The sequence below is a fragment of the Nostoc piscinale CENA21 genome, assembly GCF_001298445.1.
Classification (GTDB): domain Bacteria; phylum Cyanobacteriota; class Cyanobacteriia; order Cyanobacteriales; family Nostocaceae; genus Nostoc_B; species Nostoc_B piscinale_A.
In genome coordinates this window covers 1039355-1097025 of sequence record NZ_CP012036.1, presented here as the reverse complement: position 1 = coordinate 1097025, position 57671 = coordinate 1039355, and the positions used below count along the sequence as shown (strand labels likewise).

Sequence of the window (57671 nt, the reverse complement as noted above, 5' to 3'; positions counted from 1 at the left end):
AATAATCCCAAGTGAATTTTCCAATCATCGATTTAAGCCGGGATTGATGACTATCTAGGAATATTTGGGTAAAGGTATTACTAACATGACTTACGTAAAATTATTATGAAAAAATAAACCGCAAAGGGCGCGAAGGACACGAAGTTAAGAGAGTTTTAGAGAGTTATTGCGTAAGTCTGTGCTAATTATTATTTAGATGTTTCATTTGGAGGATGAAGAAAAGTAAGGAAATGCCATACAAGTAAATTTTGATATTAATGATTTGAGAAAAAAAATTCAAGCGATCGCCCATTTTAACCAAACTGATAAGCAAGCAAAAGAGGTAAAATTTATGACTAAATATGATAAGGTTTTTAACTCACAAAAAACACTAACAGAATCTTTAACACCAGAAGAAGCTGTAGCTGCAATTGCTGTGGTAACTGCGATCGCAGATGCGTCGGTGGAAGAAATAGATCCCGAAGGTTTAGCTGGGATTTTGTGGCAATTTGAAGTTTTTGAAGAATATTCCGAAGATGAACTAGTAGAAATCGTTGACAAACTCATCGACATCGCAGAATCACAAGGGCTAAGTCCGTTGTTTAATACTGCTAATGAATCACTCACCGAAGAAGTCGTATTAGATGGTTTTGCGGCTGGAGTAGTGACACTTTTAGATGAAGAACAATTCACTATTCCCAAAAGTAAAGAACCTTTCTTGAAAAAGTTACAGGAAGCTTTGGAATTGGAAGATGAAGAAGCTGATGAAATCACTAAAGAAATAATTGCAGCTTTTCAAGCAGGAGAAAACGCAGAATATTTGGATGAGGAAGAAGGCATACTAACGGAGGTAGAATATGTCGAAGATGTTTATGAATCGCCTTTAGGAAATTTTACAGTCCCGATTCCGGTTGACGCAGAACAAGGAGGGAGAATTCAAACGCAAGAAGGTGTAGTGGGTTTTTCTGATGACTTTGGAACTTTGCTAAGAATTGATTATTATCCCATACCGCCAGAACAGTTAGAAGAATTAGAATCGGAAGGGCAGGAAGAATATTTAAAAACTATTTTAGTTGATAAATATGTGCCACAGGCAATTTTGGCAAATCTACCAGATTCACAAATCAAGTATGGCGAGTATTTAGAAGATATTTTTGCAGGCGCATATTACGCCTTGGTTGATATGCCTAAAGGCTCAACAATGTCTCAACAAGAAAATAACGGTAGTTCTACTAGATTAGATGCGTACCGTGGATTGTTGACCTTTATTAATGGCGAGTTTTTATATATAGTTAGCAGCCAACGCAGCTTTTTAAATGGCGAAACACCAAATGCGATCGCTGAAGAAGCTGAGTATATTAAAGATAATATTTTGTCTTTTGTGGAGACGATGGAGTTTAGTTAATCTCCCCTGTTTATTCGTCAGCTAACATCTGGAGTAACTGTGCCTCTGTTAACTGAGTAATGCCTAAACTCTGGGCTTTGGCTAATTTAGAACCAGCATCTTCTCCTACTACCAAATAATCAGTTTTTTGGCTGACGGAATCAGTCACTTTACCGCCTGCTTTGTGGATGAGTGCTTTAGCTTCATCCCGCTTTAAGGTGGGTAATGTACCTGTGACTACAAAGGTTTTCCCAGCAAACTTTTGATTACTTTCATTAACAGTTGCAGTTTCTTCAGCAGCTAATTGTAAACCTCTATTTCGCAACCTCTCAATTAAAGCTTGATTGGCATCAATATGAAACCACTGATAAACAGATTGGGCGATTTCTGCACCAATACCATAAATACCCTCAATGTCTGATTGTTTGGCGGTTTCTAATTTCTCAACTGCGGGATATTTCTCAGTGATGAGTTGGGCATTTACACTGCCGACATGACGAATGCCTAAACCATACAATACCCTATGCCAAGGTTGATTTTTTGATTGGGCGATCGCATCTACTAATTTCTGTGCCGATTTTTCTCCCATTCTTTCTAAACTCAGCAATTGTGCTTCTGTCAAATCATACAAATCAGCGACAGAATGCACCAAACCTTTATCTACCAGTTGATGCACTAATTTTTCACCCACGCCTTTAATATCTAAAGCATCCCGGCTAACCCAATGTTCAATGGAACCTTTGAGAATAGCTGCACAAGAAGCATTGACGCAGCGAGTCACGGCTTCTCCTGATTCTCGCACCACCTCTTGACCGCAAACAGGGCAGTGGCTAGGCATAACAAATGGTACAGTATCAGCTGGACGCAGTTCTTTAATTACCCGCACCACTTCGGGAATAATTTCCCCAGCTTTGCGAACAATCACAGTATCACCGATGCGGATGTCTAATTGGGCGATGCGATCGCTATTATGTAAGGTAGCGCGAGAAACTGTTGTCCCCGCCAATTGTACCGGACGCATCTCTGCTAACGGTGTTAACGCCCCAGTTCTACCCACATTCACCGCAATATTTTCCACACGGGTGGGTGCTTCCTCGGCTGGATACTTCAACGCCACCGCCCAGCGCGGAAATTTTTGGGTAAACCCTAACTGTTCTTGCAGTTTAAAAGCATTTAGTTTCACCACTACACCATCGGTCATGTAGGGTAAATTCAATCTTTCCGTATCCCAATATTTGTAGTATTCTGCCACTTCTGCCAAAGATTCACACAGTTGATGATTGGGATTTACCCGAAAACCCATTTTTTGCAACAATTCCAAGGCTTCCCATTGGGTATTAGCAATACTCGCATCATCCATCCCCGGAATATGCAGAGTGTATGCAAAGAAATCTAACCGTCGCCGCGCCACAATGCGGGAGTCTAACTGTCTGAGTGTACCTGCGGCGGCGTTGCGGGGATTTGCAAATAACTGTTCACCTGCTTTTTGCCGTTCTTCGTTGATTTGCTTAAACACTTCCAACGGTAAAAATGCTTCACCGCGCACTTCTATTCTTTCTATCGGTTCTATCCCATCAAAGTTTAAACGCAAGGGAATAGAACGAATTGTCCGCACATTTTGGGTAATTTCTTCACCTGTAACCCCATCACCTCTAGTTGCACCCCTGACTAATACACCATCTTGGTAAGTCAGCGCCAAAGCCGAACCATCAATTTTCAACTCCGAGACATATTTTACTGCGTCAGTTGTCGGGAGTTGTCGCCGCCAACGTTGATCCCAAGCTTGCAACTCATCAATATTAAACGCATTCTCCAGACTGTACAGGGGGATATTATGCCGCACTGAAGTGAAATGAGTCGCCGGTCTTTCACCCACACGCTGAGTCGGACTGTCGGGTGTCACTAATTCTGGATGCTGCGTTTCCAACTCTTGCAATTCGCGGTATAGCTGGTCATAGACTGCATCCTCCATGATTGGTGCGTCCAAAACATAATAGGCGTAACTCGCTTGTTGCAAAAGCTGGCGTAATTCTTCTGTGCGTTGGGCTTCGGGATGAATCTGAATCATTATGCTTATAGAACGATACTGAGCAAATATAATTTTATTTGTTGGGATGATTCTAAGTTAATTATCAAAAGACATGAACAACAGGTAATAAGCGATCGCATCCCGTCTCCCAATATTAACATTTGTTAAAAAAATGCCTATCAATGTTATAGACCTGTTGCATAAATTCTGATTCTGCCAACTAAACAAATAACTTTGCTATAACTCTTTGCGCGGCAGTTGCTTCAAGTCGGCAGAGCCGCCCAACGCACTGCCTTGCCTTTGCGCCTCTGCGTGAGATAAAAAATTCTCGTTTTCCACCACACATACAATCAGCCTCATGAATAAAAAACCCATCATTATTGCTCATCGCGGCGCGAGTGGCTATCGCCCAGAACATACTTTAGCCGCTTACGAATTAGCAATTAATTTTGGTGCAGACTACATTGAACCAGATTTAGTTTCAACTCAAGATGGTGTTTTAATTGCACGTCACGAAAGCGAAATTTCAGAAACTACTAATGTTGCGAAACATACCGAATTTGCTCAACGGCGCACGACTAAAATTATTGATGGCGAATCAAAAACTGGCTGGTTTACAGAAGACTTTACCTTAGCCGAAATCAAAACATTACGCGCTAAAGAAAGGATACCTCAACTACGTCAGCACAATACTGTTTATGATGATTTATGGGAAATTCCGACACTCCAAGAAATTATTGATTTAGCCAAAAATTATAGTAAAAAACTGGGGCGTAAGATTGGGATTTATCCTGAAACAAAACATCCCACTTATTTTAGAAACATAAATTTAAGTTTAGAAGAACCTTTACTCACTACTTTACAAGCAAACGGTTATCACGAAAAAAATGACCCGATTTTTATTCAATCCTTTGAGGTGAGTAACTTACAATATTTAGCCCAAAAAACGCATTTACCTTTAGTACAGTTAATCAATCTTACTGGTCAACCTTATGATTTTGTCATTAGTGGTGATGTTCGCACATATACCGATTTATTGACAAAATCAGGTTTAGAGGAGATTGCTAAATACGCCCAAGCAATTGGTATTCACAAAGATATTTTAATTCCTAGAGATCATAAAAATAAATTGCGATCGCCCACATCTGTAGTAGCAAATGCCCATGCTAGTAACTTGCAAGTACACGCCTGGACTTTTCGCAACGAAGACTACTTTCTACCTCTAGACTTTCAAGGTAATCCCCAAGGAGAATATGAACTATTTTTTAGTTTAGGAATTGATGGCGTATTTAGTGATTTTTCCGATACTGCTTTAAATGTGCGCGATCGCAGCCAATCACTTGATATTTCTTAATACTTTCTCGGCAAAGTTAAAAAACAAAAATTATACTTAAGGCTACTTCTAAATGTATACAAAATAGCCTAAATCAATAATTATCTAGCCTTACTTCTTCCATCCCAACCTCTATCACCATAGATAGTTTCACAATAACTGACTAGTGCATACCAAATAAAGGTAGTTATGGTAACTAAATTAGACGCATTTAAATCACCTCGGTTTATAGGTAAACCTCTTTTAGCAGACGTTGATTTTTTTGATTCACTAGAAAAAGTTGATCAATTTGCTATTGATGCTGGTATCAAAATTTATGTCACTAGTTCTACCCGTTTACAAGGCGGTGTAGTGTCAGGTGCAATTGTCCGTCCTGCTAGTCGGTCAAATCATTTAGTTGGTCATGGCATTGATATGAACGTGATGTTAGGAGATAAGCTATTTAACAGCGATGCTCTTGATAAAAGCAACTTAAAAAATCTGCCTAAAAGCATTCAAAACTTTATTCAAAGCATACGTAATGATTCGATGCTGCGATGGGGAGGAGATTTTACACCCGCAGATTCAGTTCATATTGATGATGGCTTAAATCTTAGAGATCCTGCTACTTGGGATGCTAAGTTTCCGATTATCCAAGCAGAAATGCGAGCTTTATCCCAACCTAATTCTGTTTCTGGACAGCCAAGACTATTATTTCTGACTGACCCACCAATGCGAGGAGATGATGTACTTGCTGTACAAAATGCTCTCAACCAAAAAGGCTTTAATCTCAAAGCCGATGGTATATTTGGCGCAGCTACCGATAATGCTGTAACAGCATTTCAAGAAAAGCAAGGTTTAACAGCAGATGGTATTGTCGGAGCAGGTACACGCAAAGCATTGGGACTGTGATATTGGGAGAAGGCAGGAGGCAGGAGGTAAAATTACACAATATCCTAATCTTTCTGACTACAGCGATCGTTTCTTGCTGAAGACACAATTTAATGGTTGTTGTAGAGACGTTGTATACAACATCTCTACTTCTCTTTGTATTTACAAATCAACCCTAGTAAGCAAATTTATTTGCTGCTGCAAATCGATTGTTAATCTCATCCCAGTTAACAACATTCCACCATGCTGTTAAATAATCAGCACGTCGGTTTTGATAGTTGAGATAATAAGCGTGTTCCCAAACATCATTGCCGAGAATGGGATATTTACCTTCACTAATGGGATTATCTTGATTAGCTGTAGTTGTAATTTCTAACTTGCCATTTTTGTTACGGACAAGCCAAACCCAACCACTCCCAAAACGTGCAGCACCAGCTTCGTTAAATTGCTTTTTGAAAGCTGCAAAATTACCAAAATTTTGATTAATTGCAGTGGCGATTTCTCCGGTTGGTTCTCCCCCTCCCTCTGGCTTCATAATTTTCCAAAACATCGAGTGGTTCACATGACCACCGCCATTATTGCGAACTGTCGTGCGAATATCTGCGGGAACTTTGCCCAGTTTGCGTAACAGTTCTTCAACAGGTTTGTTTTTCAGTTCTGGGTGTTTATCTAATGCAGCATTCAAATTTTTCACATAAGCCGCATGGTGCTTATCGTGATGAAACTGCATTGTTTTCGCATCAATGTGTGGTTCTAATGCTTCGTAAGCATAAGGTAAAGGTGGTAGTTCAATTACGCCTGTAGTGCTTGGTGTTTGACTAATAGGTGATTTGTCAGCCAACGCCAAAGAATCTAATGCAAAAGTACCTGCACCTGCACCCAGTAAAAATAAGAAATGTCTGCGGTTAAGAGTCATAAGAATTTTTTACAGCAAATCTACGCAATTTGTTGTCAATTTTTATTGTCATAGATTTAGGCTACAAAAAATCACCTTTATGGCTTAAATATAAAAATAAATATAGTTAAATTTAGGTTAAATACTATCAGGGGTCTACACCCAAAGCTTTTAATCTCTCTGCTAGTAATTGGGCGCGTTCATCATCTTTGACTAAAAGTTGCTCACCCATGATTTTATCCACTACTGAAGGGTTGTATTTATTATAAGTAAAATTCTCACTACTCTCAACCTGACTTAACCTAATAATTCATTCACTGCGATATTAAAACCTGGAAGTACACTTTGAGTTCTAACTATTTCACCAGCAATAAACACCAGGCGTTGATTTTTAGTAATGACAATAATCCAACTATTTTCAGGAAATACTAACCAAACTTCTTCACTACCAGATTGCAAATATTCTTGAGATTTGGCAATCATATCTTCTGCTAAATCTGTAGGGGAAATAATCTCAGCTATTAAAGGAAAACTTTGAGGTAAAACCGCAGGTTCACCAAACTGCTGCATCAATTCTGGAGTAAGATAAGCCACATCAGGACGACGACCTTGTTTGTTAGTCAGACAGGGTGCTTCTGTATAAACTTCACCGCCTTGTCCACTAGCATCCTTGTAATTTCTCCAATAAGTAGCTACTTTTGCCTGTATGCGGCTGTGTTTCAATGTCACTTCTTTCTCTAGCAGTTCACCATTTACCCATTCTTTACCTTCTGAGGGACTTTGCAGCCAATCTTCTAGGGAATAGTCTGTTGAGGTTGTGTTTTTTATGGGTGTTACTACCATAATTATCTATTCTTATGAGCAGGATATTATTAATATTATGGCTTAGAGGTTAATGAAAATGACACAGGAATTAAGAGACCTCAGAAATAGTATTTTACAAGGACGTTATGAGGATGCTTTAGCCATTGTTGATGAGTTAGAGGGGATGAGTAAACAAGCAATCCTAAGAAATATTCAATCTTATTTAAAGATTTTATTGATTCATCTGATTAAAAACCAAGTGGAAAAGCGACTAACAAATTCTTGGGTTGCTTCTATTCGTAACTCAGTGAGAGAAATTCAAAAAATTAATATTAAAGACAATAAAAAATCTTATTATGTCAATCAAGATGAATGGGAATGCTTAATAGAAGAGGAAGTAATTGAAGATGCGATCGCAGATGCTAGTTTAGAAGTTATGAACGGTGCATATAACCAATTTCAACTAGCTGATTTAGTCAATCGGCAAGAATTAATGCAGAAGGCGGTAGAATTGTTGCTCTTAACTTATACTTATTCACCAAAAGAATTACCCAGAATTGTTGCAGAAAAATTGATTCAATTACCTGGTGCGGAAAATTAGCGATTTTAAATCATTAATTCTTTTAGGATGGGGGTTTCCCATCCTAATAATTAACGACAATTAACCGAAATGTTGAATAATTGCGTCGGCAAATTCAGAACATTTGAGAGGTTCTACAGGTGGTTCCATTAACCTTGCTAAATCGTAGGTGACTTGACCCTGTGCGATCGCATCCCCTAAACCTTTCTTAATTAAGTCAGCAGCTTCTTGCCAACCCAGATATTCCAACATCATCACGCCAGACAAAATCACCGAACCAGGGTTAATTTTGTCTAAACCAGCGTGCTTGGGTGCTGTACCGTGGGTAGCTTCAAACACGGCGCAAGCATCGCCAATATTTGCCCCAGGCCCCATACCCAAACCACCAACAATGGCGGCGGCTGCATCCGACAAATAATCGCCATTGAGGTTCATTGTAGCCAGAATCGAATATTCATCTGGTCTGGTTTGGATTTGTTGAAAAATACTGTCAGCAATTCGGTCATTGACCATGATTTTATCTTTCCACTTGCCATTACCGTGGCTATCCCAAATTGAGTTAAGAACTGTTTCAACTTCCTTAACAATTTGAGCTTTCTTCTCTTGGGTGAGAGCATCAAAACCAGGGTCAATTTGCCGGGCGTTGTCTTCTAGGGAAAGATTGGGATTTTTCTCCTTGTTGCTTAAAATCCAAGATTCCCGTTCGGTGACGCACTCTTGACGAAATTCTGTCGTGGCTAGTTCATAACCCCAATCGCGGAAAGCACCTTCGGTGTACTTCATGATGTTACCCTTATGCACCAGCGTGACTTGTTGCTTGTGTTTGGGCAAAGTTAACGCGTGTTTGATAGCACGACGTACGAGGCGCTGAGAACCAGTTTTGCTGATGGGTTTAATCCCGATCCCCGCATCCAGAGGAATTTGCTTTTTACCGTGTTCTGGGGTGGCGGGGATGAGTTCTTTGTTGAGGATGGAAATTAAGCGTGAACCTACTTCACTACCTTGTTTCCATTCGATTCCCAAATAGATATCTTCGGTATTTTCCCGATAAACAATTACATCTAGCTTCTCAGGGTTTTTGTGTGGTGAAGGCGTACCAGCATAGTAACGGCAAGGACGCACGCAAGCATATAAGTCAAAAATTTGACGTAAAGCTACGTTTAAAGAACGAATCCCACCACCCACAGGAGTGGTCAAAGGCCCTTTAATTGCCACGCCATATTCTTTAATTGCTGTGAGAGTATCTTCAGGTAAATACTGATAAGTGCCGTATAAATCACAAGCTTCATCGCCAGCGTAAATCTTAAACCAACTGATTTGGCGTTTACCCTGATACGCCTTAGCTACCGCTGCATCTAGTACCTTTTGGGTAGCAGGCCAGATATCAATACCTGTGCCATCGCCCCGAATAAACGGGATAATTGGATTGTCAGGCACAACTGGCTCACCATTTTTAAAGGTGATTTTTGATCCACTAGTCGGGGGGGTAATCTTTTCGTACATAGTTCAAACACTCCAGGAAATATTTTGATATTGGGTACTGGACAATGGCATTCAGAAATCCTTTCTAGCCTCTAGTCCCTAGCCCCTAGCCCCTAATTATGCAGATTTTCCCCCTATTCCCCTTTTACAGCATTTGGGGATTAAGTGAAACTGACGCAATTTTGTACGATCAAAAATAGTAAACTACTTTTCGCTATCAGTGTTTCATCATCAAGAATCCACGATAGCGATCGCTTGTTCACTGACCGCTAACACGAGTAATGGCATGACAGACCCAATGATTGTATCAGGCACTGCTAATGACATCGACTCCCTCAGACAACGCTTAATCGCTGGGTCTCTTCAAGTCCAACAACAGATCATCCCACAGTTAGCCGAATTAGGTAACGAGGGATTAGAAGTGTTGATGGAATTTTTATTGAAACGTCGTGAGTCCCCAGCAACTTGGATTGATGGTAAAGCTTACCAAGTCCTTTACAACTCTGATGCACCAAACGCCAGAGAATTTCTCCAAACAAATTTTCCTGAAGGCATTGTACCTCTAAAATCAGACGCAGGGATCAATTACAAACCTTTACAACAGCTACTTGCTGCTCAAGACTTCCAAGCAGCCGATCGCATGACTATTGAGAAAATGTGCGAAGTAGCAGGGCCAACGGCTGTCAAGCGCAAATGGCTATATTTTACAGAAGTTGACAATTTCCCTGTGACTGATTTACACACCATTAATAATTTGTGGTTAGTTCATTCAGAAGGGAAATTTGGCTTTTCGGTACAGCGAGAAATTTGGTTAAGTCTTGGCAAAAATTGGGATAATTTCTGGCCGAAAATCGCCTGGAAAGATGGGAATAATTGGACACGTTATCCTAATAGCTTTATTTGGGATTTGAGTGCGCCAAAAGGTCATTTACCTTTATCAAATCAACTGCGAGGTGTGCGCGTAATTGCGTCTTTATTTGCTCATCCGGCATGGACGAATAAAGTATGAAGTGTGAAGTATGAAATTAGTAAACCCGTAAAATTAAATTATGCGGAATAACATCAAACGCGAATTTTACGTCATTATTGAACGGGATGAAGATGGCTATTATGTCGGAGAAGTCCCGCAGTAAGAGGTTGTTACAGCCAAGGAGAAACAATTGATGAGTTAATGGTCAATATTAAAGAGGTCATTGAACTGTGTTTAGAATCTAATATTGCACAGCCTGAAAATAGTTAATTGTTAATAGTTATTAGTCCTTAATTATAAAAATATTAGGGCAAATGACAAGTGACAAATGACAAATAACAAAGGACAAAATTAAATAATGGCAAAAGTACGTCTTGAAGAAATTAAACGTCGGTTTAACAACGTCACCGCCATCGAAGATATTAGCTTTGAAATTCCCGATGGCGAGTTTTGGGTGTTAGTCGGGCCTTCTGGTTGTGGGAAATCGACAATTTTAAGGACGATCGCAGGTTTAGAAACTGCCACTTCTGGCAAACTATTTATAGGCGATCGCTTAATGAATAACATTCCCGCTAGACAGCGCGATGTGGCGATGGTATTTCAAAACTACGCCCTTTACCCACACATGACGGTGGCGGAAAATATCGCCTTTGGGTTGCAGATGCGAAAGGTGGACGCGAAACTGATTCAAGAACGAGTGGCGACAGTGGCGCGATCGCTTTCGTTGGAACATTTGTTAGATCGCAAACCCAAACAACTGTCTGGTGGTCAGCAACAACGGGTAGCATTAGGAAGAGCGATCGCCCGTGAACCCCAAGTATTTTTATTAGATGAACCTTTATCTAATTTAGATGCTCAATTGCGCGATGACACTAGAGCCGAATTAAAACAACTGCATCAAGAGTTAGGAATTACCACAGTTTATGTCACCCACGACCAAGTTGAGGCGATGACCTTGGCTGATAAAATTGTCGTGCTAAATCGTGGTAGAATCCAACAAATTGGCGAACCCCAAAGCATTTACGCGTTTCCAGCTAATCAAATGGTGGCGACTTTTTTAGGCAATCCACCAATGAATATTTTGTCAGCAAAATATACCAATGATGGCTTTGATGTGGGTGAACAATTAATAGCAGTTCCCGAAATTATCAGGGAAAAATTACAACTGCGTCCAGGGCAGAATTATGATTTGGGTATTCGTCCAGAGCATATTTCTATTAACGAACCACAGAGGCGCAGAGAACACGGAGAGGAAGAGGTAGGAGAGTTAGTTGTAGAAGTGAAGGTGGTTGAGCCTTTGGGGAGAGAAACTTTAATTCGTGCGAGTTTACCCGGTTCGACAGTGTTATTGAATGTGCAACTTGGTGGAAATGTGCGGGTGAATGTAGGCGATCGCTTGTCTCTCCAATTAGATTTAACTCAGTTATTTATCTTTGATTCTATTACTGGAGATAGAATATTTCCTGAATCATCAAATTAAGTATTGGGTAAATTACGCTGCTGCCACTTCTCAGTTTCACAAGCAGCTTGATCATGTAAAACTCTACAACTAATTACGGGATATAAATAGAGAAATGCTAATCCAATAATCACAAAAACCCAAGCAAAATGAATGGCCCAAGTTTTTAGGTTAAATGGTTTTTTATACATGAATAACCTAGATTAGTTTCGCATAATTTTTTATTGAGTTAAAATTTCCATCTTGGTAATTATTGATTCTTTTTTAGTTTTGCCGCATGGTTCAGCACTTTGACAATCACTTACTGATTCAATTGTGTAAGATGCACGCACTTTTTTTGTTTAAAAATTTCGCCGATTCTGCACAAATCTCAAAAGATGCACCAACCTGATGTTCAATTCCTTGTTCATCAGTTAATGTGGCATAACACAACAAATCACCGTTGACTAGTTCTTTGACTGTACCAATAGTTGGTAAGGTTTTTGTAGATGTTTCTGAGTTTTCGGATGGCGAAACCTCTGTTGTGGGAGTTGCTTCAGGAGATGCAGTCACTTCAGAAATTTGGCTAGGGCTTTGGGTAATTTCAGATTTAGTTGTTGAGGTTTCTTGGCTAACTTCTGTAAAGGAATTAGTACAACCACTAATCCAAATTAGACAAATAATTAATCCAGTAATGAAGATAGGTTTGTTCATAGTTAGAGTCTATTTATAAAGTATAAGTAGTGTGTATTACGCTGTGCAAGAATTTGGTAATATCGACAAAATAATATCTAACCGTAACGCATCGGGTGATAGTTGTGCATTATTAATGGCTTGATTTTACCTGAGTCCGCATAGGCGGACTTTGTTTGTATAGCCGCGAATTCCATTCGTTGGTGCTAGGTACTTTACTCCATTAATAAAGGCTGTAAAACTAAACTTCCTGATTCCACAACTCCTAGTGCATTGGGTTTATCAAAGCGCCAGTGTTGTTGATATTTGTTGAGAAAGTTTTGTCCAATAATACCTTCTACACCAGGGAGTTTGAGAATTTTGCTTTGTTCAACAATAACAGCATCAATTTCAGTTACTTGATGTTGCTGAATTTGGAGTTGATTTAATTTAATTCTTTTGACTGTTTCTCGTCCACCCAAACCGAATACTTCTGCGGTTTGGGCGTTGCGAGTGTCAATTCCTAATTTTTGGGCGATAGATTTAGAAATTGCAATTGTATAGGCTCCTGTATCTAAAACAAAGTTAAAAGGCCCTTCACCATTAATGTAAACTTGAGTAGTTAAAATCCCAAAGCTTCCCTTTAAAGGGATAGCACCCGCAACAGGTTTAGAAGGAGGTAAAAGTTGTAATTGTTGTTTTTTGGGATTGAGTACAACATCAAACTTACTGAGAAAATCTAGTCCTAAAACTCCAGATATATCCTGTGGTAATGCTTGTGTAGGTAATTCTAAACCGTAAATCCCAGAAACAGTGGCAGAATTTACACTTAAATCTGGTAAGATATGAGTTTTAACCTCAAGATTTTTAAAGTTATTGCCAATAACTGGTTTATATTCTAAAAGTCCATTGGGAATAGGTTTACTATTTAGACCTAATTGTTGAGCAATTTGAGTATTAATAATTGTTTGACCACTGCCAGTATCTAATATAAAAGTTTGAGTTTGTCTGCCAATGCTGACAGGAATTCTAAACACAGAACTCTCATTATCTAATTTCAGTTTGACGTTGGCTTGTCCTTGGCTAGTTGATTGCGGTAGTTTCACACCAACTGCTTCCATAAAAGCGGCGACGCGCTCAACAGCATCAGGACGAAATTCTCCATTTGAACCTAAAGTGAGAATTTGTAAAGCACATTTAGTCACAATAGTTTCTGATTCTGCTTGTTGATCTGCAATTTTAGCCTCAGCACATTTTGAGACTTCTTGTAAAAGTTGCTGTCCAAGATTAACTTGACCAGCCGCAGGTGTTGATAGTAAGGGAAAAATACTGCTGAAAAAAACGCCTGCTGTAAATAGATGAAAAAGCAGGCTTTTGCTTCGGTGGGAATTTTGGTTGGTTGGAGTCTGGGATTTTTTCCGCCGAGGCTGAATAGCAATTTGCATAAAAACAGTGATGATAGTTAGTTAACACACTGTTTTAACTGGTACTTTGCTAAATCACCAGGTGCAAATGCTCCATTTTCTGTAATGATGGCTGTGATTAACTCGGCTGGGGTGACATCAAAAGCTGGGTTGTAAAATTCTACGCCCTCTGGGGTGAGTCTGGTATCACCAACTTGATAAATTTCCTCTGGGTGGCGTTCTTCAATAGGGATTTGGCTACCATCAGATAAGGCAAAATCAACGGTAGAAAAAGGCGCAGCAACAAAAAAGGGTACATTGTGAGCTTTAGCAACGATCGCTAAACTATAGGTACCAATTTTATTGGCTGTGTCACCATTAGCCGCAATCCTATCAGCACCAACCACAACAGCATGAATTAATCCTCGCTGCATACAATGGGCGGCCATGTTATCGGTAATTAGCGTCACAGGTATATTTTCCTGCACACATTCCCAAGCTGTGAGTTTTGCACCTTGTAACCGGGGGCGGGTTTCATCAGCAAACAACTTTTCTAAACGCCCTTCGCGCCAAGCAGAACGCACAACACCCAAAGCTGTACCATAACCCGCCGTTGCTAACGCACCAGCATTACAGTGGGTCAGTAAAGTTAGCTTTGCGGGTGTTTTCGGCAATACAGTTAAACCATGATCACCCATCGCCTGACAAGTTTGCAAATCTTCTGCATTAATGGCTTGGGCTGTTTGGAATAAAACTTGTTTGATATCTTCGACGCTTCCTTCAGTGGCGTGGGCAGTTTTTAACATCCGACTAATTGCCCAGAATAAATTTACCGCCGTGGGACGAGTAGAGCCTAATAATTGCGCGACATTTTCTAGCTGGGTTAAAAATTCAGTGCGTTCCCTGGTGATAATTTCTCTCGCCCCAAGATACATCCCATAAGCCGCAGCCACCCCAATAGCTGGCGCACCCCGCACAATCATGGTTTTAATTGCCTGCGCCATATCTTCACTACGATGAATTTCCACAAAGGCGTATTCATTGGGTAAACGGGTTTGGTCAATGAGTGATACGGAATCGTTGTGCCAAATGACTGGATAAACTTGGTTTGCAGAGTTTTTCATAAAACAGCTTAAGTTGAGAAAGTGAAGTAGGCGATCGCAAAGGTGTGAAAATTTAAAAACTGCGATTTTGATAGTCAATTATTAACATTACCAAGCATGATGAAACGCCGAAAGATTTTAAACACAGCTGCTTTAGCCACAGCTACGGCTGCAACCCTAACTGCTTGTAACCGGAGTAGTACATCTCCCACATTGCAAACTGGACTTCCGACTGTCCGTTGGCGAATGGCTACTAGTTGGACTAAAAGTTTAGGAACTTTTATCGGTGCCAAGGTAGTTTCACAACGAGTCAAGGAAATGACTAACGGTCGGTTTACAATTACCCCCTTTGCAGCTGGTGAGTTAGTCCCAGGATTGCAAGTTTTAGATGCTGTGCAAGCCGGAACTGTAGAATGCGGTCATACATCCAGCTATTATTACATCGGTAAAAGTCCGGCTTTAGCTTTCGCCACCTCTGTACCCTTTGGTTTAAACGCCCAACAGCAAAACGCTTGGTTATATCATGGCGGCGGTTTAGAGGCAATTCAGAAAGTTTACGCCAATTTCAACATCATTAATTTTCCCGCAGGTAACACTGGGGCGCAGATGGGAGGCTGGTTTAAAAAAGAAATTAAAACTGTCACCGACCTCAAAGGTTTAAAAATGCGAATTCCGGGATTAGGTGGACAGGTAATGTCGCGTTTGGGTGTGAATGTGCAAGTTTTACCTGGAGGCGAAATTTATTTGTCACTTGACCGGGGTGCAATTGACGCGGCTGAATGGGTAGGCCCTTACGATGATGAAAAACTCGGTTTAAATAAAGCTGCAAAATATTATTACTATCCTGGTTGGTGGGAACCAGGGCCATCTTTGGATGTGTTAGTTAATTTGAATGCTTGGAACAAATTACCCCAAGAATATCAACAAATTTTAAAAGCCGCTACTTTAGAAGCCAACATGAATATGCTGACAGAGTACGATGCGTTGAATGGTGCAGCACTTTCTAGATTGATTGCTGGTGGTACGCAACTCACTCCCTATAGTCAGGAAATTTTACAAGCAGCACAACAAATTGCCATTGAGATATATGAAGAAAATGCCAGTAAAGATACTAACTTTAAACAAGTTTATGAACAGTGGAAAAACTTTCGCCAACAAATTTATAACTGGAATCGGGTGAATGAATTAAGCTACGCCAACTTTGTCACTGCTAGTAATAACAAGTAATATAATTTCCCCACACTGCTGTAGTTTGTGTGGGAATATAAATTTAATGTTGAGCTTGCTTGTTTGGGAATGTTGATTTAAGAATGGCGATCGCACAAAAAAACATCCATCAAATTAGTTGATTTGTATTACCATCGATAAAAGTAGCGCGAGAAAAAATACGTCCGTTGCAAATCCCTCATCTCGGTCATAGTAGGAGTTAGGGGTCAGTTTTCCTCCTACCTCCTCCCCTCTAACTCCTGCCTTCAAAGGTAAACATGAGTATTATTCTTACCGATTACAGCCTCATTCACCTTCTTGACGATAATACTAATACCTGTATTTATCGCGCTTACCAAGAATCAACGCAAATATCGGTAATTATTAAAACTCTTAAAACTGAGTATCCCACAATCGAACAAATAACTCGCCTGAAATACGAGTATCAAATACTGCAATCTTTACCAATAGAAGGAGTCATTCAACCTCTCGCCTTAGAAAGTACACAAAATAAAATCGCACTGATTTTAGAAGACTTTCCAGGAGAAACACTACATGATTTTATTAACACACATAATTTAGAATTAACTAAAATTTTACAAATTGCAATTCAATTAGCCTCAACATTAGCTCAGTTACATCAAAATAATATTATTCATAAAGATATTCAACCCCATAATATTTTAATCGACCCCAACACTAATAAAATCAAAATTATCGATTTTAGTATTGCATCACGCTTACAGAGCGAAAATCCAACAACAAATCACATCAATTTACTAGAAGGTAGTCTGGCTTATCTGTCACCCGAACAAACAGGGAGAATGAACCGCTTAATAGACTATCGCACTGATTTTTATTCTTTAGGTGTCACACTTTATCAAATGTTAGTTGGGAAACTGCCATTTGTAGCAAGTGATCCGTTAGAATTAATTCATTCTCATATTGCCAAAATTCCGCTATCACCCCAAGAATTAAATTCACAAATTCCGGCAGCATTATCTAATATTGTGATGAAATTATTAGCTAAGACTGCCGAAGATAGATATCAAAACGCCTTGGGTTTAAAAGCTGATTTAGAATCATGTTTGAATCAGCTACAAACAACTGGTATAATTACAGATTTGGTTATCGGTCAACTTGATTTAAACAGTCAATTTCTGATTCCGCAAAAACTTTATGGACGTGAGCCAGAAGTTGCTCAATTGATGAGTATTTTTGAGCGAGTCAGTTCAGGAAGCACCGAGTTAACATTAGTTAGTGGTTATTCGGGAATTGGTAAATCTTCCTTAGTTAATGAATTTTCAAAATCAATTATTCGCCACTGTGGTTATTTTATTGCCGGAAAATTTGACCAGTATAAACGTCATATACCCTATGCTGCATTCATCCAGGCTTTTCAAGAATTAATTCGACAAATATTAACAGAAAGTCCTGAAAAAATCACAAACTGGAAGATAAAAATATTATCAGCAGTTGGAGTTTATGGTCAAGTAATTATTGATGTTATTCCTGATATTGAAAAAATTATCGGTACTCAGCCAGAAATCCCATCATTAGGAATTAATGAAGCCCAAAACCGTTTTAATCGATTATTTCAACAATTTATTTATGTATTTTCCCAAGCAGAACATCCTTTAGTAATTTTTCTAGATGATTTGCAATGGGCGGATGTAGCATCTCTGAAGTTAATTCAACTACTCATCAGTAATATTGAGAGTAAGTATTTATTCCTCATGGGGGCATATCGTGATCATGAAGTCAATTCAATTCATCCATTAATATTAACTCTTGCAGAAATCCAGAAAAAGGGTGTAAATTTCAATAAGATTGTACTTCAGCCATTGAATATTAGTCATGTTCAACAATTAGTTAATGATACCTTGCAGAGTTTTCCAGAAGATTCTCAAGAACTAGCTAATTTAGTTTTTTATAAAACCCAAGGTAATCCATTTTTTGTAACGCAATTACTCAAATCTCTCCATCAAGAAAACTTATTGTTTTTTAATTTTGATACAGCTTGTTGGCAGTGGAATATCGACACTATAAAAGATATTGCCATTACCGATAATGTCGTTGAATTAATGGTGAATCAAATTCAAAAATTATCTCTGAAAACCCAAAAACTTTTACAACTAGCTGCTTGTATTGGCGATAAATTTAACTTAGATATTTTGAGTATTGTGAATCAAAAATCTTGGACAGAAACAGCCAAAGAACTTTGGGAAGCTTTACAAGCAGGCTTGGTTTTACCTTTAGATTCGGCTTATAAAATACCTTTGGTTTTGACTGAACAGCAAGCAGAAATACAAATTAGCTATAAATTTTTACACGACCGTGTACAACAAGCATCTTATTCACTAATTCCCGATGGTGAGAAAAAAATCACTCATTTTACCATTGGTCAGTTACTTTTACAAAAAATTTCACCAGAAGAGCAGAAAGAGCATATTTTCTATTTAGTCAATCACCTTAATTATGGCATTGATTCGCTCACCTCAAATTGGGAAAAATATGAACTAGTAGAACTGAATTTGATAGCTGGAAAAAAAGCAAAAGATACTGCTGCTTATGAGTCTGCTATGGGCTATTTAAAGATAGGTTTAAGCCTTCTGAATAATTCTAGCTGGCAGCAGCAATATGAATTGACCTTAAATGTCCATCAACAAGCAGTAGAAGTGGCATTTCTGAGCGGTGACTTTGAGCAAATGGAATTATTAGCTGGAGTCGTTCTGCAACAAGCTAAAACACAACTAGAAAAAGTGAAAATTTATGAGTTGCGAATCAAAAGTTGTGAAGTGCAAAGAAAATTAATGGCGGCTGTGCAGCTTGGTTTACAAGTTTTAGAGATGTTGGGAGTAAAACTCAACCAAGCACCAACCGATTTAGATATCCAGCAAGCTATTCAAGAAACTACCAATTATTTAGCAGGGAAACAAATCAAGGATTTAATTAATTCGCCTACGATAACAGATCCTCACAAACTAGCAGCGATGAGGCTAATAGCAAGTTTAGTACCTGCTGCTTATCAATCTGCACCGAAATTATTTATTTTGATGGCTTGTAAACAAGTTAACTTATCTATTCAATATGGGAATATGCCATTTTCAGCTAGTGGTTTTGCTGATTTTGGCGTAGTTTTTAGTGGCTTATGCCAAGATATTGACGCTGCTTATCAAGTCGGACAATTAGCCTTAAATTTATTAGAAAATTTAGATACTTATGAAGTAAAAAGTCAAGTTTTATTTAAAGTTGCTACTTTTATAATTCATTGGAAACATCATGTCAAAGATACCTTACCACTTTTAGAAGCTGCTTACTTTAGTGGCTTAGAAGCTGGGGATTTAGTACATACAGGATATTCAGCTAGTAATAAGTGTCAATACGCCTTTTGGAGTGGTGCAGAGTTAAGCAGTCTCGAACAAGAAATGGCAAGATATAGTCAGGCGATCGCTCAAATTCATCAAGAAACTGCTTTAAAATGGCACCAAGTCTTTCATCAAGCAGTTTTGAATTTACTTGGATTATCGGAAAACCCTTGTCTGTTAATTGGTGAAGCTTACAACGAAGCGGAATTATTAGCAATTCACATCCAATCAAATGAGCGGACAATTATTCACTATGTATTTCTCAATAAATTAATTTTGTGTTATCTCTTGGGAGATTTTTATCAAGCTGTTGAAAATGCCAGCAAAGCAGAACAGTATTTAGATGGAGTCACAGGATGGTTAAATGTGCCTTTATTCCATTTTTACGATTCTTTAGCACAACTTGCCATTTATCCATCAGCCGCATCTGAACATCAAAAACTGCTGCTCAATAAAGTGAATAATAATCAACAAAAGATGCAAATATGGGCAAGTTATGCGCCAATGAATTTTCAACATAAATATGAGCTTGTAGAAGCAGAAAAAGCTCGAATTTTAGGACAGTACTGGCAAGCAATGGCACATTATGACAAAGCCATTATTGCAGCGAAAGAGCAAGGATATATCCAAGAAGAAGCTCTTGCTAATGAACTAGCAGCAAAGTTTTATTTTGAGACTGGTAGAGATAAGCTAGCCCAGATTTATTTAATTGATGCTTACTATGGATATAGTAACTGGGGAGCCATAGCAAAGTTGAGAAATTTGGAAGTTAGATATCCCCAAATTGTCGTGCGGCTATCGGAACGGCAAACACCAAACTTAGGTAAAAATCAACTCATCAATTCTAGCAATCACAATACAAGTCAAGCTTTTGATTTAGCAACAGTAATGAAAGCTGCTCAAGCTCTTTCTGGCGAAATTGTTTTAGAGAAAATACTTGCTAAATTAATGCAAAGTCTGCTAGAGAATGCTGGTGCAGAAACAGGATATTTAATTCTAAATCAGGCAGATAATTTATTTATTGCAGCATCAGGTAGTTTTGGTCAAACTGAAATTAATGTGCGGCAATCTAGTCCTGTAGAAGTGAGCCAAAATTTACCAATATCAGTTATTAACTATGTGTATCGTACTGGTGAAAATGTTGTCATCAATGATGCTAATTGTGAAGATATCTTTACAACGGATGACTATATTGTTAGACACAAACCAAAATCGATTTTATGTAGCCCAATTGTAAATCAAGGCAAGTTAGTTGGTATACTTTACATAGAAAATAAATTGATTGCTGGAGCATTTACACCAGAACGATTAGAAGTTTTACAACTTTTATCATCACAAGCAGCAATTTCTTTAGAAAATGCCCATCTTTATCATGATTTAGAAGAATATAATCGGACTTTAGAAACAAAAGTTAAAGAACGTACTTTGGAATTACAAGCTAAAAATTTCCAATTACAACAAGAAATTCACGAGCGCCAAAGAGCCGAAGAAGCAGCCGCAGCTGCTAACTGCGCCAAGAGTGAATTTTTGGCTAATATGAGTCACGAATTGCGGACACCTTTAAATGGAATTTTGGGTTACACGCAAATATTTCAAACAGATACTTCTTTGAGTAGTCAACAAAGAAATGGTGTAAATATTATTCATCAGTGTGGTGAACATCTCTTAACACTGATTAATGATATTTTAGATATTTCTAAAATTGAAGCTCGGAAAATGGAGCTAGAGTTTAAGGAATTTAATTTTTCCGCTTTTTTAGAAGGTATAGCAGAAATTTGTCGGCTGCGGGCAGAAATTAAAAGTATCTCCTTAGTTTATCAGCCTCTTGGTTATTTACCCAAACTAATTCGGGGTGATGAAAAACGATTACGGCAAGTTTTAATCAATTTATTAAGTAATGCTGTTAAGTTTACAAAAAAAGGTAGGATAAATTTTAAAGTAGGTTATGTAACCCAGGACGGAGACTGGATATTAAATGGAGAAGAACTTACTAGCCAATCTCCAACACCAAAAATTCGCTTTTTAGTAGAAGATACAGGAATTGGTATTGCTCATGAGCAATTAGAAGAAATATTCCTGCCATTCAAACAGGTGGGTGAGGATAGTTTGAAGACGGAAGGAACTGGGTTAGGCTTATCAATTAGCCGTCAACTGGCTCAGATGATGGGTGGCGAATTATGTGTCAAAAGTGAACTAGGTAAAGGCAGTGTTTTTTGGTTAGATTTAGAATTACCAGAAGTTGAGCAACAGTTAAATTTTGATAGTGAGCAATCTAATATTATTGGTTTTACTGGCTCTAAACGCAAAATTTTAATTGTCGATGATAAATGGGAAAATCGCTCAGTTTTAGTCAATATTTTAGAGCCTTTAGGTTTTGAAATTTTGGAAGCAAGTGATGGTTTAGACTGTCTAAATAAAATCCCTAATTTTCAACCAGACTTGATTTTTATGGATTTAGTAATGACAGGAATGGATGGTTTTGAAGCTACCCGTCGCTTGCGATTGTTACCAAACTTTAAAGAAGTAGTAGTCATTGCAGTCTCGGCTAGTGTGTTTGAGTTTAATCAACAAGAAAGCAGAAAAGTTGGGTGTGATAACTTTCTCGCAAAACCCATCCAAAAATCTGAACTTTTAGAAAAGTTACAAGTTCACTTAAAATTGGCATGGGTATATGAAGACAAGGTAAGAAAGATGAAGGATGAACAAAAAAATTTCAATTTATCCTTTACACTTGACATCTCAGGCTTCGATTGTGCATCCCTCAGCAGATGAACTGAAGATTTTGCTAGATTTAGCTATGCGGGGTGACTTAAGAAGTATTGCTGAAAGAACGCAAAAACTACAAGAACAAAGTGAGGAGTTACAACCTTTTGCTACTCGTTTATATCAACTGGCTAAAGGTTTTAAAGGGAAACAAATCTTGGAGTTTCTCCAAAAGTATTCTGAGGCTTTATGAAAAATGATTTTACTAAATCCGGTGTCATTTTAATTGTTGATGACACTCCTACCAATTTAGAAATGTTGTTTGATTTTTTAGGCACGGCTGGATTTACAGTATTAATCGCAGAGGATGGTGAAAGTGCGATCGCCATAGCAGAATATGGTAAGCCTGACTTAATTTTGTTAGATATCCTCATGCCGGGAATTGACGGTTTTGAAACTTGTCGTCGTCTGAAAGCCAAGGAATTAACCCAAGATGTTCCTGTAATTTTCATGACAGCACTTTCGGAAACTGTTGATAAAGTCAAAGGCTTTGAACTGGGTGCAGTTGATTACCTCACCAAACCACTCCAGCACCAAGAAGTTTTGGCGAGAATTCAATTGCATCTCAAGTTACGCACTCTCACCAAAACACTACAAGAGCAGAATTTGCGTTTGGAAGCCGAAATTGCGGAACGTTTGCAAGTTGAAGAAAAAATCCGCGAACAAGCGGCTTTATTAGATGTAACTAGCGATGCAATAGTCGTCAAAGATTTTAATAATCAAATTTGTTTTTGGAACAAAGGTGCGGAAAATTTGTATGGCTGGCAAGCTACTGAAGTCATCGGGGAGAATGTCAATCAGATTTTATACTCACCAGAAACTTTAGCACAAGTCCAAAACATTTATGCAAGTATAGCTGAGTCTGGCTTTTGGCAAGGAGAATTAAACCAAGTTAACAAACAAGGACAAAATGTGATTGTGGCCAGTCGTTGGACATTAATGTGCGATCGCCATAACCAACCTAAATCAATTTTGACTGTTAATACTGATATTACCGAAAAAAAACATTTAGAAAGTCAAATTCTCCGCGCTCAACGTTTAGAAAGCATCGGCACATTAGCTAGTGGTATAGCTCACGATTTGAATAATATTTTGACACCGATTTTGACAGCAGCGCAATTACTACAACTCAAACTGCCCAATACTAATGAGCGCAATCAAAAAAATGTTACAAACCATCGAAGCTAATTCTAAGCGCGGTGCAGCTTTAGTTAAGCAAGTTTTACAATTTGCACGGGGAGTAGATGGTCAGCGTACCATTGTCCAAGTTAGTCATTTATGTTCAGAAATTCAACAAATTGTCCAAGAGACTTTTCCCAAATCCATTGAATTAATCACTCATATTCAGCCCGGACTTTGGGCTGTAATTGGAGATGCCACCCACCTCCATCAACTGCTGATGAATTTAGTAGTTAACGCTCGTGATGCCATGCCTATAGGCGGTATTATCAAAATTTCAGCCGAAAATCTTTTAGTAGATGAACAGTATGCGCGGATGAATTTAGATGCGCGGGTTGGCGCTTATATTGTGGTGAAGATTGCAGACACAGGTGTGGGGATGCCACCAGAGATTATTGATAGAATTTTTGAGCCGTTTTTCACAACCAAAGAAATTGGAAAAGGCACTGGATTAGGTTTATCTACTGTGAGAGGTATCATTCAAAGTCATGGTGGTTTTGTGAATGTTTGTAGTCAAGTTGGTAAGGGTACAGAATTTAAAATTTTCTTACCAGCCGTGGAGGTAGCAAATCCACTCCTGGAGGAAGACTTAGATTTATTGAAAGGTAACGGAGAATTAATTTTAGTAGTTGATGATGAAAGTGGAATTTTAGAAACTACCAAAATTTCCTTAGAAACCTACAACTACAGAGTATTAACCGCTACTAATGGTGTTGAAGCGATCGCTCTTTATGCCCAACACGAAGACGAAATTAGCTTGGTGTTGATGGATATGATGATGCCTTCAATGGATGGTGCTACCGCTATTAGCACTTTGCAAAAAATGAACTCTCAAGTCAAGGTGATTGCTGTTAGTGGTTTGACAGCTAGTAGTAAATTAACCACGTTATCTGGTGTGAAAAAGTTTATTCCTAAGCCTTATACAACTAAGGAGTTATTGCAAACCTTACACAGCATTTTGGTACAGGAATCTAGACAGCAAGAGCGTGTGGCTAAATCTTAGATATAGTAGGAGGCAGAAGGGCAGTTAACTTCCCAAAGAAGGTAAGAAACTGACAATCTGCGGGAAGACAATAATTAACAACACAACTAATAATTGCAGCAGAATAAACGGTATGACACCGCGATAAATATCAGATGTGGTGACTTCTGGAGGTGCAACACCACGCAGATAAAACAAAGCAAAGCCAAAAGGTGGTGTTAAAAAGGAAGTTTGTAGATTCGCCCCTAATACTACACCATACCAAACTAAATCGATGCCTAATCGCTGGGCAACAGGTACAAATAAGGGTATGACAATAAAGGCAATTTCAAAAAAGTCGATAAAGAAACCGAGAATAAACACCACAATCATACTAACGGCTAAAAAGCCGACTTTACCACCAGGAAGATTGGCGAGGACATCAAACATAAATTGATCGCCATTTAATCCTCGGAATACTAAGCTGAAAGCTGTCGAACCAAACAAAATGAAAATCACCATACTGGTGATTCGCAAAGTAGTATCACATACTTGACGCAGAGATGTTAAAGTTAGTTGACCGTTAGCTGCTGCTAAAGCGATCGCACCTACACAACCAACAGCACCTGCTTCTGTGGGGGTAGCAATGCCAAAAAATATACTACCCAACACAAGTAAAATTACTACCAAAGGCGGCAACATCACCTGAATGACCCTTGTCCCCAAGGCTTTACCGCCAATTTCTCGAACTTCCGCAGGCAAAGCTGGCGCGGCATCTGGTTTCAAAAATGCCACAATTAGCACATGCAGGCCAAAGGCACTAGCCATCATCAAGCCGGGAATCACCGAACCAATAAACAAATCACCTACAGACACACCAAGTTGGTCGCCTAAGACTACCAAAACCACACTCGGCGGAATAATTTGCCCTAGAGTTCCTGAAGCTGCAATCACACCCGTGGCTAATTGTTTGTTGTAACCATAGCGCAGCATAATTGGCAGAGAAATTAAACCCATCGCTACCACTGTGGCTGCTACAACACCAGTAGTTGCAGCCAGTAATGCTCCCACCAATACCACTGCTAAGGCCAGTCCACCACGCAACCGTCCCAACAAAATCCCCATTGTTTCTAACAGCCGTTCCGCGATGCCAGATTTCTCCAGCATTGAGCCTAGAAAAATAAAGTAAGGAATAGCTAATAGGGTGTAATTAGCCATAATCCCGAAAATTCGCTGGGGCATAGCGGTGAGAAATATGGGGTCAAACACAGCCAAACTAATGCCCAATAAACCAAAGACAATAGCTACACCACCCAGGGAAAATGCTACGGGATATCCCAGAGATAACAAGACCAAAGCACCCGCAAACATCAGCGGCCCCAGCCATTCATAAGCCAGTGTCACGTTGTTCCTCCTCTGCTGCTAGTCTGCCTTGGATAATTGCCCAGTTTTTAATTGCTTGGGAAATTCCCTGAAAAATCAGCAATACAAAGGAGACAATAATCATGGCTTTGATTGGGTAGCGGGGTAAACCACCAGGATCAGGAGAATTTTCCTGAATTTGCCAAGAAGCAATGATGGTATCCCAGGAAAAAATGATTACCATCACGCAGAAGGGAATCAAAAAAAATACTGTCCCCACCAAGTCTGCTAAGGCTTTGCGCCGACGTTGCCAATTACTATAAAAAATATCTACGCGGACGTGTTCGTTGTGCTTCAGGGTGTAAGCTGCGCCCAGCAAAAAAACTAAATCAAAAATATACCACTGGGCTTCGATATAAGCGTTGGATGTCAGGTTACTGCCAATAAATCGCCCCAAGTATCGCCCGACAACGTTCCATACTCCCAGTATGACCATGACTAGCACCAGCCAACTGGTAAATCGACCGATAAATTCAGTACAAGTATCAATAATTTTTGAAATTTTTAAGAGTTTCTCCAATGGTGGTATTACCTCTGTCGTGAAGATGGGGCTAGGGGAAAGGTTTTTTAGGTTTGGTTTTAAGATTTTCTCATGAATAGCTGACTCGAAAGTGCTGAGTAAAATATTTTCCCCCTTGCACTCTACACCCTGCCCCCTTGCCTCTTAACTCGACTGTCGCCAGTGTGTAGGAGGTTCAAGATCATCAGGTAGTCGGGTTGTGCGATCGCCTACTGCCATGCCAATCTGTTGTGAGTCTAAATTTTTCACACCTGTGAGAATTGCACCTTCTAGTTTGACATCACACAAATTTGTGCCAAATAAATTCGCGCCGATGAGGTTGGCTTTAGATAAATTAGCCTCATACAAAACTGCCCGATTCAAGTTAGCTCCCATCAGGTTGGCTTGATGTAAATCGGCTTCTGTCAAACTGGCTTCGGTGAGGTTAGCAAAAAAGACTTCTGTTTGCTGGAGTTTGGCAGCATTTAAATTTGCCCCAGACAAGTTAGCGCCATTTAAGTTGGCTGCTTGTAAGTTAGCACCAATTAATCCGGCTAAATGCAAGTTAGCTTTACCCAGCTTTGCACCTTGTAAATTCGCCAGAAATAATTTTGCACCCGCGAGGTTAGCTACTTTCAAGGTTGCCTGTTGTAAGTTAGCTTTATACAGGTTGGCTCCTTGTAAGTTAGCTGTACGCAGACTTGCATTTTGCAGGTTAGCTGCACGCAAGTTTGCGCCATAAAGGTTAGCACGGTTCAAGGTTGCCCCTTGTAAGTTGGCTTCCCGCAGGTTGGCTTTTTGTAAATTGGTTTCGTAGAGAATGGAGCGCACCAATTTGGCACTGTTGAGGTTAGCTCCCGAAAGGTTCGCACCGCGTAAATCTGCACCAGAAAGATCCGCGCCGCGTAAATCTGCCCTTTCTAAATTAGCGCCGAGTAAATCTGCTCGCCGAATATCTATGTTGCGTAAATCTAATTTTTGACTTTCTAATTCTAATAGGGAATTACGTCTACCAATGATTGTCAGTGCGGCTTGGACATCCCGGCGAATTTTGGGAGCGGCTTCATTGTTGTGTTTGGTTGCCAGCACGCGATTTTTGGGTTTACCCCAATATGTTGGCTGTGCATCTTCTTCTTTGAAGAGTTCGCCTTCTGTGGGAATGCCTGTATTCTCCCGCACAAATGCTGCCAGGATTTCCATAATTGTCCAGTGTTCTTTAGGAAAATCCTGGGCAATCCGTTCTAAAACATAAATTGCCCCGATGCGCGTTTCAATTCTTTCATGACCAAGCTGCGTAATAGCAGCCATAAATCTATCTGCAATCAATCTGTCTTGGGAGATTTGCGTATTTTGCAGACTCACTTCGACATTTTTTTTCGGAGCGATCGCATTTTTTTTGCATTGCCTCGGCTCGTTTACCCGCATAATAAGCATTAATCATCACTGCCAAACCTAAAAACATAATTGCAGTTGTTGTTAATGCTTGCGTTCTGTATTGTATTTGCTGCGAAATTGATAAATCCTTTTTACTGGAGGCAGCAAAAACAATTATATTCAGCCCCAGCGCGAATATAACTGTTGTACCTATCAACCAACGCAACATTTTGTCTGTCTTATTTGCAGACATAGGAATTAGATTCCTCACATTACAGAATTATTACTTAGATATTGGGATGAGTATAACATTTCGCTCAAGGGTTGAATAGAAAATTACGGATTTTTATTGATATAACTTTGATGTTTAAAATTGGCTTTGTAATGATATTGTGACAACCCCAGAGATAATCTTGAATATTTGCGAAAAATTTCGTAGTTTTTCACCCTAATTCAATGTCAGTACCTAGACTTGTACTGTCAAAAATTAATAGTAATCTTACAGAAGCTGTTCTATATTCAGTGTGAATTATGTTTATCCGGAAAATTTTGCTTCTCGGAAATTAGCTCCTTCAAGTATGGCATCTTGGAGATTAGTTTGAGACAAATTAGCGAGATAAAAGTTTACTTTGACTAAATTGGCTTTGGCGAGATTTGCTCCAGACAAGTTAGCCGCACTGATAATTGCTTCCTTAAGGTTTGCACCCACTAAGTTAGCCTGGGATAAGTTAGCAGCACAGAGAATTGCACCACTGAGATTTGCCCCCGCCAGATTCACTCCTGATAAATTAGCTTGGTAGAGATTCACACCTACAAGGTTTCCACCACTGAGATTTGCTCCGCGTAAATCTGTATAACTCAAGTCGAGTTGTTCAGATGCTAAAGATTTTGGAGTGTCAGTTTTTGTGAGTACTTGCAACGCAGCCTGAATATCTGGATGAATTTTGGTTGATAACTGATTTTTAACTTCCGGGTTTGTTGTGTAAAGGGAATTTTGCCGCACAAAAGCCGTGAGAAGTTCTATAATTTCCCAGTTCTCTTGTCCATGATAATTGGCTAATTCTCCGAGTTCGGTAATTCCCTGTAATCTGATATCTAATGTTTTATGATGTAGCTTCTCTACTGCCAGTTTCAAACGTTTTTTGAAGCTTTTTTGTGAGGTATGCTGCTGTTTATCTTGACGGTTAATTATCCCCAAAATGATATTTAAAAATAAATTTTTATTAACTGCAATATTTTTTGCCTGATGGTTAAAAATGTTGGGGTTAGTAAACATTTTTTTAAGATTTAAAAAATATATTGTTGTGTTTTATTCTCTAAAATTTAGTAAAACTTCGTCATTGGTAAATATAATGATTATTTCAAATCAACAATGAAAAAATATCACTACGTCTAGAGGCATAAATTCACGTCAATACTTTGAAAATTGGTTGTATTTTTCAGTACAAATACTTTATATAATGTTTCTGGGTCTGAATAGTAACAAATGTTCTCACAACTTGTAAGTGACGATTTATAAAATAAATCTTAAGTAATGACGTGGTCAGACTAAATGTTGCATTGTCCTTGCCGATTCAACAAAATCATCAGATCATGCAATCGCGGCAAAGGTCAGCATTTTGCTATTTATTTGCTGTTATACCAAATCGATATGAAGAAGCATATAATTAGCCTGCGAAGGTGGTCAGTGAGCTTGTCGAGTGGAGGCTTTATTTGTATAGCCCCAGATTTCCAGTCTCAGGGGTTTATATGCAGCCTCTTGTAGAATTAATATTACTTCAGAATATAGCAAGACAAGGGAGACAAGGAAGAGAGGTATTTGTTAATCATTGAGGGTTGCTACAGTTGCAAAGGCTTGAAAAATCTCTTTTAATTTTGGTTAAATATTTGAATTCATCCCGCATCTCTGCAACGCCAAACATAATTGTTGATTGTAATTTTTCAGTATTGGCTTTGCTAATTTTTTTTTCAAAATAAATATTTAATATTCTTATGCTTGATAAAAAACAATCAAGCCTTGATTAATGTAGTCTTTTGCAAATTCCTATTTAAATATTACTAGTTGTTAACAAATTTTTACTTAACTGTCTTAAATGTCTTAACTGTCTTCACAAACTTAAGTCTTAACTGTCTTAACTGTCCTTGCACAGATATTTAATTACTGGTATATATTTAGTGGCAAAAATAGTTTCCTTCAAGGAAAGCACCATGTCTACAAACACAATTAAAACTGTGAATGTCGAATTGGTACCATTCTTTGCATGTTTCTTGGAAAAACAAACAGCAGAAGGAGGAGAAACAGAAACTCCTTCTTGGCCTTGGACTTTCAAGTTTCCTTCAGATTTAGAAGATACTTAGTAGTCTTTTAAATTTGAGGTGAAGGGAGTAGCAGTAATCGATTAAATAATTGCTACTTCTGGATAAAAACCAACATCAAGAATGAATACTATGTCTATTAACACAAACAAACCAGCAAACCTATAAGTAGTACATTTCTTTGCTCGTTTGTTAGAAGAGCAAATTGCTGCACAAGCAGATAATGCTCCTTTCTTCACCTTCAAGTAACCTTCTGATTTTGAAGATTTTTAAATCTAGTTAGCTTGAACTAAAGTGAATGGGGTAGTTGTGATTAATTAACTGCTACCCCTCAAGAAAAATCAATATCAAGGAATAATACCATGTCTACAAGTACAACCCAAGGCGGCACCCTAAAAGTAGTGCCTTTCTTTGCCTATTTTTTGGCAGCGCAACCTGATGAAAATCCGCCGGTACCACCTTCTGAAGAACCCCCACCACCTCCTCCAATTTGGACTTTTAAGTGGCCTTCTGATTGGGAAGATAGCTAAACCTAGCTTGATTGTTATTTAAAAACTAAAAGCTACTGTTGGGCAGGCGATCGCATTTATCAACCCGACTTCTTCAAGAAGTTGGGACTATAAACAAAAGCTTTTTTAGATTTTTACAACATAATATTATGCAATTGTCTGGTGATGTTGTTTTATTAATTACCCACAGTGGAGATTTCTTCACAATAGATAAAGTGGCAGAAGCTTTGTTAAAAAAAGGAGCGCAACCATTTCGTCTAGATACTGATAAATTCCCTTTAGAATTACAATTAACGGCACAATTTGATAAGTCTAAAAGCTACCATACTATAGAATATAACAACCAATCTATCAGCACAGAACAGGTGCAAGCTGTATGGTTACGCCGAATTTGGGAACCAAACATCACTCCCGAATTAGCCCCCAAGTTCCGCGAAGCTTGTATTAAAGAATCAAAAACAACTTTAGATAGTTTTTGGGATAGCCTCAAACAAGCTCGTTGGGTAGATAATCTAGAACGAATAGATTATGCCAGTAATAAACTGCGTCAACTGCGAATTGCCTCAGAAGTAGGTTTTGCGATTCCTCAAACTCTTGTGACAAACAAAGCAGCAGCCGCTAGAGAGTTTTTTGAGCAAGTGAACGGCAAAATGGTGAGCAAGCTGTTAACTGCACTTTCTCGCAGTATGCAGGCTAACTCTTCGTTCTTTATGTACACCAGCGTTGTCAAAGAAGAAAACTTACAAGATGCTGAATCGCTGCGCTACTGCCCAATGGTTTTTCAAGAGCAAATTCCCAAGCAGCAGGAATTACGGGTAGTGTATGTGAATGGTGAAGTGTTTGTCGGGGCGCTGAATGCAGATGTGTATGCAGCAGCCAAAGTTGATTGGCGGAAACCGGGTGTAGATGTTGGTGCATGGCAACATTATGAACTTCCTGATGAAGTAGTTCTTCGTCTACAAACTTTTATGGGGAGACTAGGACTATTGTTTGGCTCGTTTGATTTTATCCTCACCCCATCAGGCGAATATGTATTTTTAGAAGTTAACCCTACTGGCGAGTGGGGAATGTTAGAGAAGGATTTAAACTTGCCCATTGCCGATGCGATCGCAGATGCACTGTTGCAACCAGACAAATAACATGAATGATCCAGACAAGGGAGACAGGGTAGACAAGGGAGAAAGATGTTTGTAGATAATTTAGGATTGCCATAGCGAAATTTCAGACTTCAGACTTCATACTTTTTATGACAGCATTAATAGTTACCTTTAGCAACGACAACGAAAGCATTCCTTTAGTTATCAAAGAAATTGAAGCTAGAGGCGAAAAAGCATTTCGGTTTGACACAGATAGATTTCCCACTGAAGTCAAGCTAGATATTTACTCTGGTGATAGTGAAAGAGTCATCATTACCGATGGCGAACAACGGCTTGATTTAAGCGAAGTTTCTGCCGTTTGGTATCGGCGGATGCGCTATGGGCATAAAATCCCCAATTCAATGGACAAGCAATATCGAGATGCGTCCATTCAGGAATGTCGCGTCACCGTGAGGGGTATGATTGCCAGTCTCCAAGGATTTCATTTAGATAAAATGTTCAATGTGGATCGGGCGAATAATAAGCAATTGCAGTTGCAAGTCGCCCAAAAAATTGGGCTTTTAACTCCGCGTACCCTGACTACAAATAATCCCACAGCCGTCAAACAATTTGCCCAAGAATGTCCCCAAGGTATTGTTACTAAAATGCTGTCTTCCTTTGCTATTTATGATCAGCAAGGGCGGGAAAATGTTGTGTTTACCACTCCCGTAACAGCAGATGATCTAGAGAATATGGAAGGGCTACGTTTTTGTCCGATGACTTTTCAAGAAAACGTACCCAAAGCATTAGAATTACGCACAACTATTGTAGGACATCGGGTATTCACAGCCGCAGTCGATTCACAAAGCTTAGAAGGTTCTACCTTTGATTGGCGTAAAGAAGGTAAAGCCTTAGCTAAGAATTGGCAACCCTACGACTTGCCAGAAGATATTGAAAAAAAGCTACTCACCTTGATGGCTGAATTTAGCTTAAACTATGGCGCAATTGATATCATTCTTACTCCTGATGGCCGCTATGTATTCCTCGAAATTAACCCAGTCGGAGAATTTTTCTGGATGGAAATATATTCACCTTATTATCCAATTTCTCAGGCGATCGCCGAAACTTTAGTTACGCAAAAATAGGCTATCAGACCAAATATTCTGGATTTGTGGTTTGGCCTAGCAAGCGAATTTCAAATCCTCAGTCTTCATCTTGGTTATTTGTTAAATTTGATTTCAACAATATACTTTTTTGAACTATATAAGACTAATTTGACTTGCTCAAAATGATATGTAAATCATTTTTATTGAAAAAATATAGATAAAATTGTCACAAGTTAATATATTATTATTTTAATTGCTAAATTTAGCATTCAAAAATTACTATTTAAATTTACTTTTTTAATAAAAAATTAATTTTATTTGGAGATAAAAATGCTGTGAGCAATATAGTACAGACGCAAACAGTTTTAACATTTGATGGCATAGATGATTACATAGATTTTGGTAAAAACGACCTTGGTGGTGTTTTTGCACAAGGAAGTTCAACCTTCACAGTTTCAGGCTGGATAAACCCTCATCAATTAACCAATAAAGCCACTAGCTACGGCACTCGCAATGTGTTTTTTGCTCGTTCTTCAGACCGATACAGCGATAATTTTGAATTTGGTATTAGTGAAGCAGGAAATTTAGATATTTACATTGATGAAACTGTGACCAAAGGTATTAAAACCTTTGGACAAGGAGAGTTAACTATAGGCTCATGGCATTTTTTTGCTATTGTTTTTAATCAGGGAAAGCTCACAGTCTACCTGGATGAGCAAGAATACACTGATTCTTTAAGAGGTACAGCTTTAAACAAAGCAACTAGTCCGTTAACTCTTGGGGCAACTTTACACAAACGTGTATATTTTGCTGGGCAATTAGCTAATATTAGTGTCTGGAATTATCCCTGTACCTTAGAACAAATCCAAGTTCATCGTTGTGGACTAATAGTAGGAGATGAAGCAGGGTTAGTGGCTTATTGGAAATTAGATGAAGGTGAAGGAAAAACCATCACAAGTAGAACTGTCGCCGAACAGCAAGGAAATTTGCGTGGTAATCCTAGTTGGGATGTCGCACAAATACCCTTGTCAAATCTATCATCGCCACAAGATGAAATAATAACTACTGCTGAAGAAAAGATTTCACCAATCACTACAAATTTATTAGCAGCAACAGTTTCTTTAATTAATCAAGAAGAAGCAACGCCAACTAACAATCAAGAATCAGATATTCTTCTCAATTTAGTCACTCTTCCGCTACAAGTTACCGAACCAATACCAGAATCTATTAGTCAAAGTGACGTTGAAGATAATGTTCAACCCACAAAGGTAGCAACATTAATTGAAAATCAGACACCAGAAACTATGGAAACTACAGCTAAATCCAAATATAAAATACTATCTATTGATGGAGGCGGTATTCGGGGAATTATTCCAGCACTTTTGTTAGCAGAAATTGAAAGGCGGACGCAAAAACCGATATTTAGTTTGTTTGATTTGATTGCGGGTACTTCTAGTGGAGGAATTTTAGCCCTCGGACTCACACAACCTCGGCTAACTTCCACAACATCTGAAGAGTTATTTGCGGAATACACTGCTGAGGATTTACTGCAACTCTTTCTTGAGTATGGTGTAGAAATATTTTATGAGCCATTTTTTGAAAGAATACTAGGGCCAATAGAAGATATATTTCTCCAACCAAAATATCCTTCAAAAGGCAAAGAAGAAATTTTAAGACAATATTTTGGGACTGCATCTCTAGAAAATAATCTGAAAGAAGTTTTTGTCACTAGCTACGATATTGAACAACGGATTCCCATATTTTTTACCAATCAACTCCACAAAGAACAGATAGAATCTAAAAATTTTCGCAATTTGTGTGGAGGTTTTTCGCTATTAGATGTAGCATTAGCCACGAGTGCTACTCCCACTTATTTTGCTCCCCATCGGATTCCAACTTCTCACAACACTAGTGGCTTTTACACTTTAATTGATGGTGGTGTTTTTGCTAATAATCCAGCCCATTTAGCTATTATAGAAGCACAAATTAGTAGTAAAAAAGAAGCCAACAGAGTCCTCAATTCAGAAGATATCTTAGTAGTTTCTTTAGGTACAGGTTCCTTGACGAGTGTGTACCCTCATAATTCCGTCAAAAACTGGGGACTCTTGCAATGGAGTAGACCACTTTTAAATATTGTGTTTGATGGTAATAGTGAAGTGGTATCTGGAGAGTTAGAACGGTTGTTTGAACCTAGCAATCAAGAGGCTAAAAGTTCTTACTATCGGTTTCAACCATTTTTAGAAGAGGAACTAGAAGCAATAGATAATATCAAACTGCCAAATACTCGTAAGCTACAAGCTGTAGCCCATCAATTAATTGCTGAATATAGCCAACAAATTGATGAATTATGTAGTCTGTTGTTGGCATAAATTCGGATTCATGTTTTCACCGAAAATACAAGGATATTGGTAAGTACAATGGATGAATTGGTCAAAAAACTCGCTGGTTTAGGTCTTCCTGGCATATTGTTTGTGATTGCAACAGCTACATCAGGTGGTAATGTCGCCGCAGTTGTCGCTTTACTTTCATCTTTAGGCGGGCCGTTAGGACTCTTGGGGGGTCTAGGTTTGCTAGGATTAGTAGGCATTTTGGCAGAATATATTACAGGCTTTGGAACTGAAAACGTCCTCAAACTTGTATATACAGAACGCAGCAAAACTGAATCTGTGAGATTTCTCCTCAAAGAAATCAATGAATTACCAATTACAGATGAACTCAAAGCCAAACTCCAACAACATCTCAACTCAGTAGTTGTGACTGACACTCCAGAAGGGGATACTCCAAAAACTATTGAAATTGTTGAGGAGGAAGTAACAACGTAGTACAGTTGCTGGGGAGCTAAAAATCTTCAATTTTTAAAATCACAAAATGGCCTCTGAGTTTAATTTTTTCCTCAAAGGCCATTTCAAGATTTATACTGTAGTTCACTTTGAGAATATGCAAATTTCATCTGTACGTGAGCAAAATAATCCAAATCCTCTTTCTAGCTTTATTCAATTTTGGCAAGATATTAAAATAGTTGCTCAACCCTATTGGTATCCAACAGAAACAAAAGGAAGAGTATTTGCAGATGTGATTTATTCCTGGGGAATGCTCATTCTCTTAATATTATTAATATTTGGAATGATTGGCATAAATGCGGCAAATACCTATTGGAATCGCTATGTAATTGATATTGTGATTGAACAGAGAAGTCTTGATAAATATAAAGAGACTTTATGGGTATCTTGTTTAGTTGTTTTATCATCGGTTGCCATCGTAACCTTATCAAAATATGTGACTAAAAAGATAGCTCTTAATTGGTATAAATGGCTGAATAGTCATATTTTAGAAAAAATATTTTCGTAGTCAAGCTTATTATAAAATCAATTTTAAATCTGATATAGATAACCCAGACCAACGCTTATCTAAAGAAATAGAACCTATTACTAATAGTGCTTTAAGATTTTCCACACTGTTTTTAGAAAAGACTCTAGAAATGGGAAGTGCTTTGTTAATTATTGCTACTATTTCTGGGGAAATTGCTATTTATTTAGTGATTTATACAATTGCGGGAAACTTAATAGCTATTCTCTTAAATCAAAAACTGAGCAAAATCAATCAAGAGGAAATTCAATTTAAAGCAGACTTAGCTTATTGCTTGACTCATGTGCGGAATCATGCTGAATCAATAGCTTTTTTTCAGGGAGAAGCAGAAGAATTAAATATGATTCAGCGTCGATTTAATAATGTGATTCAAAGTGCAGAAAGCCGCTTGAATTGGGAAAGGGGACAAGATGCTTTTGCTAGAGCATATCAGTCAGCAATTGGTGTATTTTCGATGTTTGTTCTGACACCTTTATTTTTACAAGATCAAATTGATTATGGAGAAATTAATCAAATTAGTGTAGTTTGTTTCATGTTTTCCAATTCTCTGGGAGCATTAATATCTGAGTTTGGGATTTCTAGCCGATTTTCTGGTTATGTAAAACGGTTAGCTAAGTTTTCTGATGCGCTAGAATCTGTGATCCAACAACCAGAGAACGTCAGCATTATTAAAACAGTTGAAGATAACCATTTTGCTTTTGAAGATGTAACGTTACAAACTCCTAATTATGAACAAGTCATAGTGAAAAATTTATCACTGGCGGTTCAACCAGGGGAAGGATTATTGATAGTTGGCCCTAGTGGTAGGGGTAAGAGTTCTTTGTTAAGGGCGATCGCAGGTTTGTGGAATGCAGGAACTGGTCGTTTAGTGCGTCCTCCACTCAAAGAAGTTTTGTTTTTACCCCAACGTCCTTATATTATTTTGGGGACTTTGCGGGAACAGTTGCTTTATCCCCACACAGATCGCAACATGAGCGATCGCGAACTCGAAGCAGTTCTACAACAAGTTAACCTCCAACACTTGCTGACTCGCATCAAGGGGTTTGATACAGAAGTTCCTTGGGAAAATATCTTGTCGTTGGGTGAACAACAACGCCTAGCTTTTGCCCGATTATTAGTGACACATCCAAGTTTCACAATTTTAGATGAAGCGACAAGTGCTTTAGATTTGAAAAACGAAAGTAATTTATATCAACAATTACAAGCAACAAAAACAACTTTTATTAGTGTCGGACATCGAGAAAGTCTGTTTAACTATCATCAATGGGTGTTGGAACTTTCAGCAGAATCTACTTGGCAGCTAATTTCCATAGCAGATTATCGCCGAGAAAAACAGGGTAGTAAATTATCGGAAGCAGAACTAATTACTATAGATGTTTTGCCTAAACAAGAATTGAAAATACAACGAGAATCGGCAGTAACAGCAACAATTACAGGACTGTCTCACAAAGAAATGCAAACATTAACAGACTACTCTCTGGCTACTATTAGAAGCAAAGCCAGGCAAGATAAGCCTGTGACTGCTAAAAATGGCAAAACATATTACTATAACAAAGATCCAAAAGTGTTGAAATGGATAGTAGATTAAAGATAGTCATTCTTGATGATTGAGTATCGCAATGGGTATATTTTTTAGAATCTGTGATGTTAGCTAGAAAGCAAAAACAACTAATTACCTATGAATCGATTACGATTTATGAAAAAAAATATAAATTCCCGATTATAAAAAATCCTCAGTTAAAGAAGGTTCAAAAAAAAATTCAAAAATGTCAAACCTTAATCAAAGAAGGTTATAAATCTCATGCTTACTTGTGGGGATTAATTAAACGCAAACAAGAAATTAGCCAATCCGAGATTTTAGCAGAAGTTAAATTATTAATTAGGGATTATACTCAACTTTTGGATTTTTTGGATAGTTATAAGGATAGTTATCAAGAATTTTTATTAAAATTTATCGATGATTGGAAAAATTTATTTAACCAAAAATACGGCGAAATTAGAAAAATTAATGAAGAAAGAAATAAGTTAGAGGTAAAAAACTTTAATAATCCGCAAATTCTCGAAAAGTTAAAATGGGAAAAGAAAGAAAATTTAAAATCTACTTTATTGTTAAGCAATACTAATCTTTTGATTTTAGAAAAAGTCCAATTGCTCAGTGCGGGAATTAAATGTTTAGGAGAAGACACTAAAAATCAGCAGCGAGCTATTCAACAGATAGCCAAAGATATAGAAGTATATCAAGAAATTTATGAATATCAACTCAGAGCGACAAAAATTCGCCAAGAAATTGCCAAAATAGCAGAAACAGCAATTAATCTGGAAAATTCCCTGCAAGATTACTTTAGTCCGTTACAATCTTTAATAGATGAAGTGGTAAAAGTAGATGCAGATTTTTATGCAACTGTCGGAGAAATTCAAGATTTAGCTAGTAGTAATTTAAATTCTGAAGTAAATTTATTTAAAATCCAAGATAGTAATACAATCTCTCATAATATTCTCAATTTATTAGTAGCAAGTTATGAAAAACAAGATAGGCTGCAAGATGCTTTTTTTCAAGCACAATTATTAGATGGTCAAGTTTACGATTTTAATATCAATCAAGATGAAATAACTGCCAATCAAGCGATTTGTTTAATATCTAATTATATGTCTACTCAACTGGTTGCTCAAAAAAAAAGCACTGGGGATAGTAGAGATAGAAAGTATTGATACCAAAGCGGAAATTCTAATAGAAAAAATAAAATTACCAGAAGTAGTTCAGGATGATATTAAGTTTAACCAAGAAGAATTGCAGGTTACAACAACTATTGATTATGGTAAGCTGCAAAGTCTACTGGCAGAGTATAAATGGCAAGATGCAGATATTGAAACAGCCAAATTAATGTTGCAAATTATGGGTAAGAGTGATTGGAATGAAGTTTATCGGGAAGATATTCTGAATTTTTCTTGCCAAGCTTTTTATAACATTGATCAACTTTGGCAAAAATATAGTCATGGTTATTTTGGCTTTAGTATTCAGCAAAGTATTTGGGATGAAATTGGTGGACAAGTTGATTATGAAACCGAAAAAAAATTAGGCGATCGCTGGGGTGGCGCAAGGACGGAAAATGGTTGCAATACGAACAACTAACTTTTAAATTATCCCCACATACACCAATGGGACATCTACCAGTTAAATGGTTACACTACGACCAAAATACTGCTAGTATATCTGCAAATTCATCAGTAGAACCTATATCAATGGGCGCTTGGCGGGTTGATTCTTGGTTGGTATGGCAAATGCACCTGTTTTTGACTCGCGTGAAAGTTTGTAGCAACAATTGGCGATAAAGTCAGAAATTATTTAATTAAGGAATTAATATGAGTCTTTCAGATATTGATATGGAATTTTTACTTTTTGGTAAATGGCGTTTTAACAGCGAGTGGGAAAAATTTTCTATTGAATTTAAAGATGATATGACTTATACCCAAACCAAGACACAGACATATATTCTCGCTAAACCTAAAGAATTATTTACTGGTGATAAATTTACTGGTGTATGGTATGTCAACTATGGCAGATTATTTTTAATTGTTAAGTCTGCTCCTCAATCTATGTTTAATTTTAGTTTGCCAATATTACATAAAATAAATTTAGCAGATATATTAATAAATTTCATCTCTTTGTTCATAGCAGAAAAGTATGAAATAGTCAAAATTAATCAGACTGAATTGATTATGAAAGATGAAAAAGAATCAATTATTGCTAAGAAAATAATTAGGAATGCAAATTTTTATAGGTAGTATAAAAGATTATAGATTACAGGTTACAGGTGATATGAAATTTTAACAGACTCCCGCCAAAAACAATCAATCTATTAGAGAATGTTTGGAAATTTAAAAAGCTCCAGTAAGGGTGTTCTGTCAGTAGATAAAAATTTGCAATGATTTGGCTAATGCTGAAAAGACTCGCTTAATTGATTTGTTTAATACTTTCCAAATATCCTCACAAAGATTAGAGGCTGGGTCTAGAAGCTAGTTTTGTACGCTTCCTAAAAAATCATGATAATATGGTTGTTTTATTTTTACCTGAGTTCAAGGTAATACATTTATCTACGTAATATTCCTGAGATAAAAATATGCCGAAAAAAGCACTTATTTGTGGAGTATCAGGTCAAGATGGGGCTTATTTAGCAGAGTTACTCTTAAACAAGGGATACATTGTCTGTGGAACTTCACGGGACGCGCAGATGTCGTCGTTTAATAATTTAGTGCGCTTGGGCATCCATGATCAAATTAAATTGGCTTCTGTGGCGTTGACTGATTTTCGTAGTGTCTTGCAGGTTTTGACAAAAATTCAGCCAGATGAAGTTTACAACCTAGCGGGACAAAGTTCTGTGGGTTTATCTTTTGAACAACCAGTAGAAACTTTAGAGAGTATCGCTACTGGGACTTTGAATTTATTAGAAGCGATTCGTTTTATTGGTGCGCCGATTAAACTTTATAATGCCGGTTCTAGTGAATGCTTTGGGAATACGGGTGAACAGCCAGCAGATGAAAATACACCATTTCGTCCACGCAGTCCTTATGGTGTGGCTAAAGCTACGGCTTTTTGGGAAGTCGCTAATTACAGAGAAGCTTATGGCTTATTTGCTTGTTCTGGTATTTTATACAACCATGAATCGCCTTTAAGACCAGAAAGATTTGTAACTCAGAAAATTATTTCTGGTGCTTGTCGTATTGCTAAAGGCGAGCAGAATCACCTTTATTTAGGTAATATCTCCGTTCAACGTGACTGGGGTTGGGCTCCTGAATATGTTGAGGCGATGTATTTAATGTTGCAACAAAATGAACCAGATGATTATGTAATTGCAACTGGCGAGACATCAAAATTAGAAGACTTTGTAGCAGAGGCTTTTGCTTGTTTAGGATTAGATTGGCAAGAATATGTAACTACTGATGGTAGTTTATTACGACCCACTGATATTGTAATTGGCAGAGGTAACCCAGCAAATGCAAAAGAAAAGTTGGGATGGCAAGCACAATACACAATGAAAGATGTAGTGCGAATGATGATAGAAGATAAGCAAAAAGATTATTTGTAATTTTGAAAAGCTGCACCTTAGAAATTTTGTAGAGATGTTGTATGCAATGTCTCTACAACGACTTGAAGTAATTCATTTCAGTTAATTATAATTTTGGAGGCTATATCTATAGCAAACATTTAGGTTATTAATATAAGTAAGAAAAAATCCCAATAACAGATAATTTAACATTCATACCTTCTAATAATTTATTGTATTTAAACCAACAATTAATTTTTACTGCAAGTCTCTCGTTTGAGGGAGTTAAGTGTTAGTAATTGCTATTAACGTGCTGATTAATAACACTCATAGTTAAGAGTCGATTATTCATGTTTAATTTTCTTAAAGAAGTTGGCCGCTATGCTAAACACAGCTTTCTAGCAGGTCGATACATTGGGCAAGGTCTGTCCGTAACATTTGACCACATGCGCCGCCGTCCCATTACTGTACAGTATCCTTACGAAAAACTCATTCCCTCTGAAAGATTTCGCGGACGGATTCATTTTGAATTTGATAAGTGTATCTCTTGTGAAGTTTGTGTACGAGTCTGCCCGATTAATTTGCCGGTAGTAGATTGGGAATTTGACAAAGCTAGTAAAAAGAAAAAGCTCAATCATTACAGCATAGATTTCGGAGTTTGTATTTTTTGCGGTAATTGTGTGGAATTCTGCCCCACAAACTGTCTTTCATTTACTGAAGAATATGAACTAAGTGTTTATGACCGCCATGAGTTGAATCTAGATAATGTGGCGATGGGAAGATTACCTTACAAAGTTACCGAAGATGCAATGGTAACACCGTTAAGAGAATTAGTTTACTTACCAAAAGCAGTATTAAATCCTCACGGTGTGCCTGATGATGCCCATCGAGCAGGTATGTTGCCATCAGAAATTTTAGAACAAGCTGTAGAAAATGTTAATGAAATAAATTCTTTGAAAAATGACAGTTAATTGTATTGTGAGAAAGAATATCTCTCCTGGGAAACAAACAGACTGGTCTAGATTGTGAGTAGATTAGGAATAGACTATCCTAGATAAAATTATGAGTGCTGAAGATTTAGTGCTAGTTGTTGGTGCTACTGGTGGAGTTGGGCAGCTAGTTGTAGGAAAGCTGTTAGAGAAGAATGTCAAGGTGCGCGTCCTGACACGAAATGCGGCAAAAGCCGAAAAAATGTTTGATAACAAAGTGGAAATTGCTGTCGGAGATATCCGGGAGGCTAACACATTACCAGCAGCGATGCCGAATATTACTCACATTATCTGTTGTACTGGCACGACTGCCTTTCCTTCAACGAGATGGGACTTTGACCCTCAGCCAAATTTCTTAGAATGGGGACAAATTTTCCTGGACTCTGAATATCGGGAAGCTAAGGCAAAAAATACGCCGACGAAGGTGGATGCTGAGGGGGTGAGTAACTTGGTAGCGGCTGCACCTCGCAATTTGCAAAGATTTGTGTTTGTGTCTTCTTGTGGTGTTCACCGCAAAGATAAATTTCCTTTTAGTGTGCTGAATGCTTTTGGTGTATTAGATGCTAAACAAAAAGGTGAGGCAGCGATCGCTAATTCTGGTTTACCATACACTATCATTCGCCCCGGTCGTTTAATTGACGGGCCTTTCACTTCCTACGACTTGAATACTCTCCTCAAAGCCACCACTAATGGTAAGTTGGGTGTAGTTTTAGGTCAAGGCGACACATTATCAGGAGATGCCAGCCGTATTGATGTTGCAGCCGCTTGTGTAGAATCAATTTTTATACCATCTACCACTAATAAAGCTTTTGACATCATCAATCAAGGAACTAGACCTGCTGTAATTAACTGGGAAGCACTGTTTTCTCAGTTAACTAACTCTAGGGAGTAGGGAGTAGGGAGTGGGGAGTAGGGAAACAGATAATTTATTCAATTATTTGCGACACACACTGCAATTTTTTGGTGTTGACCAAGATAAAGTAGCCACAACTTTTACTCAATTATTTGAGGCATATAATACCCCTGGGCGTTATTACCATACACTGCAACATATTAATGATGTGTTGCATAACATTCAAGCCTTGCAAGCTTATACTCAAAATCTCCCTGTTGTACAGCTTGCAGCTTGGTTTCATGATGTGGTTTATGATTCTCAAGCGCCAGATAACGAAGCCAAAAGTGCTGAATATGCTGGACAGGTATTAACTTATTTGGCAATTCCCCCAAATCAAATCACAATAGTTCAGCGTCTCATTCTCAACACCAAACACCATCAAGCAGCTATTGACGATATTGATAGCCAAATTTTATTAGATGCTGATTTGGCAATTTTAGCTGCTGACTCTGTTGATTATCAAAAATATGCTCACGCTATTCGCCAAGAATATGCTTGGGTAACAGAAACAGAATATATTCAAGGGCGCAAACAAGTCCTAGAAAAAATTTTTGCAAAGACAGTGTATATATTTTACACCTCTGATGTTTGAGGTAGCCGAAGCATCTGCCAGAGCTAACTTGCAAGCAGAAATTTACAGCCTTTCTAATATTTAGGATTTCAATACAGAGGTTGTCTTTTCAGAAAGGGTGTAAGAGGATGTTTTAAAAATCCTCTCATTGGTATGTTTAGTAGCCACCAAGGTCAAGTCGTCGGGTTACAAACGATGGATAACAAGCAAAGCAGTGAAATTGCTACGGTTCAAAACTTAATTGCTATCTTGGATTTAAAGGGTGTAGTGTTTAGTTTTGATGCACTTCATTGTCAAAAAAAACAGTCCAGCAAATCATCCACAGTGGCAATGATTATGTGATTGCAGTCAAAGCCAATCAGCCCAAACTGTATCACCAAATCCAACAGAATATGCAGCACTCACAGCCCACAACTATACATACTGATTTTGAACGAAGGAGTGGTCGCTTTACTCAACGTCGTGTTTGTGTATTTGAAAACTTGAACAATATTTCCCATGATTGGCTGGGTTTAAAGTCGATTATTCAAGTCGAACGAGTTGGTACTCGTGCTGGTAAAGCTTACCAAGAAACTGCTTACTACATCAGTTCTCTGTCCCTGAAAGCATCCGATTTTGCCTGTGGTATTCGTCGCCACTGGGGCGTAGAAAATCGATTACATTGGGTGAAAGATGTTGTCTTTGATGAAGACTCTGCCCAAATGGTTGATGGTTATGCTGCTGCCAACTTCTCAATTCTCCGCAGTTTTGTGATTAATCTTTTCCGCCACAATGGTTTTGATTCCCTTACCAGAGCTATCAGATTCTGCTCCCACAACATCCCATTACTTTTTTCTTTTTTAGAATGAAACAGCCCTGCTAGTAGGGAAGGGGGATTTAGGGGGATCTAAAATGTTTGGCTACCAATAATAGGACTTTTAAAACATCCTCTTAGAATATAGGAAAGTTTCAGGCGACAGTCGCTATTAATTGCATCTTCATCAAGAAACGATATCACTTCTCCATCGCTACAGCACTCACCCCATCCCTCACCAGATGTCCATCTTCCATGTAAATAATTCGGTCAGCAATATCTAAAATGCGGTTGTCGTGGGTGACTAGCAAAATTGTACAGCCTTGCTCTTTGGCAAGTTTTTGCATTAATTCCACGACATCGCGCCCAGATTGTTTATCGAGGGCGGCTGTTGGTTCATCTGCCAAGACTATTTTAGGTTGATTTACTAAGGCACGAGCGATCGCTACCCGTTGTTTTTGTCCCCCCGATAAACTATCAGGATAGTAATTCAAGCGATGTTCTAACCCAACTGCGGCTAACATTGCTTGGGAACGTGTCAGCATTTCTTGGGGTGTAATTCCATGATGCACTTCTAAACCCATCCGCACATTCTGAATTGCTGTTAAACTACCATGCAAGTTGTGAGCTTGGAAAATATATCCGTTGCTGCGTCGGGCTTGGGTTAATTCTTCACTACTAGCATGACAAAGTTCTCGGTCTAATACTTGTAAACTACCAGATTGGGCGGAACGTAAGCCACCTACTAAGGTTAATAATGTAGTTTTACCAGAACCGGAAGGGCCAGTCATAATGATAATTTCACCTGCATTAATGGTGAGGTTGATATTAAATAAAACTTGTTTACGCAGTTGACCTTGACCGAAATAATGGTCAAGATTTTGGATGGAGATAACAGGTTTAGGTGAGTAAGTAGTTTCCATATCGAGTTTTTTTACCTCACGCAGAGGCGCAGAGACGCGGAGAGTTATGAGTTTTTAAAACATATCTGCGGGGTCGGCTGATTGGAGTTTGCGAGTAGCGATCGCTCCAGACAAACTACACATCATGACTGTTAAAATTAAGACAAATAATGCTCGACTTACTGTCATATATATGGGTAAGTTTGTCGCCGTGGCAGCTAATTGATAAAGTCCTAATGGGAAGATAAAGCCAGGAATAAAACCCAAGACTGCTAATATAATTGCTTCTTCAAAAATGACTCCGAGTAAGTAGGCATTGCGATAGCCCATTGCTTTGAATGTGGCATATTCTTTAATATGGGCATTCACATCAGTTGATAAGACTTGATAAACAATAATTACACCCACAATCACACCCATTGATACACCTAAACTGAAGATAAAACCAATCGGGCTTTCGGTTTTCCAATAATCTTCTTCAAATTTGATGTATTCTGCGCGGGTTAATACTTTAACATCTTCACTTTGGAGATGTAATTTTAATCCTGCTGCAACTTGTTGGACATCATAACCTGGTTGAATATTAATTAAACCAAGATTAATCCCGCCTACTTGTCGTCGCGGAAATAACCGCAAAAAGTTTTCATCACTAGAAACTAATGTGCCATCAGCACCAAATGATGCGCCTAATGTAAATCCACCACTAAGATTAATCGTGTGTTTATCTACTTCTGTGGTTACAACTTTACCTGCATCAAGTTGCTGAACAACTTCTTGATATTCACCTCTGGATGCCCGATCAAAAATGAAGGTATCTGGGAGTTTAATTTTGTCTAATTGGCTTTGAACTCCGGGAATGTTTAAGGCGGATTGTTCCGGGTTAAAGCCAATGGCTTGCATTGAGGTTTTGCGGCGGGTTTGGGGATTTTTCCAAGTTAATAAACCGATATACATGGCTGTGGCTGATTGCACACCGGGTACATCTGCGGCTTGCAACAGTCGCCGCCGAGAGAATGTTGCTAAATTCTGCATATTCCGGCTTTGGGGACTGAGCAAGATAATGTCTGCAACCAAGGCGCGATTCAGGCGGGTGTTGCTGTCATACAGCGCATTCTGAAAACCTAGCTGCATAAAAATCAGCACATCAGCAAAGGCTATACCAGCTAATGCAACCAACAAGCGGCTTTTGTGATGACTCAGTTGCAACCATCCCAAAGGTGTGCGGCGTTGCAGTTCTTGAATAATTCCTGTCATAGTTCAATCACCGCTTTGACTTGTAAATTGGTAAATTTGGCGGCTTTGCTGCTGGAAGCGTCATCTAGTTGCACATGAACTTCCACGATTCTAGAGTCAATATTTTCGCTGGGATCTGTGTTGATGACATTTTGTCGTTGGACTTTCCAGCCAATCCAATCTACTGTTCCAGACAATTCACCGGGGAGAGAGTTGCTGGATATTTGCACTTTTTGTTGTGGGCGAATTTTACTGACATCGCTTTGATAAACTTCTACGACTGCATACATCTGTTTAGTTTGTCCAATTTCCACGATGCCATCGCTAGATACTAGTTCACCAGAACGTGTATGAATATCGAAGACTAGACCATCTTGTGGCGATCGCACATAAGCTTGATCTAAGTTTGCCTTGGCTTGGTTGGCGGCGGCAACTGCCCGATCAATTTCTGCTTTTGCGGCTTGCACATCCACAGGACGAACTTCAGCAATACTATTTAAGCTGGCTGCGGCTGACTGGACTTGCTGGCTACCTGTCGCCGTAATTCGCCCTAAAGCTGCCTTGGCTTCACTAATTTGTTTGCTCCCAGTACTATCTATGCGGTTTAAATTGGCTTTGGCTTCACTCAACTGCTGGGTGATTGTATCGACACTCAAGCGTTTACTATCAAAGGTGGAAAGGGAAATTGCACCTTCCGAATAAAGTTGCTGATAACGCCGAAATTCGGCTTCTGCATTTTTTAATTCTGCCGCTAATCTTTTAATTGTTGCCTGTTGAGCAGTCGTCTCACCTTGCCATTGTGCCTCTAACCGTGCAATCGTTTGCCTTTGTTCTGTTTCTTGACCGAAATTTTGTGCTTGTACGCGAGCAACTTCGGCTTTCTGCGCGGCAATTTCACCTTGTTTTGCACCCGCTTGCACCTTCGCTAAATTTATCCTCGCTACCTTTACAGCTTCTTGAGCTTCTTGCAAAGCTGCTTGGAGGCGATCGCGGTTATCTAAAATGGCAATTAATTGCCCAGCTTTAACTTGATCACCTTCTTTTACCAACAGTTTCTCAACTCGGCTACTTTGACTAGCCGCCGGAGCCGAAAGTTTAATTACCTGTCCTTTTGGTTCTAGTCTCCCTAACGCCGTCACCGTCTTAATTTGCGGTAAACTCACCTCTGTTGTTGCTGTGTTATGAGTAGGCGTTGATTGCACTTGCCAAAATTTATAACCTGCGATCGCAATACCTAGTGTTGCTGCCAACATTATTAGCTGGCGAGAATTAGGCTTGAAGTATGCGGAACCCTTAGCTACTGCATTACTCACTATAAGCCCCTTTCGTTTAGGACGCTAAATAAACTATATTGTTTAATTACTGTAATTAAACTAAACCGTACATTACAATAATGTCAAGAGTCATCCAAAAAAATTTCTTTTTTAGGAAATAGACGTATGGGGACAGTCATAAATGACCAAAAATCAAGACATGAGACATAAAAAAAAGACAGATAGAGCAAGATAATCCAGACCGTTCAGCCGAGAAAGTCGATGCTATTCTCACTGGTGCAATCCAAGAATTTCTGGAAAATGGCTATGCAGCCACCACAATGGATAAAGTGACAGCCGCAGCCGGAGTCTCTAAAACAACCGTTTACAGCTATTTTCAGGATAAAGAAACATTATTTGCAGCATTAGTTGAGCAACTAGTAGGAGAAAAATGTCTACCATTGTTGAACCCCCAAGACCCAGAATTTCACCAAGGCGACCCTAAAATTGTGTTGCGTCGTGTAGCGAAGGGTATTTTAGATGAAGTTACTTGCGAACCAGAGTTCCTTGGCTTAATCAGATTGATTATTGGTGAATCTGGGCGATTTCCGTCACTAGCCCAAGTATTTCTCAAAAATATCGATAAATCTGGCTTAGATTTAATCAGTCAATATTTTGCTGCCCATCCAGAACTTCAATTACCTGACCCCCAGGCAGCTGCACGTATTTTTATTGGTACATTAGTTCATTTTATGATTACTCAGCACATGCTGCATGGTAAAGAGATTATGCCAATGGAGAGCGATCGCCTCATTGATAACTTAGTTAAATTAATCACCATTAATCTAACTCCTGAAACTGAACTTACAGATCAATATTCCGGTACAAGACAGAAAACACCAAGACGCAAACGTACATCCTCCGGTAAATTTCAAACAGATTACAGTTCAGAACCTAAACAGTTAAGGTCAATTAGACTCACAGATACAGCCTGGGAAAAACTCGCAGAATTAGCTGCTGAAAATAACCTTAGCCGCAGCGAAATGATTGAAATCTTCGCCCGTCAAGGCTTCTTGGAGGCAGGAGGCAGGAGGCAGGAGGCAGGAGGGAATTAATTTTTGTATATACATGGCTAACTCAAACTTATGTATATACATGGAATAATTCATATTCCCCGCACCTCATTCCCCACTCCCCACTCCCCACTCCCCACTCCCTCCATTCTGGGTAAATTTGCTAGAGTTAACACACTAGGATTTTTCAGTTAAATCCCTGAAATTCAGCCAGCAGACGAGGCTACCCATGCTTACAAGTACCCTACTTCTCTCGAACCAACTACCAACTTTAAAATACTCCTCCACAACAGAACGATTCGATGAAACATGGGAAGCCCCCCTGGCAACCCTTTTGGGACTAGGACGCGCCGCCGGTGCTGACTTCATCGAATTTTTCTTAGAGCGTCGCAACTACATTAGTTGTTTAGCAGAAGACGATGCCATCACCAGTATTTCACCAAGTTTGGCAACAGGCGCAGGCGTGAGAGTATTTCGTGGCAAAGCCGACTGCTACGTTAGTACCAACGACCTTTCCTTTACTGGGTTAAAAGCAGCTTTAGAAAAAGGACTTTCCATTTTAGGGTTACAGCTACCCGCCCCTTATTCCTTCATCCCAGAAATCAACCTGGAATTATTGCGCGACTACGCCACAAAAAGAGGTAAAGATAGCTGGTTAGGGCTGTGTAGTTCTATTCGCGAAATGGGCGAAGTTCTCTTAGATGGTACTGCGGCTCTGAACAAAAAAGCCAGCCATATCCAATCTCGCCGTGCCACTTATTTTAGAGATTGGCAAGAAGTTTTAGTTGCCTCTAGTGATGGCACCTTTGCCCGTGACATTCGCCTCACCCAATCAGTAGGATTTAACTTATTGTCTGCCGATGGTGCGAATCGTGCTTCTATCGGTGAGCGTGCAGGCAATACCAGCGATGCTAACTTCCTCAGAACTTGGGACTACACCCAAGCCGCCGAACAAATAGCTGAATCTGCTGGCAAAATGCTGTATGCAGATTATGTGGAATCTGGTACTTACCCCATCATCATGGCCAATCACTTTGGCGGCGTAATCTTCCACGAAGCCTGCGGACACTTGCTAGAAACCACCCAAATCGAGCGCAACACCACCCCCTTTGCTGATAAAAAAGGCGAAAAAATCGCCCACGAAAGTTTAACAGCTTGGGATGAAGGACGTTCTGATTATGCCTTCGGGACAATCGATATGGATGATGAAGGTATGCCAGCCCAAAGAACATTACTCATAGAAAAAGGCGTTCTCAAAAACTTCTTAGCAGATAGAGCAGGTTCTTGGCGCACCGGACACCCCAGAACAGGTAGCGGCCGCCGCCAAAATTATACCTTTGCTGCTGCCAGCCGGATGCGTAACACCTATATTGCCACTGGCGAATACACCAACGAAGATTTATTTGCTTCTATTGATAAAGGCATTTACTGTAAAAAAATGGGCGGCGGTAGTGTTGGCGCTACAGGTCAATTTAACTTTAGTGTTGATGAAGCTTACTTAATAGAAAATGGCAAAATTACCAAACCATTAAAAGGCGCAATTTTAATTGGTGAAGCCAAGGAAATTATGAATAAAATTTCCATGTGTTCTCAAGATTTAGAATTAGCCCCCGGTTTCTGCGGTTCTGTTAGCGGCAGTATCTACACCACAGTCGGACAACCACACATCAAAGTTGATTCTATCACCGTCGGTGGTCGTTAATTATCCATATATCAAACCACAGATGTACACAGATATCTGCGTCCATCTGCGGTTAATTTAAAATCCAAAATCCAAAATTTGACTATGCCAAATATTACCGAAATCTCAACTTACGCTAAAGAAAATGCCGAGAAACTTGGCATCAAAAAAATTCGACATTTATGGCTCAACTATAGACGAAACTAGCGTCCAAGTAGATCAGGGTGAGCCAAAACAAGTTAAAGCTTCCAATCGCTCTGGTGTTACCGTGCGTGTTTGGAATGAACAAAACACAATTGGCATTACCAGCACTACAGATGTAGACCCCAAAGGCTTAGAATTAGCATTAAAAACTGCCTACGAAGCTAGTTTCTTTGGTGTCAAAGAAAACGTTCCAGATTTTAGTCCAGAAGCAACAGTTCCTATTGATCATCCATCAGAAGATAAAGCACCCCAAGCCCCAGTTTCTGAACTAATAGAAAAATTATTGATAGCAGAAAAAGAATTACTGTCGGCTCATCCAGCAATTCAAGGTGTACCTTACAACGGTTTAGCACAAAGAGATGTTGACAGATTTTATCTCAATAGTGATGGTGCAGTTAGAACTGAGTCTCACTCCATAGCATCCGTTTATCTTTACAGCAAAACAGAAGAAGAAGATAAAAAACCTCGTAGTGGGAATAGTTTTAGAATCAGCCGTAGTGTTGATGAGCTTGATATCAATGGTTGCATCAAAGAAGCCGCAGACAAAACTATCAGTCACTTGAACTACGAAAAAGTCAAGTCTGGTAAATATTTAGTTGTCTTCTCTCCTGATGCTTTTTTAAGTTTGTTGGGTGCTTTTTCTAATTTATTCAACGCTCAAAGCATTTTAGATAAGCAAAGTTTGTCTACTCCTGATGATTTAGGCAAAGAAATTGCTTCACCATTACTTTCAGTCTACGATGATGCACTGCATCCGGCTAATGTTGGTGCCGAAACTTTTGATGGCGAAGGCACACCAACTCGTCAGGTAAAATTGATTGAGAATGGTGTACTTACAGGCTTTCTTCACAGTGCTGGTACGGCTAAAAGACTAAATGCTCAACCAACAGGTAATGCCAGTATTGGTGCAAAAGTGAGCGTCAGTCCTAACTTTTATCATGTCTTTGCTGCTGCAACCCCTGAGCAAGAATTTAGTTTAGCAACTGCGGAAAATGTCATTTTAATTGATGATTTACAAGCTCTGCACGCTGGGGTGAAAGCTTTACAAGGTTCGTTTTCTTTACCCTTTGACGGTTGGTTAATAAATAAAGGCGAGAAGACAAGTATAGAATCAGCCACTGTTGCTGGTGATTTCTTACAAGTTCTCAAGTCTATTGTTTACCTAGAAAAAGAAGTCGAATTAACTCCAGGCGGTGTTTCTCCGAGAGTTTGGGTTGATGGACTTTCCATTACTGGGGAATAATATAGCAGGAGGACGACTGTCGTCCTCCTGCTATCACCCTCAACAATTAAACAGTTTGTTCTGTTTTTTCGGCTTCTGTAACTACTTTCTGTCCAATTTTGGGTTCAGTTCCAGCTAAAAGACGCTCTATATTACTGCGGTGGCGAATAATTACATAAAAACCACCAAGAATACTAAACAAAATATAAGGTAATGGTTGGTGGAAAAGTAACATCAAAATAGAAACAGCGATCGCACCAGAAATTGAACTTAAGGATACAATGCGGGAAATAGCGACAACAACGGCAAATACTCCCAAAGTTGCCAAACCAACTTGCCAACTCATCGCTAATAATATCCCTAAACTGGTAGCCACAGATTTACCACCAGTAAAGCCCAGAAATATTGATTTACTGTGTCCCAAAATCGCAGCTAAACCCGCTAATATCACCATCCAGGGTTGCCATAATTGCAAATCTACGGTTTTTGGAACAAAGTTGGAAGTAGCAGCAAAATTAAATAAAGCATAAACTAAAGCGATCGCAAATACTCCTTTTAAGCAATCAACTCCTAAAACAAAGGCTCCCGGCCCTTTACCCAAAGTTCTTAATACATTAGTCGCCCCCGTTGAACCAGAACCCACTTCTCGAATATCAATACCTGTTAGCTGCTTCACGGCAATATAGCCAGTGGGAAAAGAACCCAGCAAGTAAGCTACTACGAAAATCGCTGCACACAAACTTAACCAAATAGCCATAAACCATCCACACAAGAGTCCGTAGTCAATAGTTTAAACAATTGTGTCCTTGATGGTGCGATCGGCAGGGTGGGGTTCTTCGGTTTTAGTAAGTAATCAAACGCACATGATATTATTAGAAATAATCCATAAAGATTGTCTGTTAAATTTATCCCAGGATAGAGCGTTTTAAATAATTCCCAGTCGGTGAACCTAAAACCTGTCCGTTGTGATAAATCAAACTTCCTCGCAAAAAAGTACTCTTCACCCTCCCGCTTAACTCCATCCCCTCAAACGGTGTGTAACCTTGTTGTGATTCTGACTCAGCCGCACGTACCACAAAAGTTTCGTTGGGGTCTACTAACACCAAGTCTGCATCATAACCAACAGCAATATCTCCTTTTTGCAATAAACCAAAGCGCCGCGATGGGTTCCACGATAGCAACTTAGCAACATGGTTGTAAGACATTCCCCGCTTGCTACCTTCACTTAATACACCCGAAAGTAGATATTCTGTACCGCCAAAACCAGACTTGGCTAACCAAATATTATTTGGGTCTTTCGCACTGCGTTTTTGTTCCATAGAACAGCAAGCATGGTCACTCACTATCCAATCTACTTGATGATTCAGTACCGCTTGCCATAAATATTCCACATCAGCACGGGGACGAATTGGTGGGTTAACTTTTGCCCAAGTACCATTAGGACTATCAACATCTAATAGTAAATGCCCCACCGTCACTTCTCGCCGAAAATTAATATGAGGAAAAGCAGTTTGCATTGTCAACGCTGCTTCCATTGCTTTGCGCGAACTCAGATGTAACAAATTGATATTTGCACAGTTAGTTTCATGTGCTAGATAAGCAGCAATACAAATTGCTAAACCTTCAGCATGAGGCGGACGTGCGGCACTATAAGCTTGCAGTCCACTCAGGCTAGAATCGTTGGCGACTATTTTGGTATAAGCATTGAGAATTTCGGCAACTTCGCAATGCAAACTTAAGCTAATAGTATCTCGTGCTGTTGGATATTGTTTCATCAAGCGAGTTATCCCACGCATGATAAATTCAAAATGGGCAAAGTCGTAGCGTTCTTCTTTATTAATCATCAAAAATAAGTTTTGCTGGTCTGACAAACCATGCAACCCATAACCGCCATAAAACATGAAAATTTTAAATGAAGATACCCCGTGTTCTGTAAACAATAGAGGTATTTCGTCGATATGTTGGCTGGCTATTGGTGCAACATGATAGCTGTAATCAACAAAAAAATTACCTGCGGATAATGCCAATACTTCAGGAAAAAAATCTTGGTAGGAACCGCCTTTGTTGAGATAATATTGTCCCGTGCGAATGTAATTTAAACTAGTGGTGACTCCCCCCATTGCGGCGGCTTTACTTTCTGTGACTGCATCTTGATTGAGGGGTTGATAAATTCCAATGTGCATGTGAGCATCGACAACCCCAGGAAAGCCGAGTTAAATTTTTAGCATCGAAGATTTCTTTGGCTTGTGTGGCGCTAATATTAGGGGCAATTTCCGCAAATTTACCATCTTTAATGCCTAAATCCAGTAGTTCGACTGCATCCTGATGAGGGCGAACAACCTGAACATTTTTAATAACTTTATCTAATAAAAGAGGTTCAGACACAGTAGACCTCAGACTAAAATGAGTATATCCGCTTAAGTTCTGGCTGGGTTAACCAGAAATTTTTATATATTACTGGAACCTCGGCTAAAAACCATGATTATGTAATAGTTTTTTATTCAATTAATTCCAGGATAAAAACAATGTCAACTTTTAATGAATATCATCTCGATCCCAAGCAATTTCCATTTCTCCAAACTCTTCAAGATGAATGGCAAGTAATTAGAAATGAGTTTAGGTACTTCATACAGCAGGCATCGCCTGAAGAATTAAGATTTGCTTACGATGTTTTGGGGCCTAAAAGTAAAACAATTAAAACTAAAGGTAATTCAAAATATAGTGCCTTTGGAATTTTATTCCAAGGTTTATTTATTGAAAAATATATTCAATTACATCAGATTCAATATCCAGAATATGACACAGATGAGGCATCAGAAAAAGCTTTAATCTTAAGAAATAAATATTTCCCAAATTTGGCGAAGGCTATTAAAAAAGTAAATTTTAGTGAAGATAATATCCTGAGAAATGTTTATTTTGGGACATTCCATCCAGGCTTAGATATCAAGCTGCATGTTAACTATAACCCACACATGAATCGCGGCTATTTGGGCTTGATTGTGCCGGAGGGTGATGTGGCGATGAAAATCTGCCATGACAAACTTTATTGGAATGAGGGTAAGTTTTTGATTTTAGATCACAGCTACCCCCACTGTCCGCACAATTATACTGATTATGATCGAACTGTTTTGGTTGTAGACTTTTTTAAACCAGAAAAACCTAGAGCAGAAGTCAGAGGATTTGAACAAGAGCAAGTTACACAACGTATGCAAGACAATCCTTACAGTTTAGGTGTGTTTGGTAAGAGTGATCAGGCAAATGTAGAAGATTTTATCAAGTATGGTTTAGCTCATCAATTAGAGTGGGATAAGGCTTTGTAAGTTGAATTAAGTCACAGGCAAATGTCAAATAGATTGTTAATTTTTGACTTTAGACTTTTGCCTGTTATTGACTATTTACTTGTGCTGATTCAGCGCCGACTGAAGACGTGCATCATCTTGCTGAGTAATATCTGGGTTATGCAGTATCCAATAACAATCTAAGCGATCGCTCGTCCGAAATAACAGCAGTGCGCCACTTTCTGTCCAAAATGGGCCGTGGGGAACATGGGCTGGTCGCCAATAGTAACCATCTTTGCACATTGCTGCATAACGTCTATTAAATGGATCATCGCTCATCGACCAATGTCCCAGTACATCTCCACTGATGACATAAGCTTCTTCGGTAGTGGGATGACCTGCATAAAAGTTACCTTCTATCCACATTGGCACTAAACCAAGAACCCAGGTGGCGCGTCCGGTTTTTTTGTTGGTATACAAACTTTTACGCGCTGAACCAGGCGGTAAGAAAGTTGTGCTTTCCCATTTCATGGCGTGGAGTTCTTGCAATGGTACATACTCAGCCATGCGTGGGTGCGTCTGCATATTCGCGTGGTATAAAGAAGTGGCGGGAATTTGCTCTAGGCTGGCATAGTCTTCTGTAATATAAGTGGGGGTAGTATCTGGCATCCACAACAGAATTGTGTCTTCTTCAGTTTTCCAAGGGCCTGTAGGTATACCAGCGGGGATAAATGAGTAACTGAGATTGCGAAGTTTAAATCCACCTTGGCAAAGTGTACCTGTCAGGACGAAAATTTCTACATCTGTGGTGAAATGACCGATAGGTGCGTTCCAACCTTGTTTGAGGATAACTCGTTGTGTAGACTCACCAGTACTGTCGTTGATGGATAAAAGCTGAGTCGTACCATATTCACCAGTGACAAAGTTTGTTACCTCAAATGGCACTTGCGGGAAGTTAATCACTGAGTTGAGTGATGCTTCTGTTTCGATATGTTTGCGTCCTGTCCAAGTTTGATTACTTGTGTCTGTCTCTGGAAGGTTCACATTGTGATGTTGTAAATATGAACTTTTATTATCTTCGTATGCTTGCACCATATTTATTTCTGACTATCCATTAATTGATGAGTTACAAAAGTTAAATTTAGCTAAAAAACTAATGACGAGTATAGGCACGTTCAAATTTAGTTTTTAATTTCTGTGCCGCAAAGGCTAATACTACTGCTAATAAACCGCCTGCCACAGCTACAGGTTTAACCCAAGAGTTATCTGTAAGTATAGCTAAAGCCGCAAGAGCGATCGCTAACCCAATTAAAATTTGTTTGCTGAAGTTTGTCACTCGATAAGCTTGATTGCAAGAACTACAGATTTGAGTATGTTGGGATAATCTATCCAAGGTCAGCGAATTTTCCTGTAACTCATTACTATGAAAGTCTTTCTCTGAAGAATAACCTTGATAAAATGGCAATCCCTGACCAAATTTATCTAACCACTTGCGGTATTCAACTACTAATGTGTCAGAAGTTTTGAGTGGTAAATAAATTTCCTTGAGACTTTTTCCTAAACGCTCAATTTGTCTTTTTTGTTCGACAACAATTTGCAAATCACCTTCTAAAATGATGTTGCGAATCATAATATGGTCAAACCATCTAGGCATTAACTTCATTTGCCAAGGAAAGAAATTTCCATAATTTCTGACAAAAACTCGACATCTGTCTTTGCTTAAAGGTAGGGAATACAAAACTACTCCCCCAAATTTACCTGTATTACTATTGTCAGACTGATAAAGAACTAAATTAGGTGCAATAAAATTTAATAACGACCAAGGCTGATGCGGTTGTCTTGTGCTGCGCCATCTCCCACGAATGCCTGATAATGAACTATCAAGAACTTCTAGATCAAGTGGTTGGGCATTTTCGCGTTTACCAACAACACCATCATGGCTAATGTAAACATGGGCTGGGTCAATGACATTTTCAATAAAATATGTTTGGTCGTAAGGTAAATCGCGGATGTAATCTGTACAAAATACCCCTGGTTTGTCTAATTCTGGGATGGTGGGAATTAATTCTTCAATAGGTTGTTCTTGCCCAGCCCACATCCAAATTATCCCTTGGCGTTCTACCACAGGCAACGATTTCACACAGGCGTTGGCAGGCATTTTGGCATCTTGTGGTAATTGTGGAATATGCAAACATTGACCATCAATTCCAAATTGCCAGCCGTGATATAAGCACTCAATTCTGCCATCAATAATTTGTCCATCAGATAGTCTAGCAGCCCGGTGAGAGCAACGGTCTGTTAAACAACCTAATTTTCCCTCTTGATTTCTGAATAAAACCAAGGGTTCATTATATAGGGAAAATCTGTAAGGCAGGTCTTGTGGTAAATCTTGCGTAAAAGCAATGGGATACCAGCAGTTTTGCCAATCAAATTCTTGATGCTTTGCTG

Annotated in this window: 45 protein-coding genes and 7 pseudogenes (1 of these 52 cut by a window edge); 32 read left to right on the top strand and 20 right to left on the bottom strand. The window is 38.9% G+C overall.

Going from position 1 to position 57671, the window contains the following annotated elements:
• Positions 1 to 331: 331 nt before the first annotated feature.
• Positions 332 to 1384: a hypothetical protein gene (locus ACX27_RS04885; RefSeq protein WP_062298148.1), complete on the top strand. Its 1053-nt coding sequence runs from the start codon at positions 332 to 334 to the stop codon at positions 1382 to 1384.
• A 10-nt stretch (positions 1385 to 1394) separates the two neighbouring features.
• Here the strand turns inward: ACX27_RS04885 and ligA are convergent, their stop codons facing one another.
• The gene (ligA, locus tag ACX27_RS04880; protein WP_062289192.1) at positions 1395 to 3431 is read right to left on the bottom strand and encodes an NAD-dependent DNA ligase LigA; all 2037 of its coding nucleotides are present in this window, start codon (positions 3429 to 3431) and stop codon (positions 1395 to 1397) included.
• Between the two features lie 198 nt (positions 3432 to 3629).
• Positions 3630 to 3752 carry a hypothetical protein gene (locus tag ACX27_RS34830; RefSeq protein ID WP_256364385.1) on the bottom strand — a complete coding sequence of 41 codons (123 nt, stop codon included), beginning with the start codon at positions 3750 to 3752 and terminating at the stop codon, positions 3630 to 3632.
• On the opposite strand from ACX27_RS34830, the gene ACX27_RS04875 reads away from it, so the two are divergent.
• Together ACX27_RS04875 and ACX27_RS04870 are read left to right on the top strand one after the other, a co-directional pair.
• Positions 3751 to 4746 carry a glycerophosphodiester phosphodiesterase gene (locus ACX27_RS04875; RefSeq protein WP_062289189.1) on the top strand — a complete coding sequence of 332 codons (996 nt, stop codon included), beginning with the start codon at positions 3751 to 3753 and terminating at the stop codon, positions 4744 to 4746. The genes ACX27_RS34830 and ACX27_RS04875 overlap by 2 nt on opposite strands.
• A gap of 168 nt (positions 4747 to 4914) precedes the next feature.
• Complete coding sequence (locus ACX27_RS04870) at positions 4915 to 5616, top strand: peptidoglycan-binding domain-containing protein (RefSeq protein ID WP_062289186.1); 702 nt, start codon at positions 4915 to 4917, stop codon at positions 5614 to 5616.
• A gap of 154 nt (positions 5617 to 5770) precedes the next feature.
• Here the strand turns inward: ACX27_RS04870 and ACX27_RS04865 are convergent, their stop codons facing one another.
• Together ACX27_RS04865 and ACX27_RS04860 are read right to left on the bottom strand one after the other, a co-directional pair.
• Complete coding sequence (locus tag ACX27_RS04865; protein ID WP_062289183.1) at positions 5771 to 6511, bottom strand: superoxide dismutase; 741 nt, start codon at positions 6509 to 6511, stop codon at positions 5771 to 5773.
• Positions 6512 to 6787: 276 nt separating this feature from the next.
• Entirely contained in the window at positions 6788 to 7333 is a 546-nt protein-coding gene (locus ACX27_RS04860) for a Uma2 family endonuclease (RefSeq protein WP_062289179.1), read from the bottom strand.
• Between the two features lie 58 nt (positions 7334 to 7391).
• Between ACX27_RS04860 and ACX27_RS04855 the strand changes: the two genes are divergently transcribed.
• The gene (locus ACX27_RS04855; protein WP_062298147.1) at positions 7392 to 7895 is read left to right on the top strand and encodes a DUF29 family protein; all 504 of its coding nucleotides are present in this window, start codon (positions 7392 to 7394) and stop codon (positions 7893 to 7895) included.
• A 60-nt stretch (positions 7896 to 7955) separates the two neighbouring features.
• On the opposite strand, the gene ACX27_RS04850 is transcribed toward ACX27_RS04855, so the two are convergent.
• On the bottom strand, positions 7956 to 9377 hold the full coding sequence (locus ACX27_RS04850) for an NADP-dependent isocitrate dehydrogenase (protein WP_062289176.1): 1422 nt from the start codon (positions 9375 to 9377) through the stop codon (positions 7956 to 7958).
• A 265-nt stretch (positions 9378 to 9642) separates the two neighbouring features.
• On the opposite strand from ACX27_RS04850, the gene ACX27_RS04845 reads away from it, so the two are divergent.
• The 3 genes and pseudogenes from ACX27_RS04845 (at position 9643) to ACX27_RS04840 (ending at position 11806) form a co-directional block, all read left to right on the top strand.
• Positions 9643 to 10365 carry a GUN4 domain-containing protein gene (locus ACX27_RS04845; protein WP_062289173.1) on the top strand — a complete coding sequence of 241 codons (723 nt, stop codon included), beginning with the start codon at positions 9643 to 9645 and terminating at the stop codon, positions 10363 to 10365.
• A 40-nt stretch (positions 10366 to 10405) separates the two neighbouring features.
• Positions 10406 to 10596, top strand: a pseudogene (locus tag ACX27_RS30645) (type II toxin-antitoxin system HicB family antitoxin).
• 88 nt (positions 10597 to 10684) lie between these two features.
• The gene (locus tag ACX27_RS04840; RefSeq protein ID WP_062289170.1) at positions 10685 to 11806 is read left to right on the top strand and encodes an ABC transporter ATP-binding protein; all 1122 of its coding nucleotides are present in this window, start codon (positions 10685 to 10687) and stop codon (positions 11804 to 11806) included.
• Here ACX27_RS04840 and ACX27_RS32235 read toward each other — a convergent pair.
• The 4 genes from ACX27_RS32235 to mtnA all read right to left on the bottom strand — a co-directional run bounded on the left by ACX27_RS32235 (position 11803) and on the right by mtnA (position 14963).
• Positions 11803 to 11976 carry a hypothetical protein gene (locus ACX27_RS32235; RefSeq protein ID WP_158507343.1) on the bottom strand — a complete coding sequence of 58 codons (174 nt, stop codon included), beginning with the start codon at positions 11974 to 11976 and terminating at the stop codon, positions 11803 to 11805. The two genes, ACX27_RS04840 and ACX27_RS32235, sit on opposite strands and share 4 nt — an antisense overlap.
• Positions 11977 to 12094: 118 nt before the next feature.
• A complete protein-coding gene (locus tag ACX27_RS04835; RefSeq protein ID WP_235526505.1) occupies positions 12095 to 12478 on the bottom strand; it encodes a hypothetical protein in 384 nt (127 codons plus the stop codon).
• A 194-nt stretch (positions 12479 to 12672) separates the two neighbouring features.
• The gene (locus ACX27_RS04830) at positions 12673 to 13881 is read right to left on the bottom strand and encodes a retropepsin-like aspartic protease (RefSeq protein ID WP_062289167.1); all 1209 of its coding nucleotides are present in this window, start codon (positions 13879 to 13881) and stop codon (positions 12673 to 12675) included.
• Between the two features lie 17 nt (positions 13882 to 13898).
• Entirely contained in the window at positions 13899 to 14963 is a 1065-nt protein-coding gene (mtnA, locus tag ACX27_RS04825; RefSeq protein ID WP_062289163.1) for an S-methyl-5-thioribose-1-phosphate isomerase, read from the bottom strand.
• Positions 14964 to 15062: 99 nt separating this feature from the next.
• Here mtnA and ACX27_RS04820 point away from each other — a divergent pair, with 99 nt between their 5' ends.
• From ACX27_RS04820 to ACX27_RS04810, 4 genes and pseudogenes are all read left to right on the top strand, one after another.
• Positions 15063 to 16169 (top strand): TRAP transporter substrate-binding protein, encoded by a 1107-nt coding sequence (locus ACX27_RS04820; RefSeq protein WP_062289160.1) that lies wholly within the window; start codon positions 15063 to 15065, stop codon positions 16167 to 16169.
• Between the two features lie 257 nt (positions 16170 to 16426).
• Positions 16427 to 22288, top strand: coding sequence for a hybrid sensor histidine kinase/response regulator (locus ACX27_RS04815; RefSeq protein WP_235526504.1), 5862 nt, complete (start codon positions 16427 to 16429; stop codon positions 22286 to 22288).
• A complete protein-coding gene (locus tag ACX27_RS33340; protein ID WP_235526503.1) occupies positions 22269 to 22472 on the top strand; it encodes a hypothetical protein in 204 nt (67 codons plus the stop codon). Before ACX27_RS04815 ends, ACX27_RS33340 begins: the two co-directional genes overlap by 20 nt.
• Positions 22469 to 24461, top strand: a pseudogene (locus ACX27_RS04810) (ATP-binding response regulator). Before ACX27_RS33340 ends, ACX27_RS04810 begins: the two are co-directional and overlap by 4 nt.
• A gap of 24 nt (positions 24462 to 24485) precedes the next feature.
• Here the strand turns inward: ACX27_RS04810 and ACX27_RS04805 are convergent.
• From ACX27_RS04805 to ACX27_RS04790, 4 genes and pseudogenes are all read right to left on the bottom strand, one after another.
• Positions 24486 to 25823 (bottom strand): TRAP transporter large permease, encoded by a 1338-nt coding sequence (locus ACX27_RS04805; protein WP_062289156.1) that lies wholly within the window; start codon positions 25821 to 25823, stop codon positions 24486 to 24488.
• Complete coding sequence (locus ACX27_RS04800; protein WP_062289153.1) at positions 25807 to 26361, bottom strand: TRAP transporter small permease subunit; 555 nt, start codon at positions 26359 to 26361, stop codon at positions 25807 to 25809. The genes ACX27_RS04805 and ACX27_RS04800 overlap by 17 nt, the downstream gene beginning before the upstream one ends.
• A 144-nt stretch (positions 26362 to 26505) precedes the next feature.
• A pseudogene (locus ACX27_RS04795) lies at positions 26506 to 27967 on the bottom strand (pentapeptide repeat-containing protein).
• A 282-nt stretch (positions 27968 to 28249) separates the two neighbouring features.
• Positions 28250 to 28990 carry a pentapeptide repeat-containing protein gene (locus ACX27_RS04790; protein WP_062289150.1) on the bottom strand — a complete coding sequence of 247 codons (741 nt, stop codon included), beginning with the start codon at positions 28988 to 28990 and terminating at the stop codon, positions 28250 to 28252.
• 932 nt (positions 28991 to 29922) lie between these two features.
• Between ACX27_RS04790 and ACX27_RS31545 the strand changes: the two genes are divergently transcribed.
• The 17 genes and pseudogenes from ACX27_RS31545 to ACX27_RS04730 all read left to right on the top strand — a co-directional run bounded on the left by ACX27_RS31545 (position 29923) and on the right by ACX27_RS04730 (position 44432).
• Positions 29923 to 30072 carry a microviridin/marinostatin family tricyclic proteinase inhibitor gene (locus ACX27_RS31545; protein WP_144427400.1) on the top strand — a complete coding sequence of 50 codons (150 nt, stop codon included), beginning with the start codon at positions 29923 to 29925 and terminating at the stop codon, positions 30070 to 30072.
• 320 nt (positions 30073 to 30392) lie between these two features.
• Entirely contained in the window at positions 30393 to 30560 is a 168-nt protein-coding gene (locus tag ACX27_RS30640; protein WP_083468669.1) for a microviridin/marinostatin family tricyclic proteinase inhibitor, read from the top strand.
• A gap of 128 nt (positions 30561 to 30688) precedes the next feature.
• A complete protein-coding gene (locus ACX27_RS04785; RefSeq protein ID WP_062289148.1) occupies positions 30689 to 31678 on the top strand; it encodes an MvdC family ATP-grasp ribosomal peptide maturase in 990 nt (329 codons plus the stop codon).
• Positions 31679 to 31785: 107 nt separating this feature from the next.
• Positions 31786 to 32760: an MvdD family ATP-grasp ribosomal peptide maturase gene (locus ACX27_RS04780; protein WP_062289145.1), complete on the top strand. Its 975-nt coding sequence runs from the start codon at positions 31786 to 31788 to the stop codon at positions 32758 to 32760.
• A gap of 296 nt (positions 32761 to 33056) precedes the next feature.
• Entirely contained in the window at positions 33057 to 35090 is a 2034-nt protein-coding gene (locus ACX27_RS04775) for a patatin-like phospholipase family protein (protein ID WP_062289142.1), read from the top strand.
• Between the two features lie 48 nt (positions 35091 to 35138).
• Complete coding sequence (locus ACX27_RS04770; protein WP_062289139.1) at positions 35139 to 35543, top strand: hypothetical protein; 405 nt, start codon at positions 35139 to 35141, stop codon at positions 35541 to 35543.
• 115 nt (positions 35544 to 35658) lie between these two features.
• Positions 35659 to 37675, top strand: a pseudogene (locus tag ACX27_RS04765) (ABC transporter ATP-binding protein/permease).
• A 53-nt stretch (positions 37676 to 37728) separates the two neighbouring features.
• Complete coding sequence (locus tag ACX27_RS33335) at positions 37729 to 38796, top strand: hypothetical protein (RefSeq protein ID WP_235526502.1); 1068 nt, start codon at positions 37729 to 37731, stop codon at positions 38794 to 38796.
• On the top strand, positions 38750 to 39217 hold the full coding sequence (locus tag ACX27_RS33330; protein ID WP_235526501.1) for a GUN4 domain-containing protein: 468 nt from the start codon (positions 38750 to 38752) through the stop codon (positions 39215 to 39217). Before ACX27_RS33335 ends, ACX27_RS33330 begins: the two co-directional genes overlap by 47 nt.
• Positions 39218 to 39243: 26 nt before the next feature.
• Positions 39244 to 39417, top strand: a complete 174-nt coding sequence (locus ACX27_RS33325) for a hypothetical protein (protein WP_235526500.1) — start codon at positions 39244 to 39246, stop codon at positions 39415 to 39417.
• 30 nt (positions 39418 to 39447) lie between these two features.
• Positions 39448 to 39870: a hypothetical protein gene (locus tag ACX27_RS04755; RefSeq protein WP_062289136.1), complete on the top strand. Its 423-nt coding sequence runs from the start codon at positions 39448 to 39450 to the stop codon at positions 39868 to 39870.
• A gap of 335 nt (positions 39871 to 40205) precedes the next feature.
• A complete protein-coding gene (locus ACX27_RS04750) occupies positions 40206 to 41171 on the top strand; it encodes a GDP-mannose 4,6-dehydratase (protein WP_062289134.1) in 966 nt (321 codons plus the stop codon).
• Between the two features lie 308 nt (positions 41172 to 41479).
• Positions 41480 to 42100 (top strand): NAD(P)H-quinone oxidoreductase subunit I, encoded by a 621-nt coding sequence (gene ndhI, locus ACX27_RS04745; RefSeq protein WP_062289131.1) that lies wholly within the window; start codon positions 41480 to 41482, stop codon positions 42098 to 42100.
• Positions 42101 to 42191: 91 nt separating this feature from the next.
• Positions 42192 to 43010 carry an SDR family oxidoreductase gene (locus tag ACX27_RS04740; RefSeq protein WP_062289128.1) on the top strand — a complete coding sequence of 273 codons (819 nt, stop codon included), beginning with the start codon at positions 42192 to 42194 and terminating at the stop codon, positions 43008 to 43010.
• Between the two features lie 10 nt (positions 43011 to 43020).
• A pseudogene (locus ACX27_RS04735) lies at positions 43021 to 43669 on the top strand (HD domain-containing protein).
• Positions 43670 to 43737: 68 nt separating this feature from the next.
• Positions 43738 to 43926: a hypothetical protein gene (locus ACX27_RS32230; RefSeq protein ID WP_158507342.1), complete on the top strand. Its 189-nt coding sequence runs from the start codon at positions 43738 to 43740 to the stop codon at positions 43924 to 43926.
• Positions 43875 to 44432 carry an ISAs1 family transposase gene (locus tag ACX27_RS04730; RefSeq protein ID WP_062288028.1) on the top strand — a complete coding sequence of 186 codons (558 nt, stop codon included), beginning with the start codon at positions 43875 to 43877 and terminating at the stop codon, positions 44430 to 44432. Before ACX27_RS32230 ends, ACX27_RS04730 begins: the two co-directional genes overlap by 52 nt.
• 145 nt (positions 44433 to 44577) lie before the next feature.
• Here the strand turns inward: ACX27_RS04730 and ACX27_RS04725 are convergent, their stop codons facing one another.
• The 3 genes from ACX27_RS04725 to ACX27_RS04715 are packed head-to-tail and all read right to left on the bottom strand — an operon-like array spanning position 44578 to position 47828.
• A complete protein-coding gene (locus ACX27_RS04725) occupies positions 44578 to 45300 on the bottom strand; it encodes a DevA family ABC transporter ATP-binding protein (protein WP_062289125.1) in 723 nt (240 codons plus the stop codon).
• Between the two features lie 54 nt (positions 45301 to 45354).
• A complete protein-coding gene (devC, locus tag ACX27_RS04720) occupies positions 45355 to 46533 on the bottom strand; it encodes an ABC transporter permease DevC (RefSeq protein ID WP_062289122.1) in 1179 nt (392 codons plus the stop codon).
• Complete coding sequence (locus tag ACX27_RS04715) at positions 46530 to 47828, bottom strand: ABC exporter membrane fusion protein (RefSeq protein ID WP_062289118.1); 1299 nt, start codon at positions 47826 to 47828, stop codon at positions 46530 to 46532. Before ACX27_RS04715 ends, devC begins: the two co-directional genes overlap by 4 nt.
• A gap of 164 nt (positions 47829 to 47992) precedes the next feature.
• Between ACX27_RS04715 and ACX27_RS04710 the strand changes: the two genes are divergently transcribed.
• The 3 genes and pseudogenes from ACX27_RS04710 to ACX27_RS04700 all read left to right on the top strand — a co-directional run bounded on the left by ACX27_RS04710 (position 47993) and on the right by ACX27_RS04700 (position 51966).
• On the top strand, positions 47993 to 48880 hold the full coding sequence (locus ACX27_RS04710) for a TetR/AcrR family transcriptional regulator (RefSeq protein WP_062289115.1): 888 nt from the start codon (positions 47993 to 47995) through the stop codon (positions 48878 to 48880).
• A gap of 187 nt (positions 48881 to 49067) precedes the next feature.
• On the top strand, positions 49068 to 50540 hold the full coding sequence (locus ACX27_RS04705) for a TldD/PmbA family protein (protein ID WP_062289112.1): 1473 nt from the start codon (positions 49068 to 49070) through the stop codon (positions 50538 to 50540).
• 84 nt (positions 50541 to 50624) lie between these two features.
• Positions 50625 to 51966 (top strand): annotated as a pseudogene (locus ACX27_RS04700) (TldD/PmbA family protein).
• A 46-nt stretch (positions 51967 to 52012) separates the two neighbouring features.
• Here ACX27_RS04700 and plsY read toward each other — a convergent pair.
• Both plsY and ACX27_RS04690 read right to left on the bottom strand, forming a co-directional pair.
• Positions 52013 to 52702, bottom strand: coding sequence for a glycerol-3-phosphate 1-O-acyltransferase PlsY (plsY, locus tag ACX27_RS04695; protein WP_062289109.1), 690 nt, complete (start codon positions 52700 to 52702; stop codon positions 52013 to 52015).
• Positions 52703 to 52850: 148 nt separating this feature from the next.
• Positions 52851 to 54330, bottom strand: a pseudogene (locus ACX27_RS04690) (amidohydrolase family protein).
• A gap of 140 nt (positions 54331 to 54470) precedes the next feature.
• Here ACX27_RS04690 and ACX27_RS04685 point away from each other — a divergent pair.
• Positions 54471 to 55265, top strand: a complete 795-nt coding sequence (locus ACX27_RS04685) for an aspartyl/asparaginyl beta-hydroxylase domain-containing protein (protein WP_062289106.1) — start codon at positions 54471 to 54473, stop codon at positions 55263 to 55265.
• Between the two features lie 75 nt (positions 55266 to 55340).
• Here the strand turns inward: ACX27_RS04685 and ACX27_RS04680 are convergent, their stop codons facing one another.
• Together ACX27_RS04680 and ACX27_RS04675 are read right to left on the bottom strand one after the other, a co-directional pair.
• Entirely contained in the window at positions 55341 to 56318 is a 978-nt protein-coding gene (locus tag ACX27_RS04680) for a DUF4437 domain-containing protein (protein WP_062289103.1), read from the bottom strand.
• 58 nt (positions 56319 to 56376) lie between these two features.
• Positions 56377 to 57671: the 3' portion of an aromatic ring-hydroxylating dioxygenase subunit alpha gene (locus ACX27_RS04675; RefSeq protein WP_062289100.1), read on the bottom strand. 46 nt of this gene lie beyond the right edge of the window; only the last 1295 of its 1341 coding nucleotides appear in the window; its start codon lies beyond the right edge, outside the window; it ends in the stop codon at positions 56377 to 56379.

Excerpts from the sequence above, each read along its gene's own strand:
- ACX27_RS30640 (WP_083468669.1), top strand. The coding sequence starts at position 30,393 with ATGTCTACAAGTACAACCCAAGGCGGCACCCTAAAAGTAGTGCCTTTC.
- ACX27_RS04835 (WP_235526505.1), bottom strand. The coding sequence starts at position 12,478 with ATGAACAAACCTATCTTCATTACTGGATTAATTATTTGTCTAATTTGG.
- ACX27_RS04750 (WP_062289134.1), top strand. The coding sequence starts at position 40,206 with ATGCCGAAAAAAGCACTTATTTGTGGAGTATCAGGTCAAGATGGGGCT.
- ACX27_RS04875 (WP_062289189.1), top strand. The coding sequence starts at position 3,751 with ATGAATAAAAAACCCATCATTATTGCTCATCGCGGCGCGAGTGGCTAT.
- devC (WP_062289122.1), bottom strand. The coding sequence starts at position 46,533 with ATGACAGGAATTATTCAAGAACTGCAACGCCGCACACCTTTGGGATGG.
- ACX27_RS04770 (WP_062289139.1), top strand. The coding sequence starts at position 35,139 with ATGGATGAATTGGTCAAAAAACTCGCTGGTTTAGGTCTTCCTGGCATA.
- ACX27_RS31545 (WP_144427400.1), top strand. The coding sequence starts at position 29,923 with ATGTCTACAAACACAATTAAAACTGTGAATGTCGAATTGGTACCATTC.
- mtnA (WP_062289163.1), bottom strand. The coding sequence starts at position 14,963 with ATGAAAAACTCTGCAAACCAAGTTTATCCAGTCATTTGGCACAACGAT.
- ACX27_RS04755 (WP_062289136.1), top strand. The coding sequence starts at position 39,448 with ATGAGTCTTTCAGATATTGATATGGAATTTTTACTTTTTGGTAAATGG.
- ACX27_RS04840 (WP_062289170.1), top strand. The coding sequence starts at position 10,685 with ATGGCAAAAGTACGTCTTGAAGAAATTAAACGTCGGTTTAACAACGTC.
- ACX27_RS04785 (WP_062289148.1), top strand. The coding sequence starts at position 30,689 with ATGCAATTGTCTGGTGATGTTGTTTTATTAATTACCCACAGTGGAGAT.
- ACX27_RS33325 (WP_235526500.1), top strand. The coding sequence starts at position 39,244 with ATGGGACATCTACCAGTTAAATGGTTACACTACGACCAAAATACTGCT.
- ACX27_RS04740 (WP_062289128.1), top strand. The coding sequence starts at position 42,192 with ATGAGTGCTGAAGATTTAGTGCTAGTTGTTGGTGCTACTGGTGGAGTT.
- ACX27_RS04870 (WP_062289186.1), top strand. The coding sequence starts at position 4,915 with ATGGTAACTAAATTAGACGCATTTAAATCACCTCGGTTTATAGGTAAA.
- ACX27_RS04850 (WP_062289176.1), bottom strand. The coding sequence starts at position 9,377 with ATGTACGAAAAGATTACCCCCCCGACTAGTGGATCAAAAATCACCTTT.
- ACX27_RS04855 (WP_062298147.1), top strand. The coding sequence starts at position 7,392 with ATGACACAGGAATTAAGAGACCTCAGAAATAGTATTTTACAAGGACGT.
- ligA (WP_062289192.1), bottom strand. The coding sequence starts at position 3,431 with ATGATTCAGATTCATCCCGAAGCCCAACGCACAGAAGAATTACGCCAG.
- plsY (WP_062289109.1), bottom strand. The coding sequence starts at position 52,702 with ATGGCTATTTGGTTAAGTTTGTGTGCAGCGATTTTCGTAGTAGCTTAC.
- ACX27_RS34830 (WP_256364385.1), bottom strand. The coding sequence starts at position 3,752 with ATGAGGCTGATTGTATGTGTGGTGGAAAACGAGAATTTTTTATCTCAC.
- ACX27_RS04865 (WP_062289183.1), bottom strand. The coding sequence starts at position 6,511 with ATGACTCTTAACCGCAGACATTTCTTATTTTTACTGGGTGCAGGTGCA.
- ACX27_RS04725 (WP_062289125.1), bottom strand. The coding sequence starts at position 45,300 with ATGGAAACTACTTACTCACCTAAACCTGTTATCTCCATCCAAAATCTT.
- ACX27_RS04790 (WP_062289150.1), bottom strand. The coding sequence starts at position 28,990 with ATGTTTACTAACCCCAACATTTTTAACCATCAGGCAAAAAATATTGCA.
- ndhI (WP_062289131.1), top strand. The coding sequence starts at position 41,480 with ATGTTTAATTTTCTTAAAGAAGTTGGCCGCTATGCTAAACACAGCTTT.
- ACX27_RS04780 (WP_062289145.1), top strand. The coding sequence starts at position 31,786 with ATGACAGCATTAATAGTTACCTTTAGCAACGACAACGAAAGCATTCCT.
- ACX27_RS04815 (WP_235526504.1), top strand. The coding sequence starts at position 16,427 with ATGAGTATTATTCTTACCGATTACAGCCTCATTCACCTTCTTGACGAT.
- ACX27_RS04705 (WP_062289112.1), top strand. The coding sequence starts at position 49,068 with ATGCTTACAAGTACCCTACTTCTCTCGAACCAACTACCAACTTTAAAA.
- ACX27_RS04860 (WP_062289179.1), bottom strand. The coding sequence starts at position 7,333 with ATGGTAGTAACACCCATAAAAAACACAACCTCAACAGACTATTCCCTA.
- ACX27_RS04885 (WP_062298148.1), top strand. The coding sequence starts at position 332 with ATGACTAAATATGATAAGGTTTTTAACTCACAAAAAACACTAACAGAA.
- ACX27_RS04845 (WP_062289173.1), top strand. The coding sequence starts at position 9,643 with ATGACAGACCCAATGATTGTATCAGGCACTGCTAATGACATCGACTCC.
- ACX27_RS04830 (WP_062289167.1), bottom strand. The coding sequence starts at position 13,881 with ATGCAAATTGCTATTCAGCCTCGGCGGAAAAAATCCCAGACTCCAACC.
- ACX27_RS04680 (WP_062289103.1), bottom strand. The coding sequence starts at position 56,318 with ATGGTGCAAGCATACGAAGATAATAAAAGTTCATATTTACAACATCAC.
- ACX27_RS32235 (WP_158507343.1), bottom strand. The coding sequence starts at position 11,976 with ATGTATAAAAAACCATTTAACCTAAAAACTTGGGCCATTCATTTTGCT.
- ACX27_RS04685 (WP_062289106.1), top strand. The coding sequence starts at position 54,471 with ATGTCAACTTTTAATGAATATCATCTCGATCCCAAGCAATTTCCATTT.
- ACX27_RS32230 (WP_158507342.1), top strand. The coding sequence starts at position 43,738 with ATGTTTAGTAGCCACCAAGGTCAAGTCGTCGGGTTACAAACGATGGAT.
- ACX27_RS04820 (WP_062289160.1), top strand. The coding sequence starts at position 15,063 with ATGAAACGCCGAAAGATTTTAAACACAGCTGCTTTAGCCACAGCTACG.